Raw genomic sequence first — 56,387 nt, 5'->3', positions numbered from 1 at the left:
CCGGTCGGGTGCCGGCGAAGCCGCCCGGCGCGGCGGACGGGCCCTCTCCGCCGGCGATCACCGCCGCGCTCAGCAGAGCCTCGGGGCGGACGGTGTCGAGGGTCGTGGCGGCCCGCTCGACCAGCGCCGCCGTGCGCCCGGTGCGCCAGGCCACCCACTCGGGGTCGTCGGGTGCCGGCCGGCCGGAGCGTCCCGTGTCGAGGCGGAACCGGTCGAGTGCCCGCGGGTGGTAGCCCCAGCGGGCGTCGTCGTAGCGGACGTAGTCGAGGTGGATCCCGTCGACCGGGTACCGACCGGCGATGTCCTCGACGATGGCGGCCACGTGGTCGTGCACCACGGGCAACCCCACGTCGAGGTAGTCGGAGTCGGTTCCGTCCTCGGCCACGGTCGTCCACGGGTCGTCGCTGTCGGAGCCGTGCTCGAGCCACACGTGCCCCGGCGGCAGGGTGAGGTCGTCGTACTCGTCGTGGTAGGTGGGCGCGACCACGAACCAGGCGTGGACCTGCAGGCCCCGCTCGTGGCCACCGTCGACGAGGGCCTCGAGCACGTCGAAGCCGGGCTCGAGGGCGGGATCGGGGGTCGGGGGCAGGTAGGCGGAGTCGTAGTAGGCATCGTGTCGTCGGGCCACCTGGGCGAACACCGCGTCGACGCCCGCCGCAGCGACCTCGTCGAGCACCGCCTCGACCCCCGCCGGTGTCTTCAACGTGTCGTCGAAAAGGTGGACCCAGACGCTCGATTCCGGTGGCCCCGTAGGGCGGGGCACCGTGGTCGTGGTGGTCGTGGTGCTCGTGGAGGTGGTCGTGTCCGCCGCGGGTGGAGCAGTGGTGGTGGGATCCGATCTGTCGCCACGGCCGGTGGCATCACCGTCGCCGCCACCGCTGCAGGCGGTCAGCACCGCTGCCACGACGAGCGACCCGAGCGACCATCGAATGGCGGACATGTGGACGGTGGCCGGTCGCGCTCAGCCGGGGAAGCCGGGAACCCCGTCGTCGAGCTGCACGCCCGCCGAGTTCAAGAAGCCCGAGATCATGCGGTAGTAGCCGGCGAGCATGACCAGCTCGACCAGTTGCTCGTCGCTCCAGCGCTGGGCCAACCCACCCCAGGTGGAGTCGCTGACGCAGTCATCGGCGCTCAGGTCGTCCACCATGGCGATCAGCGCCCGGTCGTCGTCGGACCACGGATGCTCGCTGACGTTGGTGGCCAGCGCCTCGATCTCGTCGTCGGTGAGGCCCGCCCGCCCGCCGATGAGGGTGTGCTGACCGAACTCGTACTCGGCATTGGCCCGGTGGCCGACCCGCAGGATCACGATCTCACGTTCGCGCTCGGGGATCGTGCCCTTGTTGAGGAACGCGCCGCCCAGCAGCACCGCCCGGTTGGCCACCCGCCGGTTGTGGACCATGGTGGCGAAGATGTTCAGCGGGCCACGCTCGGGGCGGGTGCCGGTCTTCTCGAGGACCTCGGACTGCTCGGAGGTGGGGTCGGCGACCGGCCGGATCCTGGGTTCGGAGGGCCGGGGTGGGCGGCTCACTCCTCGACCAGCTCGATGAGGGTGCCGAAGGCGGTTTTGGGGTGCACGAAGGCCACCGTCGTGCCCCGCGAGCCGGGGCGGGGAGCCTCGTCGATCACCCGACCGCCCTCGTCCTTGACCGCCTGCAACGCGGCGGCGCAATCGGCCACCCGGTAGCCGATGTGGTGGAGGCCCTCGCCCTTCTTCTCCAGGTACTTGGCGACCGGCGAGTCGTCGTTGACCGGCGTGAGCAGCTGGATGTAGGACTCGGCCACCTCGAGCAGGGCCTCTTCGACGCCGTCGGACTCGACGACCTCGCGGTGGGCGACCTCGGCCCCGAAGGTGCGCCGGTAGTAGCCGATGGCCTCCTCGAGGTCATTGACGGCGATGGCGACGTGGTCGATCTCGGTGAGCAACATGGTGGTCTCCTACCCGCCGGCCCGGCGGAACAACGTGATCTTGTCCTCGCCGACCTGTTCGCGCAGCTCGGGGTCGTCGATGCCCTGGCCCTCCTCGCTGGCCAGGCACAGCACGCCGATCTTGCCCTCGTGCAGGTTCTGGTGCATCTGATACGCGGCCTCGCCGGTGTGGGCGAGATCGTGCACCGCCGAGAGGATCGGCTGGATCTTGCCGTCGCAGATGAGCTGGTTGGCCTGCCAGGCCTCGTGGTAGTTGGCGAAGTGCGAGCCGATGATGCGCTTGAGTCGCATCCACAGGTGCCGGTTGTCGAACTCGAGCATGTACCCGCTGGTGGCGGCGCAGGTGACGACGGCACCGCCCCGCCCGACGACATAGACCGATGCGCCGAAGGTCTGGCGGCCGGGGTGCTCGAACACGACGTCGACGTCGCGGCCGATCAGGTCGCGGATGTCTGTGCCCAGGCGCCGCCACTCCTTGGGGTCCTGGGTGTGCTCGTCCTTCCAGAACTGATAGCCCTGGGTCTTGCGGTTGATGACGTGCTCGACACCCATCTCCCGCAGCACATCTGCCTTCTCGTCCGATGAGACCACCGCGACCGGGGTGGCCCCGCCGTTGAGACAGTACTGGACGGCGTAGCCACCGAGACCGCCGGAGGCGCCCCAGATGAGCACCGCTTCGCCCTGCTTGATCTGGTACGAGTTCGGCGACAGCAGCATGCGGTAGCTGGTGGAGTTGACCAGCGCGTTGCAGGCCGCCTCCTCCCACGACAGGTGGGCCGGCTTGGGCATCAGCTGGTTGGCGCGCACCACCGCCAGGTCGGCCAGACCGCCGAAGTTGGTCTCGTATCCCCAGATCATCTCGTTGGAGGCCAGCATGGCGTCGTCGTGGCTGAGCGGGTCCTGGTCGTCCACGTAGTTGCAGTGCACGACGACCCGGTCGCCGGGCTTCCAGGCCCGCACCGCCGAGCCGACCTGGACGACCACCCCGGAGGCGTCGGAGCCGATCACGTGGAAGTCCTGGGCATGGCGGGCCGACCACTCGCTCTGGCGGGCCAGGCGGTCGAGCGCCCCGAAGGTCGACACCGGCTCGTAGGTGGCCGACCACACCGTGTTGAAGTTGATGGCGCTGGCCATCACCGCGACATAGACCTCGTCGGGGGCGAGCTCGGGCGTCGGCACCTCCCCCACGTGGATCGCCTGGCGGGGATCCTTCTGCGATGACTCCATGCCGGCGAACATCTCCTGTTCGCTGCGCAGCAGGTGCGCGGCACGGTAGGACTGCGGAACGGGCAGCGCTGCGAGGTCCTCGCCCGACGCTCCCCCTGTGATGGCCTCGAGAATCTGCTCCATGGGCGGCAACCTAGTGGCGGGTCGGACTCCGGCTCCAATGGCTACCGCCTGGTACCCCGTCTGGCCGTTGCGGCGGGGACATCCCTATGCTGGGCTTCGTACACCTGCCACATCCAGGGGAGGACCTCATGGCTGGTTCCGTCATCCTTCAGGGCGCTCGTACTCCGATCGGCAAGCTGTCGGGAGGGCTCGGATCCTTCGAGGCGACCGACCTCGGCGGCTTCGCCATCAAGGCCGCGCTCGAACGCGCCGGGGTGAGCCCCGACAAGGTCGACTACGTGGTGATGGGGCAGGTGCTGCAGGCCGGCGCCGGCCAGATCACCGCCCGTCAGGCCTCGGTGAACGGCGGCATCGGCATGGACGTGTCGGCCACCACGGTGAACAAGGTGTGCCTCTCGGGGCTGCACTCGATCTTCATCGCCGACATGCTGATCCAAACCGGTCAAGCCGACATCGTGGTCGCCGGTGGCATGGAGTCGATGACCAAGGCCCCCTACCTCCTCCCCGGTGCCAGGGAGGGATACCGGATCGGTGACCAGTCGGTCATCGACTCGATGATGTACGACGGGCTGTTCTGCGCCTTCGACCAGTGCGCCATGGGTGCAGGCACCGAGAAGTACGCCGCCTCGGCCGGTCTCGATCGTGGACCCCAGGACGAGATGGCGGCCAAGTCCCACGAGCGGGCTGCTGCTGCCCAGAAGGACGGCAAGTTCGGCACCGAGATCGTCCCGGTCGAGGTGCCACAGCGCAAGGGCGACCCGATCGTCGTCGACACCGACGAGGGTGTGCGAGCTGAGGCCACCCTCGACTCGCTCGGCAAGCTGCGCCCGGCCTTCGACTCGGCCGGCAACATCACCGCCGGCAACGCCTCGCAGATCTCCGACGGTGCCGCGGCGGTGATCGTCACCTCCAAGGAAGTCGCCGACCAGCTCGGCGTGACTCCGCTGGGCGAGGTCGTCTCCTACGGGATGGTCGCCGGACCCGACGCCTCGCTGCTGACCCAGCCGTCGCGTGCGATCAAGCAGGCGGCCGAGAAGGTCAACATGACCGCAGGCGATCTCGACCTGTTCGAGATCAACGAGGCTTTCGCCGCGGTCGGCGTCGCCGCCATGGGTGACCTCGGCATCACCGACGAGGTCACCAACGTGAACGGTGGGGCCATCGCCCTCGGGCATCCCATCGGCATGTCGGGCACCCGCCTGGCTCTGCACCTGCTGCTCGAGCTGGGCCGCCGCGGTGGCGGCACCGGCGCAGCGGCCCTGTGCGGCGGTGGTGGTCAGGGCGACGGCATGATCCTGCGCACCGTGTCGTAGGCCTCGCACCCACGATTCGATCGACGGGGCCCGGGCGCTGACCCGGGGCCCCGTCGCGCCCGCCCAGCAGGATTCGGAACCCGATTCCAAATATTACGATCGATCGAGGGGTTGTCATCAGTTCGTCATTGTTGTAATGTGATCGCAACAACAGATCGACCGGGTGAGCCACCCTCCACACGTTCCGACTCCCCCACGGACACCGATCGGCGCACAACGACGTGCCCACCGATCGTTCGCTCACCCAGGTCACTCGGGGTACCGCTCCGGCGGGTCGGACTTACCGCCCGCGCCCGACTCGTACGGAGCGGTACCCCGAGGAATCCGAAACACCACGACATGCGCACCAGCACCCCGCCTGGATTCGACACCGAACGGCGAGATCCCGGGCTGGGATGCCGGCACCCGGGCCTGTCGCGAGGAACGCACCGACGAGGTGCTGTGTCCGTTCCCTGATCCGGACACTATCCTTGGAACGACCGGCGGCCTTCGAGCGCCCGGCCGAGGGTCAGCTCGTCGGCGTACTCCAGGTCGCCGCCGACCGGCAGGCCGCTGGCGATCCGGGTGACGGTGATGCCGAGGGGGGTCAGCAGCCGCGCCAGGTACATGGCGGTGGCCTCGCCCTCGATGTTGGGGTTGGTGCACAAGATGACCTCGGTGATGCCCTCGGGCTCGAGGCGGGTCAACAGCTCCTTCACCCGCAGCTGATCGGGGCCGATGCCCTCGATCGGGCTGATCGCCCCCTGCAACACGTGGTAGCGACCCCGAAACTCCTGGGTGCGTTCCACCGCCACCAGGTCCCTCGACTCCTCGACCACACAGATCAGGTGCGGGTCACGACGCTCGTCGGCACAGATCCCACACAGCTCGCCCTCGGCGATGTTGAAGCACCGGACACAGAACGACACCCGCTTGCGGGCCTCGACGATGGCGGTCGCCAGCCGCACCGCGTCCTGCTCGGGAACCTTCAACAGGTGGAACGCGACCCGCTGCGCCGACTTCGGACCGATCCCGGGAAGCCGGCCCAACTCGTCGATGAGATCCTGGACCGCGGCGGCGTAGACCCCCACCGCCGATCAGTCGTCTTGCTCGGTAGAGGACCCGGGACCGAGCAGCCCACCCAGACCACCCATCGTCTCGTCCATCTCGGGGCCCCCGAAGGCATCGGCGATACCACCGAGATCGAGCCCACCCATGGCACCCTCCTGCATCTCGTTGATGCGGGCGACCGCGTCGTGGAGCGCCGCGAGGACCAAGTCCTCGAGCAGGCTGGGGTCGTCAGGATCGACAACGCTGGGGTCGATCCGCACCGACCGGAAGTCGAGACCACCCGTGACCTCGATGGTGACCGAGCCGCCTCCCGCGCTGCCTTCGACCACCGCCGAGGCCGCCTCGGCCTGGGCATCGATGAGCTGCTGTTGCATCTGTTGGGCCTGGGCCAACAGACCGCCGAGATCGGGGAACGCCTGCTGGCCGCCAGGATCTGTTGGTTCGCTCATCGCAGACTCCTCTGCTTGGTGGGGATCATCGCTGCTCCTCGACCACCTCGGCGCCGGGAAACAGCTCGGTGATGCGCTCGACCGAGCTCGGGGCGCCCACGTCAGCGTCGCTGAGCTCGGAGACATCGCCGACATCGTCGGGGTCGTCGGGGCCGTCGTTGTCGGTATCGGTGGCGGTGGCGGTGCCGCGACCGCCGTCGCCCGCGCCCGCCGGGGGCGCTCCGGTCTGTGCAGTGGCCCGGGCGCCGGCAGGGCCCGAGTCGGGACCCGGCACCGACTCGCCGTCGACCACGAGCCGCAGCGGAACCGCGACGCCGAAGTGGTCGGCGAGCGCGGACTCGACCTCGGGGCGGAGGTCCTCGCAGCGGTCGCGGTGGATGGGGTTGGGTAGCGCGAACACCGCGTGGGTGTCGACCGCCACGAACCGTCCCGCTCCGTAGCGCGCCCGCGCCCGGTTGGAGAGCCGACCCATCACCTGCGCCTGCCAGGCGCTGGCCATCGCGTCGAGGCTCGGCAGCTCGCCCCCGGAGGATGGCGGGCTCGCCTCGGGCCGTTCGGGAGAGACCGGTTCGGCGGGGCTCGGCGGCGGAGCAGCCGACCGAGGGTCGGACTTCGGGCTGGAACCGGCCCGTGGCGGCATCGGCGGTGGTGGTACAGATGGTGGTGCGCTCGCAGCGCCTGGTGCCGCGGGCGCGTCGTGCGCCGCGGGGGCAGGACCCGGCGAAGAGGTGGGCGCCGGAGCCCCACCACCCTCGAGCAGGCGTTCGAGCCGCGACACCCGTTCGACGAGCGCTTCGAGCGAGGTGTCGACCTCGGGGTTGGAGAGGCGAACCAACGCCACCTCGAGCGGGATCCGGGTATCGCCCACGTGGCGCATGTCGGCGATCGCCTCGCCCACCAGCTCCAAGGCCCGCGTGATCGACGCGCGACCCATGCGATGGGCGCGGTCGCGGGCCTGTTCGCGGGTGGTGTCGGTGAGGTGGTCGAGCGGACCACCGACCGAGGCGAGGAAGACGTCGCGCAGCGCCCCCAGCAGGTCTTCGGCCAGCGGACGCGGTTCACGCCCGACCGCCATCGCCGACGCCACCGCGGCCATGGCGGCGCCGCTGTCTCGCTCGCACAGGGCGTCGATGATCTCGTCGCTCGAGCCGCCTTCGGTGGGCACACCGCCGGCAGAGACGATCTGCTCCAACGCCGACAGCGTGTCCCGTGCCGACCCACCGCCCTGACGGAGGGCATAGCCGATGCCCTCCTCATCGACGTCGAGCCCGGCGTCGGCGATCACCCAGCGGACGTGGGCGGCGAGCACATCGGCGGCGATGAGCCCGAACTCGAGGTGCTGGGTGCGGCTGCGGATGGTCGGCAGCACCTTGTGAGGATCGGTGGTGGCCAGCACGAACACCACGTGGGGTGGCGGGTCCTCGAGCGTCTTGAGCAGGGCGTTGGACGCTCCCGCCGACAGCATGTGGACCTCGTCGAGGATGTAGACCTTGGTGCGGCCAGGGGACCCGATGCCGGTGCGGCTGATGAGGTCGCGGATCGCCTCGACCCCGTTGTTGGACGCGGCATCGAGCTCGTGCAGGTCGAACGACGCCCCGGACTCGATCGAGCGGCAGCTCTCGCAGGTGCCGCAGGGGTCGCCCCCTTCGAGGTGGTCGCAGTTGAGCGCCTTGGCCAGGATGCGGGCGGTGGAGGTCTTGCCGGTGCCTCGCGGACCGCTGAACAAGTAGGCGTGTCCAACCCGCTCGTCGCGCACCGCGCTGCGCAGGGCGCGCACCACGTGGTCTTGGCCGACCAGGTCGCTGAAGCGCTGCGAGCGATAGCGCCGGTAGAGGGTCTGGTATGCCATCGACGCCGACTCTACCGGCGCAGAGCGACGCTCATCAGCGGGGACCGGATCCGGACGGATCATCGGCGTCGAGACGGTCCATGAGCTCGCCCAGATCGAGGATCGACTCCTGGGACACCAGGCCGTAGAGTTGCCCGGCGGAGTCGACGACCGCGAGGTGATCGGCGGGTGACTTCGACAGGGCGGTGAGCGCCGCCGCCACCGTGGTGTCGGGATCGAGCACGACGAGGTCGGTGCGCATGACCTCGCTGACCGATGTCTCCATCCAACGCTCGCTCTCCACGGCAAGGACGTCATCGAGCAGCACCATCCCGCTGTAGGACCGCTCACCCTCGACAACGGGGATGGCGCGGCGACGGGCGAGCGCGATGTGCTCGGTGAACAGCTCGGCCAGCGAGTCGTCGGGATCGGTGGTGGCCACGTCGGTGATGAGCGCGGTGGAGATGGGAAGGCCGGCACGACGCTCGAGGTGGCCGAGTCGCTCGTCGCGCTGGTAGGCGGTGACCGAGCTGCTTCCGGCCAGTATCTGGCCGAACACGGCGGCGATGAGCCCCGGGACCACGAACCCTGGCCGCCCGGTCGCCTCGGCCACGAACATCACCGCAGCCAAGGGCACGCGGTAGCCGGCGCCCAGGAACGCGGCGATGCCGAGCACCGGGTAGAGGGTGGGGTTGTGGCTCCCGATGAGCACCCCGATGGCCTGACCGGTGATGGCGCCTTGCACGACCAGCGGCACGAAGAGCCCGCCGGTTCCCGATCCCGCCACCGTCGCCGCGGTGGCGACGACGCGCATGCTCCCCAACAACACGAGCAACCAGATGGTGGTCTCGAACTCGAACACCCACTCGATGGCGGGCAATCCGGGACCGAGGGTGAGCGCGAGCCCGTCGAACGCCGCGTGACTGGCCACGACCAGACCACCGAGGAGCACGGCCGCGATCGGGGTGACCACCAGCGCTCGGGAGCGGTCGGCCACACCCTTCGCCCATCGGATCACCATCCCGAACAGGCGAGCACCGGCCCCACAGGTGATGCCCACCAGGGCGGCACCGATGAGGTCGCGTCCATCGATCAGTGTCGCCCCGGCCACCGGGAACAACGGCTCGGTGCCGTTGATGGCGACGAAGGCGAGATAGCCCGACGCCGCACCCACGAGCGCTGGCAGCAGGCTCCGGCGGGCCAGCTCGTTGCGGAACGGGACCTCGATGGCGAACACCGCGCCGGTGGCCGGTGCCCGGAAGATGGCCCCAACCCCGGCCGCGGCGCCGGCCACCAGCAGGAGTCGGACGTCGTCACGGGCAAGCAGGGCCCGCACCCTGGTGCCGAACGCCTGGCCGATCCCGGTCCCGAAGTAGACCGACGGTCCCTCGAAGCCGAGAGCACCACCCGAACCGAGGGTGGCACTGCTGGCCACCAGCCGGGCGAAGAACGCCCGGCCGTCGAAGCGGGCTTCGAGACCGTGGAACGCGCGCAGGTACTCGTCTGTGGTGGCCGGACTGGCCCCCGCCCCGATCCATCGCAACGCCAGCACCGACACCACGAGGCCGAGCCCGGGAAGCACCATCTGCAACCCGATCGGGGCCTCGAGCAGCTGCTCGAGCAGCTCGCGGTCGACCACCCGGTCGAACACACCGACGACCACACCGACGACCACACCGGTGATCGCCGCCGCGAACACGACGCGGCGGGCCATCGACATCAGCTCGCGCAGCTCGTTGCGCGCGGCAACCGTGGATGCGGCACTCCACGGTGATCGTCCACGCGAGGTCATCGCTGCTCATGGTGGCACGCGAAAGCGCCCGCCCTCGCAAGTGGCGGTCAGGCGATCTGCGGCACACTGCAGGATCCGCTGAGAGCTGCTGCCTTCCGGCCCTGACTCGGTTCACGGGCTGCGGTTGCACAGGACCCGACCGCCACATGCGAAGGCGGGCGCAGGACCACGATAGCCTGTCGGTTCGGTACCAACACCCGGAGGGGTGCGAGAGCGGCCGATTCGGCACGCTTGGAAAGCGTGTGTGGGGCAACCCACCGTGGGTTCGAATCCCACCCCCTCCGCCACACCAACCACCACGACCCACCCTCACACACGTCCACGGAGCCCCGGTGTCACACCAGGATCTGATGCAGGTGGCACTCGACGAGGCCCGGCGGGCACCCGCCCACGGCGACGCCCCCATCGGTGCGGTCGTGGCCCACCAGGGGCACGTCATCGCCCGGCGCCACAACGAGCGCGAACTGCACGGCGACCCCACCGCGCACGCCGAGATCCTGGCGCTGCGCGACGCTGCGACCGAGCTCGCCAACGGATGGCGACTCGAGGACACCACCCTGGTCGTGACCCTCGAACCGTGTCCCATGTGCGCGGGAGCAGCCGTCGCGGCGCGGGTCGCAACCGTCGTCTACGGCGCCGCCGACCCCAAGGCCGGCGCCTGCGGATCGCTCTACAACCTGTGCGCCGACCCCCGCCTCAACCACGAGCCCGACGTGGTGCACGGCGTGCTCGGCGAGGAGTGCGGCGACCTGTTGCGCTCCTTCTTCGCAGCGCGTCGCACCTGACCGCTACCATCGTCGGCGGAAGGTTGCCAGAGCGGACGAATGGGGCGGCCTCGAAAGCCGTTGTGGCCTCCGGGTCACCGTGGGTTCGAATCCCACACCTTCCGCCAGCGGCCGGGGCGCACCACGGTGCGCCCCGGCCCTCTTCATTCGAAACAGGGGGGAACACATGAAGCACGATCCAGACGCCGCAGGCCTCGAGCCGCGCCAGCTCGAGCGGCTCAGCCGACACCTGCGCTCCCGCTACATCGAGCCCGGCAAGCTCGCCGGCTGCCAGACCGTCATCGCCCGGGGCGGCACGGTCGGCTACTCCGAAGCCTTGGGGGTCGCCGACCGCGAACGTGGCACCGAGATCGGCGACGACACCATCTGGCGCATCTACTCGATGACCAAGCCCATCACCGGTGTCGCCCTCATGCAGCTCTACGAACAGGGGCACTTCCAGCTCACCGATCCCGTCCACCGATTCATCCCCGCCTTCGGCGACCTGATGGTCCGCCAGCGCGACCCCGACGGCGAGACGCACCTGGTCGAGCCCATCCGCCCCATGACCGTCCGCGACGTGCTCATGCACATGTCCGGCTTCGGCTTGGGGGCCATGACGCTGCGCAACCCCGACGGCGGTGCAGCGGGTCCCGACAGCTTTCTCGACGGCGAGCGCGACCTCGCCGCCATGTGCGACGCGCTCGCCCAACGGCCCCTCGACTTCCACCCCGGCACCCAGTGGGCCTACGGCGTGTCCACCGACATCTGCGCCCGGCTGGTCGAGATCATCTCCGGCCAGCGCTTCGACGACTACCTCCAGACGAACGTCTTCGACCCGCTCGCCATGGTCGACACCGGCTTCCGCGTGACCGACGAGGCGCTTCCTCGCTTCGCCGCCTGCTACCGCCGGGCCAGCGACAAGTCGCTCAAGCTCCAGGATGACCCCGATACCAGCCCCTACCGCCGCCAGCGCGCCATGCTGTCGGGAGGCGGTGGTCTGGTGTCCACGATGGCTGACTACGTGCGCTTCGCCCAGATGATGCTCAACGGTGGCGAGCTCGACGGGGTTCGGGTCCTCGGACCCAAGACCGTCGAGCTCATGACGACGAACCACCTGCCCGGCGGGGCTGACATGACCGAGTACGCCCTCCCCGGTGGCTACGGCGAGGTCGGCTTCGAGGGCATGGGCTTCGGCCTCACCATGGCGGTCGGCCTCGGGCCGGCCCGCACCGCCCAGATCGGATCGGTCGGCGACTACATGTGGGGCGGCATGGCCTCCACCACGTTCTGGTGCGATCCGGCCGAGGAGCTGCTGGTGGTGTTCATGACCCAGCTCATCCCATCGGGCACCTACAACTTCCGGGGACAACTCAAGTCGCTGATCTACCCGGCGCTCGTCTAGCCCGAACGGGCTCCTCGTCGGCGAGTGGGGGCCGGGTCCGCGGTCGAGGTGGCGACCGCGGCCACGAAGTGCTCGGGGCACCCCAACAGGTAGCCCTGGCCCTGGTCGCAGCCAAGGTCGATCGCAGCGGCGAGCTGCGCCTCGGTCTCGATGCCCTCGGCCACCACCTCGATGCCGAGCGAGTGGGCCAGGTTGACCGATGCGGCCACGATGGCGTGCTCCTGTGACAGCGGATCGCCGAGTCCGGCCACGAACCGTTGGTCGATCTTGAGCTCGTCGGCCATGGTGAAGCGACGCAGGTAGTCGAGGGTCGCGTAGCCGGTCCCGAAGTCGTCGATCGAGATGCAGACCCCCAGGCCCTTCAACCGGTTCAAGGTGGCGATGGCCAGGTCCTCGTCGCGGGCGAGAGCGAGCTCGGTGACCTCGAAGCAGATGCGCCCCGGATCGATGCCGGTCCGATCGAACAGGCGGGTGACCCGATCGACCAGCCCCGGGGTCGAGAGCTGTCGCGGCGACAGGTTGACCGCCACCCGCATGTGGGTCCCCCGGTCGAGCTCGGGCCAGGCGACTGCCGAGCGGAACGCCTCCTCGATCACCCACGCACCCAGCGGCACGATCAGTCCCGTGTCCTCGGCGATGGAGATGAACTCGTTCGGACCGACGACCCCGGCGCCAGGCCGTTCCCAGCGCACGAGCGCCTCGACACTGGTCTGACGTCGATCGGCCAGATGCATCACCGGCTGGAAGTGCAGCACCAGCTCGCCGCGGTCGTGGGCGCCGTGGAGACCGCGTTCGATGTCGACCCGGCTCACCACCCGATCATGGTCGTCACGATCGAACAGCGCGACCCCGTTTCGTCCGTTCTCCTTCGCCCGGTACATGGCGTGGTCGGCGTCGCGGATCACCTCGTCGGCGGTGGTCTCTGGTCCCTCGGCGATGGCGACACCGACGCTGGCGCGCATGGGCAGGTCGTCCCCGTGGAACGAGACGGGCGCCTGGAGCACGTCCCACACCCGGTCGGCGACGGTGAGGGCATCGGTGACGTCGGCGATCTCCGAGCAGACCATGAGGAACTCGTCACCACCGAGGCGTCCAACGGTGTCGCCCGCCCTGAGCACCCCCTGGAGCCGACCGGCCACCTCGCAGAGCACAGCGTCGCCGGCCGCGTGTCCCAGGGTGTCGTTGATGTGCTTGAAGCGATCGAGGTCGACGAAGAGCACCGCGACGCCCGAGCGGTCGCGCGACGCCCGGTACAGCGCCTGTTCGACCCGGTCGAGCAGCAAAGTCCGGTTGGGGAGTCCGGTGAGGTCGTCGTGCAGGGCCCGGTGTTCGAGCGCCTCGGTGGCCAACTGGCGCTCGACGGCGATGGCGGCGAGGTGCGACGACTGCTCGATGAGGTCGAGCTCGCCCTCGTCGAGCACACGGTGATCGGTGCGAACAACCACGATGGCCCCGACCGGTTCGCTGCGGCCGAGGACGTGGAAGGGACGCACCCACAGCGACTCGACGCCGGCCGACCGGCACGCGGTCCGCAACGGGAACCAGTTCGGGTCCATGGCCGACACCACCGTGGTGCAGTCGGGGAGTCGCCCGATCGCCTTGCCGACCGGCGAGCTCGGCGCCGCGCCGTGGAGCACCTCGACGACGGTCTGGGGAACCGAGGGCGCGGCGGCAACCTGCCAGGTGCCGGCGACGTCGGTGAGCAGGACCGCCGCCACCGCATCGGGCAACCAGTGCTCGACGCGCTCGACCAGGCGGTCGGCGACACTGTCGACCGACACGCCGCGAGCGATCGACTCGAGCAGGGACCGCTGCTCGGCCATGGCCGCGTCGAGCATCCGTCGCTCGGTGAGATCGACCGCGGTGACCACGACCGAACCCTCGCCGTCGGGTCTGAGCTGGTTGTCGATCATCGCCTCCACGGTGCGAGAGCGCCCATCCGCCGTCATGGCCGACAGCGTGATGGGCCCGTGCGCCCCCGGTTCGAGGAAGATGCGGTCGAGCACCTCGGCGGGCACATCGTCGGGGTCGGCCACGAAGAGCGACGAGACAGGCGATCCGATGAGCCCGCCCCTGCGGTGGCCGAGCCGCTGCTCGACCGAGGCGCTGACCGCGAGCAAGGTTCCGTCGGGTCCCACGACCGCGACCAGGTCCGAGACGTGGGCGAGGACCGCGTCGGCGCGCAGGTCGATGACCACCTCAGGGCCCATGTCCGGGAAGGGCAGCGCCGCGTCGGGGCGGGGGCTACGGGGTGCCATCGACCGCCATGGCCCCACCGGTCGTGGACCGATGGCAGGTGTCGTTAGTGTCACTGCGGTGGAGACGCACACCCACAGTGTCGCCGAGCTGAACGCGCGGATCTCGGATGCTCTGCGCGACGCCTTCGGTGACCAGGTCTGGGTCCAAGGCGAGATCCACAACTGGAAGACCTCGGCGCGGGGCCATGCCTACTTCACCTTGGTTGAACCAGGGACGCTGGGCCAACCCAGCGAGGCCACCCTGTCGGTGGTGTGCTTCGCCGGGAACCGGCGCGGCGTCGAGCACGTGCTGGCCAAGGCAGGCGGGTTGGCCCTCGGCGACGGTCTCGAGGTCCGCATCCGGGGCGAGGTCGTGTTCTATCCGCCGCAGGGGCGCATCCAGCTGCGCATGACCGCCATCGATCCCCGTCACACCCTCGGGCGCATGGCCGCCGACCGTGAGCGTCTCCTCCGGGCCCTGGCCGCCGAGGGTCTCCTCGAACGCAACCGGCAGCTCCGGCTCGCCCCGGTTCCCCTGCGGGTGGGCGTGATCACCAGTGAAGGCAGCGCCGCCGCCCACGACCTGCTCGAGGAGCTGGCGGCCAGCACCTATGGCTGGCAGGTGTCGCTCATCGACACCAGGGTGCAGGGCGTCGACGCGGTCGACGAGATCGTGGGCGCCCTACGGACCGCTGCCCGCATGGATCTCGACGTCGTCGCCCTCGTCCGCGGCGGCGGCTCACGATCGGATCTGGTCGCCTTCGACCACGAGACAGTGGCACGGACCATCGCCGCCATGCCGGTCCCGGTGCTCACCGGCATCGGCCACGAGGTGGACGAGAGCGTGGCCGACCGCGTCGCCCACCGATCGTTCAAGACCCCCACCGCCTGTGCTGCCCACCTCTGCGACACCGTCACCGCCTACCTCGACCGATGCGACGACGCCTGGCGGTCGATGGCGGCGCGGAGCCTCGACGTGCTCGACCGCCACGACGCCTCGGTCCGCAGCGCCGCCGCGCGAGTCGCATCGGGTGCCCGCACCACGCTCGAGCTCGGGGCAGCCCGCCTCGTCGAGCTGCAGGCCGGCATGGCTCGCGAACCCGAGCGCGCCCTGGAGCGGGCCGAGCGCCACGTCGAGTCGCTGCACCGCCACGTCGGAGCACTCGACCCCGCCCGAGTGCTGGCGCGGGGCTGGTCGATCACCCGCGACGCCGACGGGACCCTCGTGCGCAGCGCCGCCTCGGTCGAGCCGGGCACCGCCTTGTCCACCCGTGTCTCCGACGGCACCATCCTGAGCACGACGACCAACACGATCACCACAACAGAGACCAGCACGGAGACCACCGACGATGACCGATCCTGATCCCGACCCCTCCTCCGAGCTGGGCTACGCCGAGGCGCTCCGCGAGCTGGAGGGCATCGTCGCCGAACTGGAGGGCGAGGCCGTCGATGTCGACCATCTCTCCCACCGGGTCCGCCGGGCAGCGGAGCTGGTGCGGATGCTGCGTGGCCGCATCGGCGACGCCCGCATGGAGGTCACCCGCGTGCTCGCCGACCTCGATGCCGCCACCGACGGGACCACCCCCGAACCCGAGCCCGGGGCACCCCGGTAGGCTCCCCGGATGACCACCGGGGCAACACCGACCGGCGCCACCGGCGCTGACGCCCAGGTGCCTCCGGCCTTGGTCGAGGTGGCCGAGCGAGTCGGCGACCGCCTCACCGATGTGCTCGACGACGAGCGCCAGCGGTGGCAGAAGCTCGACCCCGCGCTCGAGGCGCCCATCGTCGCGCTGGCGAGGCTGGTCCTCTCCGGTGGCAAGCGCCTGCGGGCCGCGTTCTGCCACTGGAGCTTCGTCGGAGCCGGTGGTGACCCCGACGATCCGGTCGTCCTCGACGCCGGGGCGGCGTTCGAGTTCCTGCAGGCCTTCGCACTGATCCACGACGACGTGATGGACGGGTCACCCACGCGCCGGGGCGTTCCCGCCATCCATGCCGAGTTCGCCGACACCCACCGACGTTCGGGCTGGCGGGGTGAAGCCCGACGCTTCGGTGAGGGGGTCGCCATCCTGGCCGGCGACCTCGCCCACGTGTACGCCGATCGGCTCATGACCCATGCGCCAGAGGCCGCCCTCGCGGTGTGGCACGAGCTGCGCATCGAGCTCAACGTCGGGCAGTACCTCGACATCGAGGGCACGGCCAGAGCGGCGACCGACCTGAGCACCGCGCGCCGCATCTCGCGCTACAAGTCGGGCAAGTACACGATCGAGCGCCCGCTGCACCTCGGGGCCGCCCTGCGAGAGCGCCTCACCGACCTCGAGCCCGCCCTCTCCGCCTACGGGCTACCCCTCGGCGAGGCGTTCCAACTCCGCGACGACCTGCTCGGTGTGTACGGAGAAGCACAACGCACGGGCAAGCCGGTCGGCGACGACCTCCGGGAAGGAAAGCCGACTCCCCTGCTGGCGATCGCCACCGAGCGGGCCGACGCCGATCAGCGGGCGGTGCTGGCCACCATCGGTTCACCCGACCTCACCTCCGAGCAGGTACATGCCATCCAGCACGTCATCGACGTGACCGGTGCCAGGGCCGAGTCCGAGGCCCGCATCGCCGCGCTCACCGACCAGGCCGCCGATCGGATCGCCGAGGCTCCGCTGGTGCCCGTCGCCGTCGCGGCGCTGCAGGAGCTGGCCGCCTACGTCGGCAACCGTCAGCACTGACGTCGGGTCGGCGCAGCCGCGCCGGTCGGAGAGCTCAACCGAAGCGGGCGACCGCGTCCTGAAGCGACTCCACGACCACGCCGTACTCGTCGACCACCGCCGACAGCCACTCGGGGTGGACCCGGGCGCTGACGGCGATGCACGGCTCGAGACTGCCGAAGTGGACGGCTTGGCGGACGAAGCTCGTCGCATAGTCGGGCGGTCGCACGTCCTGGGCCAACTCGGCCAGCGCGTAGGGGTCCGGAGGTGACGGTGCGTCCTCGCCGATGCGCAGCAGCACCGCGCTGGGCGGTGTCGGCCCACCGCCGGCCAGTCCGGGGCCATCGTCGAGGATGGCGCCGTGGACATCGACGGCGCGCGCCCCGGCCAGCAGGAGTGCGATGTAGGCACCGAGCCCCCGGCCATGGATGGTCGCCCGGCCAAGATGGGCCAGCGCCGTCGCCGCATCCCCCATGAGCACCTCGGCGGTGTACCCGCCCCCGGCAGGAACGGTCGACTCGCCGTGACCGGTGAAGTCGAGGCCCCAGATGGGGCCGGGCCAGGCGTCCAGCGGGGCTGGCACCTCGGGTGGGGTGCGCTCGCCCAACCCGTGCAACATGAGCAGCGGGTGGGGCCCGTCCCCGCCTCGGAGTGGGTGCAGCGCCAGGTCGATCTTGCCGTGGCGGAGGGTGACCGATCCGTTCACGACAGGAACTCCAGCACCAGGTCGGCGACCTCGCGAGACCGTTCGACGTGCAGGAAGTGGCCGGTGTCGTCCAGCTCGACGACACGGGCACGATGCGGCAGGAACGGTTCGACCATGGCCGCCGTGGTACCCCAGCCCATGGGTTCGCCGACGGTTCCGAGCACGCCGAGCATCGGGACGGGCAGCCCCGGGAGCCGGTTCAGGGACCATTCGGGGCGGAACGGACCGAACCCGCCCAGGCGCAGCGCGGGATCGATCTTCCACCGCCAGCCGTCATCGTCCTCGCGGGCGCCGATGGTGACGAGGTAGCGCAGCCATTCGTGCGACAGGCGGGGGTTCATCGCACCTCGACGCTCGGCGAGCTCGTCGACGGTGCCCGGTCTGCGTTGGATGTCATGGGACCTGAGCCGGTGATCGAGCCAGCTGTTGAGCTCGTCGGCCATGATCCGGGTGCGCTCGTGGTCGGCGATGTCGGGGGCCGCGCCCCGCGACGGCAGACCGTCGAGGTTGACCACGCGGGTGACGTGCCACGGAGCCAACTCGGCGAGCTGCAGCATCATGCTGCCGCCCTTGGAGTGGCCGACGACCGGCATCGCCTCGTCCGAGATCGATTCGATCACCGCCACCGCGTCGCGCACATCGGCGTCCCAGCTGTAGAGCGGAGCGTGTTCCGAGTCGCCGTGGCCCCGCTGGTCCCAGGACACCGCGCGCCATCCTGCGTCGGCGAGCAACGGTGCCAGCAGGTCGAAGGTGGCGGCGAAGTCGAAACCCCCGTGCGCCAGCAGGATCGGCGGTCGGTCCGCGTCGCCCCACTCGTAGGCAGCCAGCGACACGCCAGCGCTGTCGACGTGAAATGCCCGGTCGGGCCGGCGAGCTCCGGGGTAGGCGAGGTCCATCCTGGTCGATTCGAGCACGCGGCAAGCGTAGGCGGAAGTGCTGCCAGGACGGGAACCTGACGCCTCCGACTCAGGGATGGGGACCGGTCAGTTCTCAGTGATTCTCACTTCCGGCTAAGGTGGGAGGATGCCCTCGACCACCTCGCCGAGCACCCTCCACACCACCGCCGCCGAACGCCTCCGCCGCGACGGACAGCGCTACACCGGCAATCGCCGAGCGCTCGTCGAGCTCCTCGAGGGCGCCGACCGCCCCCTCACCATCCCCGACCTGCTCGACCGCCAGTCCGGCATCCCCCAGAGCTCGGCCTACCGCAACCTGGCGGTGCTCGAACGGGCCGGGGTCGTCGAGCGGGTGGTCGCCACCGACGAGTTCGCCCGCTTCGAGCTGGCAGAGGACCTCACCGAACACCACCACCACCTGATCTGCTCGGGCTGCGGCGGCGTCACCGACTTCGTGGTGGCACCCTCGGTCGAACGGCGGCTCGACCGAGCCGTCGATGCCATCGCCGCCGAGACCGGGTTCCGCATCGAAGGCCACCGGTTCGACCTCATCGGCCGGTGCCGGGCCTGTCTCACCGACGACGGCTGACCCCCAGCGTGGCAATGCCACCGCTGGGTGCCACCGAGCGGCGAGACTCAGCAGGTGGCTCACGGACACTCCCACGCTCCCGAGGACACCGACTCGTCGGTTCTCACCAGCCCCCGGGCACGAGCGGTCGTGTGGGGAGCACTGGCCCTCATCGGCGCGGTGACGGTGGCGGGCCTCGTGCTGCTGTGGCCACAGGAGCAGGTGTCGGCCGGGTTCGATGTCGGGTTCGGGGAGGAACTGGTCGATGCCACCGTCAACCGGGTGGAGCTGGTGCCCTGTTCCGGCGCCGGCGACGCGTCCACGGTTCGGTGCGAGCTGATCAGCGCACGAGTCACCAGCGGGTCGCCGCGTGGCCAGACCGCGACCTTCGAGCTGTTCCCGTCGGCCAACTCCCCCAGGCTCGACTCGGGCGACCAGATCGTCCTCTCCTACTCCTCGCAAGCGCCGCCCGAGCTCGCCTTCCAGTTCGCGGACTTCCAACGGAACACGCCGTTGCTGTGGCTGGGTGCGCTGTTCGTGGTGGCGGTGGTGGCCCTCGGCCGTTGGAAGGGTGTGAGAGCCCTGGTCGGGGTCGCCGTCAGCCTGGTCGTCATCGTCACCTTCCTGTTGCCGGCGCTGCTGCTCGGCGACCCTCCTGTGCTGTTGGCCCTCGTGGCCGCCTCGACGATCGCCTACCTGGCGCTCTTCCTCGCCCACGGCCTCAACGAGCGCACCGCCGTCGCGCTGCTCGGCACGCTCCTCGCGCTCGCGCTCACCGCCGGGCTCGCGGTGTTGTTCGTGTCGCTCACCCGCATCACCGGCCTGGCCAGCGAGGAGGTGATGCTGTTGCAGGCCAGTTCGGGGATCATCGACCTCCAGGGCCTGCTGCTGGCGGGCATCATGATCGGCGCGCTCGGCGTGCTCGACGACGTCACGGTCACCCAGGTCGCGGCGGTGTGGGAGCTCAAGCTGGCCGATCGCCGGTTCGGCGCCTGGGAGCTGTACCGCCGGGCGGTCAACATCGGGCGCGACCACATCGCCTCGGTGGTGAACACCCTCGCGCTCGCCTATGCCGGTGCCGCCTTGCCGCTGCTGCTGTTGTTCACCCAGGCCCAGCGCTCGTTCGAGGAGGTCGTCACCGGCGAGGCGGTCGCCATGGAGGTGGTGCGGACCCTGGTCGGTTCGATCGGACTCGTCGCGGCGGTGCCGATCACCACCGGGATCGCAGCGCTGGTCATCGCCGGCGCGGTCGTGCCCGAGGACTCCTCCGCCCGCGGCCGCCGCGGTCGTGGTCGCCGCGACCCGTTCTGGGGTGACGTCGAGTGGGAGCCGGTCGACTGGGAGTCCGGGTCGGACGAGCATGCCGAGCACCCCGACACCTGAACGCCCCGGCCCCTGACCACTCCGGACCCCCTCGACCCCTCATCATGCCTCCCCTCCACGCCTCCCCGACATCGCGCGGATTCGTCGCGCTCAGCGCGACAGATCCGCGCGATGTCGCCAGACGAGGGGCTGATCAGGCCGCCTGCTCGAGGTCGTGGGCCATGCCACCACGACCTACCCTCTGAACCGCCGCTCGATGCCGACGACTACCTGGTACCGAGAGCCAGGCCCTAGCGTTGACCAGGTGCCAGCGCTCGACCCAGTGACCGAAGCGGCCCGCCGCCGCACCTTTGCCATCATCAGCCACCCCGACGCGGGCAAGACCACCCTCACCGAGAAGTTCCTGCTCTATGGCGGCGCGCTCACCACCGAGGCCGGCTCGGTGAAGGGCAAGGCGGGTCGGCGGTCGGCCACCTCGGACTGGATGGAGCTGGAGCAGAAGCGGGGCATCTCCATCACCTCGACGGTCCTGCAGTTCCCCTACCGCGACCACCTGGTCAACCTGCTCGACACCCCCGGCCACCGCGACTTCTCCGAGGACACCTACCGGGTCCTCGCCGCGGCCGACGCGGCGGTGATGGTCCTCGACGCGGCCAAGGGGATCGAGCCCCAGACCCTCAAGTTGTTCGAGGTCTGCCGGGCCCGCAACATGCCGCTGCTCACCTTCATCAACAAGTGGGACCGCCCCGGACGCGATGCGCTCGAGCTGCTCGACGAGATCGAGGAGCAGATCGGGCTCCGCCCCACGCCGGTCACCTGGCCCGTCGGCATCCCCGGCGACTTCCGCGGCGTGATCGACCGCCGCACCGACACCTTCATCCGCTTCACCCGCACCGCCGGTGGCGCCACCGAGGCCGGCGAGGAGATCGTCGACACCGACCGGGCAGCGGTCGAGGAGGGCGAGGCCTGGGACACCGCCAAGCACGAGGAAGAGCTGCTCGCCGCGGTGGAGGCCGACCACGACCCCGACTCGTTCCTCGCCGGAGACTCGACACCGGTGTTCTTCGGCTCGGCGCTCACCAATTTCGGGGTGAGACTGCTGCTCGACGGTGTGATCGACATGGCCCCGCCGCCGACGCCGCGCCTCGATGTCGACGACAAGCCCCGTCCACTCGACGCGCCGTTCTCGGGATTCGTGTTCAAGGTGCAGGCCAACATGGACCCATCACACCGCGACCGCCTGGCGTTCTTCCGAGTGTGCTCCGGTCACTTCGAGCGGGGCATGGTCGTCACCCTCGACCGCACGGGCAAGCCCTTCTCGACCAAGTACGCCCAACAGGTGTTCGGTCAGGGTCGAGAGACCGTCGAGGATGCCTGGCCCGGCGATGTGGTGGGGCTGGTGAACGCGGGCGACGTGCGAATCGGCGACACCCTGTGGGTCGACGAGCCGGTCACCTTCGCCGGGATCCCCAACTTCGCTCCCACCCACTTCGCCATCATCCGCGCCCTCGACACCAGCAAGTTCAAGCAGTTCCGCAGCGGCATCACCCAGCTCGACGAGGAGGGCGTGGTGCAGGTGCTGCGCGATCCCGAGATCGGCGACCAGGCGCCAGTGCTGGCCGCGGTGGGTCCGATGCAGTTCGAGGTGGCGGTGCACCGCCTCGAGCACGAGTTCGGCGCCAGGGTCGAGCTGAGTCCCACCCGCTACACGATCGCCCGCCGTACCGATGCCGAGTCCGAACCGGCGCTGCGGGCCATGCGCGACGTCGACGTGCTCCGCAAGGCTGACGGCACCCGCTATGCCTTGTTCGTCTCGACCTACTGGCTGGACCGGGTCGAAGCCGACCACCCCGAGCTCACCCTCGAACGTCTGGTGGCCGAGGGCACCTCGGGCTAGACCTCGAAGGCTTGACTGTCGAAGGCTTGGCCGTCGAAACGGTCGGCCACGGTGAACTCCTCGACCGGAGCCCGCCGGAGGCGGGTGACCTGCTTGACCGGCCGGCCCAGCGCCACCAACGAGGCCACCGCCCACGGATCGGGGACACCGAGCAGCTCGCGCACGGCGTCCTCCTGGCGGCAGATGGCGGTGGTCATGACCCCGCCGTAGCCCTGATCACGGGCGGCCAACATGATGTTGTGGCAGAACGGGTAGATCGAGCCGCCGCCGACGATGCTCTGGCGGTCGAGCCCGTTGTCGAGCACCGCAAGCTGGGTGAGGTCGACCAGCACCACCATGAGGACCGGGACGGTGTCGAGCTGATCGGCGAACGGGTTGGGGGCCTCGGCGGCGCGAGCCGCCTCCAGGTCCACCGCGGGGCCCTGCCAGCGCCGGTCGGGACCGGGAGCGAACGGGACCTTGCCCTCGGCCACGTGAGCCACGTACTCGCGCCACGACAGCTGGTACAGCTCGCGCAGTCGACGGCGGATGGCGGCATCGCGCACCACGATGACCCGCCAGCCCTGGCGGTTGCCACCGCTGGGGGCGAACCGTGCGTGGTCGAGGATGGTGTGCAGCACCTCGTCGGGGATCAGTTCGTCGGTGAACTCCCGCACTGCACCAGTGGTCCGTACGACGGTCGAGAAGTCCATGCCCGCAGGCTAGAGCCACCTCGCCATCCGAGGGAGGCCGCCGACCCGGATCAGCCGCCTGCCGACAACGCCGAACGAAGGGGGTGGGCGAGGTCCCCCCGGTCGGCGACCACGGTGGCGTCGAGTCCCAGCCACCGGGCCATGGACGTCAACTCGTCGGCCAACGGCCCCGCGACGCGACGCGGATCGCCGCCGGGCTCGGCGAAGGCACCTTGGACCCGTAGCACCCCGGCGGCGCGGTCGGCTTTGAGGTCGACCCGCGCCACGAGCTCGTCGCCGAGCAGGAACGGCAGCACGTAGTAGCCGTAGCGCCGCTTGGGCTCGGGGACGTAGATCTCGATGCGGTAGTGAAACCCGAACAGCCGCTCGACCCTCGGACGAAACCAGACCAGCGGGTCGAAGGGGCTGAGCAGGGCCTGCCCGCTTGCCCTGCGGGGCATCGGCGCCTCGGGGTCGAGATAGGCCTGGTCCGACCATCCCTGCACCGCCACCCGTTCGAGCTCGCCGGCGGCGACCAACGAGTCGAGCGCCCGGCGGGCCGGAGCGACCCGTAGGCGGTGGTAGTCGGCCAGATCGGCCGCCGTCCCCACGCCGTGGGCACGAGCAGCGAGGCGCACCAGGGCGCGATGTGCCTCGTCGGCGTCGACCGACTCGGCGGCGAGGATCGGGGCAGGAAGGATCCGATCCGGCAGGTCGTAGACCGTCTCGAAGTTGGTGCGGCGATGGGCGATGCCGAGCTCGCCGACCCGGTGGAGGTACCGGACGGCCCGCTTGCCCCGGGACAGACCCCACCAGGGCCCGGTGCGCTTGCCCCCGTCGGCCAGCTCGGTGGCGGCCAGTGGCCCTCGTTCGGCGACCTCGTCCCGTACGGCCCGGGTGAAGCGCAACGCCTGGGCATCGAGCGAGAAGTGGTCCCGGAACCACTCCATCCGGTGGCGCATCAGCGGGTGCAGCTCGAGGGGGACGATGGCGGCCTCGTGGGCGTGGTACTCCCAGGTCTCGTCGCCCTGCCACAGCCATCGATCGAGACGGTCGCGGTCGTACGCACCCAGGCGGGAGAAGAAGGGGAGGTGGTGGGCGCGGGTGAGCACGTTGACCGAATCGATCTGGACCACGCCGAGCCGACCGAAGGTGGACCTGAGCTGTCGCAGGTCGATGCGGGTGGCTGCTCGTGATGGTCGGGCCAGCCCCTGGGCAGCCAGGGCGATCCGGCGAGCCTGGCCCAGGCTCAGCGTGCGGAGACTCATCCCGGTGGGCCCTGTGGCCGGGGACCGAGGTAGCGGGCCCGGGCACGGAACCGGTTGCCGGACTCGGCGTACTCCTCGATGGCGTGGGCGATCCAGCCCGCGGCACGTGCCACCGCGAACACGGCCTCTCCGGTGCCAACGCTGAACCCGGCGACGTGTGCCAGCGCGGCCAGCCCGAAGTCGACGTTGGGATCGGCGGGGGCATCCTCGGCCATGACGTCGTGCACCGCGTCGACGGTAGCCACACGATCGGCGGCCGCTCCCGACCGCCGCACCAGATCGAGCAGGGCCACCGCCCGCGGGTCGCCGTCGGGATAGAGCGGGTGCCCGAACCCCGGGACGGAGCTGGCGTGGCGCAGGTGCTCGGACACGATCGCCCCGGTGCGGTCGAGCCCGGCCTCGCTGACCTCGTTGAGCAGGCGATGCACCGGGATGCTGGCGGTGCCGTGCAGGCTGCCCGACAGGACCCCGAGTCCGGTCCCCACCACCCCATAGGGGTCGGCACGCGTCGAGGCCGCGACCCGGGCGGCCAGGGTCGAGGCTGCCAGCTCGTGGTCGGCCAGCAGGATGAGGGCGGCGTTGAGGGTGGTGATCAGCTCCGGCGTCGCCGGCTGGGACCCGAGGCGGGGCCACAGGCGGACGGCGATGGCGTCGCCACGCGTTGGTTCGTCCTCGACCTCGAGTGCGGGGGGCAGCAGGTGCTGGTGGACCGGGAGGGCGTCGACCATGGTGGCGATCAGCCGGCGGGCCGCCCGCACCACCGCCTCGGGTCGCAGATCGTGGCGCAACGAGTGGGTGGCGCCGGCGACGGCGGTCGCGACGCGCAGCCGATCACCCACGGTGGCGCTGGGAGGCAGTCCGGCCACCTCGGCGGCGATCAGATCGGCCGACTTGCGACTGGGTGTCCACGGATCGACCTGCTCCCCTGTCGCGGAGGTCCACAACCACTCGGCGACCCACTCGAAGGAGCGACGACCCGCCAGCTCGACCGCATCGAGGCCCCGGTAGCGCAGGCGGTGCCCGTCGATCGAGGTCAGGGCGGTGTCGATCACCACCTCCAACCCCTCGGGCTTGGGTCCCCGACGCCGTCGGCCGGCCAGGTGATCGAGGTCGGCGGGGCTGAACAGGCTCGTGCGACCGTCGGCGGCCACCCGCCGCTCGAGCATCCCGCGGCTCACATAGGCATAGAGGGTCTCGACCTTGATGCCGAGCCGGGCCGCTGCCTCCTGCGACGTGAGGATGAAGTCGTCCTTGGTCATTGATCCAATCATGGTTGATGTGATCAACGTTGACAAGTACAGAGCAGGGGCGGCACGCTGATCCCATGACCAGCAACTCCCTGACCAGCGACCCCACCACTAGCGACCCGGTCACCGAACCACCCCTGATCGAGGTGCCCCGGGGCCTCAAGGGGGTCATCGCCGCCGAGACCAGCATCGGCGAGGTCCAGGGCCGGGCCGGCTTCTACCACTACCGCCAGTACTCGGCCACCGACCTGGTCGAGCGCCGCACCCTCGACGAGGTCTGGCACCTCATCCTCGAGGGCCGGCTCCCCGACGATGTCGAACGAGAGGCGTTCCGGGCGACCGTCGCCGAGGCTCGCGCCACGCCACTGCCCGCCCCGGTGCGCGACCTGCTGCCCGCCCTGGCGGGATCCGGCGGAGCAGGCCCACTCGATGCTCTGCGCACCGCGGTGTCGCTGCTGGCGGCGTCCGAGGGTTTCGCACCGGTCCTCGACCTCGACCGCGACACCATCCGGGCACAGGGCATGCGGTTGGTCGCCGCCATGCCGGCGATGGCGGCGGCCCTCCACCGCGTGGCGAACGGGCTCGAGCCGCTCGACCCGTGCCCCGATCTCGACTGGCCCGCCGACTACCTGCGGATGATCACCGGCACCACACCCCCGTCGACCCATGCCCGGGCCATCGAGCAGTACCTCATCGCCACCATCGACCACGGGTTCAACGCGTCGACGTTCACGGCGCGGGTCATCGCCTCCACCGGAGCCGACCTGGGTGCGGCCATCACCGGCGCCATCGGGGCGCTGTCGGGCCCGCTCCACGGCGGTGCCCCCTCACGTGCCCTCGACACCCTCGACGCCATCGGTAGCCCCGACCGCATCGACGAGTGGGTCCGCCCGCGGATCGAGTCCGGAGAACGGATCATGGGGTTCGGCCACGCGGTGTACGAGACGCTCGATCCCCGCTCCGAACCCCTCCACCGGGCCGCTCGACAGATGGGGGGTGAGCTGGTCGAGCTCGCCGAGCAGGTCGAGGCCCGGGTCATCGAGCTGCTGAACGAGTTCAAGCCCGGCCGCAACCTCTACACCAACGTCGAGTACTGGGCCGGCGTCGCCATGGAGCTCGCCGGGGTTCCCCGCTCCCTCTTCACCCCGACCTTCGCCACCAGCCGGGCCATCGGCTGGGTCGCCCACGTGCTCGAACAGGTGGACGACAACAAGATCATCCGTCCGAGCGCCCGCTACATCGGCCCACCGGCGCCGGCCCCGCTTCCCTGACCCAGGGCGTCGCGCAGGAACGCCACCTGCAGGAGCAAGAGGTTCTCGGCCACCGCCTCCTGAGGCGTCATGTGGGTCACGCCCGACAGCGGCAGCACGGTGTGGGGACGGCCGGCTTCGAGCAATGCCCGCGACAGCTGCAAGGTGTGGGCCACGACCACGTTGTCGTCGGCCAGTCCGTGGATCAGCATCAGGGGCCGCTCCAGCCCGCTCGCCAGCGGGGTCAAGTCGGTACGCGCGTAGTGCTCGGGAGCCTCGGCGGGATGGCCGAGGTAGCGCTCGGTGTAGGCGGTGTCGTAGAGCCGCCAGTCGGTGACCGGCGCACCCGCGACCGCCGCGTGGAACACGTCGGGACGAGCCAGCACGGCCAGTGCCGCCAGGTACCCTCCGAACGACCAGCCGCGGATGCCGACCCGACCCAGGTCCAAGCGCGGTTCGACGGTCGCGGCGGCATGGAGCGCGTCGACCTGGTCCTCGAGCACCGGACCCGCCAGATCGCCCTGAACCGCCCGCTCCCATCCCGGATCGCGCCCGGGTGATCCCCGCCCATCGACCACCAGCACCGCGAAGCCCTGGTCGGCCAACCACTGCGAGGTCGCGAAGGCGCCCCGCGCCCGAACCACCCGCTGGGCGTGGGGTCCGCCGTAGGGATCGAGCAGCACCGGGAGCACGGCACGGCCGTCATCGCCGTCGGGGTCCGATGGCATGACCAGCGCGGCTCGCAGCTGCCGTTCGCCGAGCTCGAGGAAGCGGACGTTGAGATCGAGTCCCGGGGCCTCGGCGAAGGACAACAGCGCCGGCGAGTCCTCGGGTGACCCGTCCCCGTGGACCACCGTTGCCACCGTCCCGTCGTGGTCCATGCCGGCATGGGTGATCACCAACGTGTCACCGCCGGCGACCGCGCCGTGGACTCCGGAGCCGGTGGCGACCGGCGATGTCGTGGCGTCCCAGCCCACCCGCACCACCTGGGTCTCGGTGGGATCGCCCGCCGAGGCGGTCACCAGCACCCCGTCGGCGTCGGTGTTGACGACCGAGCGGACCTGCAGGTTCGGCGGTGACAAGGCGACGCCCTCGAGCATCACCTGCCTGGCGGTCTCGGTGTCGGCGACGGTGACGAGGCGGCCGTCGGCCCACGTCGGGACGCCGGCGACCGGCTCGACCCAGCAAGGGTCTTCGTGGCGCCGGATCTCGGTGCAGTCACCGGTGCCGGGGGCGACGGTCAGGATCGACATGGTGCGCTGGTCGCGGCTGAGCACCGAGATGGTGAGCGGATCGCCGTCGGTCCAGGTGACGGTGGCCAGATAGGGGAACGCCGCGGCATCCCACCCGAGGTCGACCCGGCTGCCGTCGAGCCCCAGCAACGCCAACGAGCATGCCGCGTTGGCGGTGCCGGCCGCGGGGTAGCGGACCGTCCGGGGCGACGACCACGGCTCGACCGGCGATGCGATGTGCCACGCGGCCACCGGCGACTCGTCGACCCGCTCGGCCAGGATCGTACGACCGTCGGGCGACCACCAGAATCCCCTGGTGCGGGAGAGCTCCTCGGCGGCGATGAACTCGGCGGCGCCCCACACGACCCCCTCCTCGGCCACGAGCACCCGATCGGGTTCGGTGGGCGAGACCACCCGCAGCGCACCGTCGACCACATAGGCGACGCGCTCGCCCGACGGGTCGAGTCGCGGATCGAAGGCGCCCGGCGCCGCGTCGAGCACGATCGCCTCGGACCCGTCGGCACCGGCGAGCACCACCAGGCCTCCAATGACGGTGACCGCTCGTTGTCCCATCCGGTCGGTGGCGTAGGTGACGATGCCGGCACCGGACTCCCGTGCCCGCTCCCGGCGGGCGCGCTCGGCGTCGGGCACCACCTCGCCGTCGGTGTCGAACGAACGAGGGTCGAGCACCAGCTGCTCGACCCCTCGGGCGACGTCGAACACCCACAGCGAGTGAACCGGGTCGTCGGAACCAGCAGACCGCAGAAACCAGACCCGCGACCCATCCGCCGACACCGAGAACGAGCGGGGTGCGCCGAGGGTGAAGCGTCGGGTGCGGGCCTGACGGCGAGGGAACGAGCGCCCGGGGGCGTCGGCGGGGTCGTCGGTCGACATGGCCCGAACGCTATCTGGGACCGACCGGGGGGCACTTTCCCCTGTTCAGCACGCTATTCCCACGGTACGCTGGTCGAACCCAGGGGAGGGCGGCCTTGACCCGGGCAGGGGAAGGGGCAGCATGCCATCGATCGAAGAGCTCACCGTCGCCGCCGTGCGATCCGCGATGGCGCCCGGATACGAACGTGAACAGGTCGGCGTCGAGCTGCTGCGCAAGGCCGACCGCAACACCACCGCACTGCGGATCGCCAGGGCACGAGTCGAACGCGGCGCCGGGTGGCGCGCCGGGCCGATCGGACAGCGGGCCCGCGATGCGCTCACCCACGCCATCGAACTGGCCGAACAGGGCCACGAGATCGACCTCGCCGAGACGACCGCGTCCTCGTCGCCGGGTGGGGAGATCGGCGCCTGACCCACGCGGGTCAGGCCGAGGCCTGGTCCTCCTCGGCCGGAGGAACGACGAGAACCGGCCGGTGCGCGTGGTGGACGACGTGCCCGCTCACCGAGCCGAGCAGCATCCGGCCCAGGAACCCCCGACCACGGCTGCCGATGACGACCAGATCTGCTTCGAGCTCCTCGCCGACCACCACGATCTCGGTCGCGGGATCGCCCCACACCACCTTCAGCTCGGTGTGCTCCGGCAGGCCGGCGCGCTCTCTGGTGTCGGCCAGCGCTGCCATGGCTTCGTCCCGCACGGCGGCGGTGGCCTCGGGATCGTCGACCGGGTTGACGACCAGCACGTCGGGCGCGACCAGACCGCCGCTGGCCAGCGGAGCCGAGGGCGGCACGGCCACGTTGAGCAGCACCACCCGTCGATCGGACACCGGCAGGTGCTCGGCCGCCCATCGGACTGCCCGTCGCGATGCGTCGGAGTGGTCGTCGGCGATCAGGATCAGGTCCACGTGCAGGTCACCTCGCGGTCTCGTCGTCGGAGTTCCGACGACCCCGATCTGAGCACGGTTGCGGCCCGCGAGCAATCACCGACCGGGATCGGTTTCGTGGAGCGGGCTCGCGGTGCCATACGATGGCAAGGCCGGGGGCGTAGCTCAGTTGGCAGAGCGGCGGCTTTGCAAGCCGTAGGTCGAGGGTTCGATTCCCTTCGCCTCCACTGGTCGCCTCGAGGGGACGGCCTCGCGAGAGACCGGACAAGCGCTAGCCTTGACCCCGATTCGAAGGGGGGATGCCCGTGTCCGTCACCGGAGCCAGCGACACCGAGGCAGTTCGGTCTCCACCGGCCACCGACCACAAGCCCGACGACACCGGTGCCCACGAGCTTCTGCTCGCGCCGATGTGGCGTCGGTTGGCGGCGCGAGCCGTCGACGTGACAGCGGTCGCCACCTGGGTGTTCGCCCTGTCGATCGCCCACGTGTTCCTCCACCTCCAGCTCTGGTCCCAGAGCGTGGCGCCCGATCCGTGGGGCACCTGGTTCCTTGCAACGCTCACCTTCGCGGCCTGCTACGCGGCCTACGAGATCACCTTCATCAGCCGCACCGGCGCCACCCCCGGCAAGGACCTGATGCGGGTGCGGGTGATCGACCACCTCACCGGCCACACACCCACGCTCGGCCAGGCCACACGGCGTTGGCTCCTCCCGGGCATCGTCCAGCCGATCCCAGGTCCCTGGTTCGGCGCAACGCTCACCCTCGTGTGGGGCGGCACCGGGTTCGCCAACCACCACCACCGCGGCGTCCACGACCACCTGGCCGGAACCCGGGTGGTCATGGCTCTTCCTCCCCGGGACGAGAACGAAGAAGCCCATCGCCGTCGCCAGTTCACGCCCCGCTTCGTCGACCCCCTGGCAGTGTTCCGGATCGCCCGCAACGACCCCGAGGCGCTGCGTCGCCATCCGGCCGACCACGAGTCCTGACCAACCTGGTACCGCTGGCGGTTCCGCCAACCCGGTCGCTACCGCGAGCGTTGACCGAGGCTCAGCTGATGGGTGCCGCCCTCGCCGTTCACCGCGGTTTGCAACAAGGTGAGGAACTCATCGGCGGGGATCGGGTGGGAGAAGTAGAAGCCCTGGCCGTACTGGCACCCCATGGCGAGCAGCTCGTCCAGCTCCCCCGGGTGCTCGATGCCCTCGGCCACGCTCGTGGCCCGCAGGCTCGAGGCCAGCTCGACGATGGTGCGCACGAGCTGACCGGTGCCGGCGCTGGCGGTCCCCAGACGGGTGACGAAGCTGCGGTCGATCTTGATGACGTCGAGTGGGAACTGCTGGATGTAGCCCAGCGAGGAGTAGCCCGTGCCGAAGTCGTCGACGGCCAGGGCGATCCCCCTCGACCGCAGCTCGGCCAAGCGCTCGAGGGTGTCGAGATCGTCGTTCATCACCAGGCTCTCGGTGATCTCCAGGGTCAGGCGGTCCGGCGCGATCCCGCTCTCGGCCAACGCGTCGGAGACGTCGGAGATCAGGGTCATGGACTCGATCTGGCGGACCGAGAGGTTCACGCTCACCCGCAGTGACCCGGCCTCGGGCACGCGATGGTCCCACTCGGCCAGCTGGAGGCAGGCCTCCATCAGCACCCATCGCCCCAAGGCCACGATGAGGCCGGTGTCCTCGGCCAGGGGGATGAACTCGGCGGGAGCGATGAGCCCCCGTTCGGGATGCTGCCAGCGCACCAACGCCTCGCAGCCGGTGATGGTGCCGGACTCCAGTTCGACGATCGGCTGGTAGTGCAGGACCAGCCCACCGGTGCGCACCGCGTCGCTGAGCGCAGCCTTGAGCTCGAGGCGTTCGAACGCGCCGGCGTGAGCCGACTCCTGGAACAGCTCATAGCGACCCTTGCCCCGGTCCTTGGCAAGGTACATGGCGACGTCGACACTGCGCATCAGCGCTTCGGAGGTGGACGACCGGTTGGGGTCGATCACGATCCCGATGCTGGCGGTGAAGGTGAGCTCGCGGCCGTCGACGGTGTAGGGCTGGGAGATGGCCAGCAGGATGCGGTCGGCCACCGCGAAGACCTCGGACTCGCCGTAGGTGTCCTCGAGGAGGATGCCGAACTCGTCACCGCCGAGGCGGGCTGCGGCGTCGGAGACCCTCAGGCAGGCCCTGATCCGCTCGGCGACCGACATGAGGAGCTGATCGCCGGTGCCGTGTCCGAGCGAGTCATTGATCTCCTTGAAGTCGTCCAGGTCGACGAGCAGGACCGCGACCTGGTCGAGGCGCGACTCGGTCCTCGCCAGCGCCCGGGTGAGACGCTGCTCGAAGTGCACCCGGTTGCCGAGGCCGGTGAGCTCGTCGTGGAGCGCCCTGTGACGCAGGTCCTGCTCGAGGGCTCGGCGCACCGTGACGTCACGGACGTTCAACACGATGCCCTGCACCGCTGACTCCGCGCGCATGTCGGAGATGGTGACGTCGACGTTGCGCCAGGTGCCGTCGCGGTCACGGAGACGCATCTCCACGTTGAGCTGTTCGAAGGGCTCGGCGGTGATCCCGTCGAGCAGCTTCATCGCCCGACTGACCTCATCGGCGGGGAGCAGCCGCATGATGTTGGTTCCCACCAGTTCCTCAGCGCGGAACCCGAGCATGGGGCCGACCGCAGGACTCACATAGCTCAGCGAACCCTTCTCGTCGATGACCGCCACCACGTCGGAGCTGTTCTGGACGAGGGAACGGAACCGGGCTTCGGAGCGGGCGAGGCGCTGCTCGGCCAGCTTGCGATCGGTGACGTCGCGTGCGGTGAGCACGAGGCCGCCGATCTCCTCCTCTTCGGAGAGGTCGCGGGCACGCATCTCGAACCACCGGTACGACCCGTCGGCGTGCAGGAGGCGAAGCTCGCGCGACTCGTCCTCGCTCCCGCCCTCTCGCGCGGCGTCGAGCAGCGCGCCGAAGCGGAGCTGGTCCTCGGGATGGATGAGGTCCTGGGGAAGCGGGCCGAGGAAGTAGTGCTCGGGATGGCCGAGCAGGCGCTCGACCACCGGGGTGGCGAACATGCCGAAGCCCTCGTCGTCGAGGACCACGATGAGCTCGGAGCTGTTCTCGACCAGGGCCCGGAACCGCCGGTCGCTCTTGCGCCGGTGGAGGTCCTCGGTGAGCGCCGCGCTCTCGATGGCGAGCGACACCTCCATGGCCACCGACGTGAGCGCGGTGACCGCTCCCCGCTCGATCGGGATCGCCGAGGCGACGACGATCGCCCCCGAGGTGCGACCACGAGCGATGAGCGGGGCGACGACCACCGACGCCTCGACCTCGTCGGAACCGGCGTCGAGGACGTCGAACGCCGGGACCCGCTCGAGGCTGATGGGGTGGCGTTGGGACAGCGCTTCGCGAACCGGGCCGGGGAGCTCCTCGATGGACAGGCGAACGCCGTCGGAACCGGTCGAGCGGCGCCCGACCGAGGCGACCACCTCGACCATGCCGTCGCTGCCGATGCTCAAGACGCTGGCCCGACCGGCCGGGAGCCCGTTCGTCAGCTCGAGCACCGCCCAGAGGGCCGCGGTGTGCATCTCCTCGCGGCTGCCGCCGACCACCAGGACCGAACCCATGTCCCGCAGGACCCGTTCGCGGACCGCGGCTCGTTCCTCCTCCCGGATGAGCGAGCCCAGCCGCGCCAGGACCAGCAGCGAGAGCGCGACCCACCCGGTCACCACCACCGGCAGGTCGATCGGGCTCTCACGTGCTGCTTGGAACACCAGGACCGCGGGTCCCATCAGCAACGCGCCGGCCAGCATCGCGATGCGGCGCCGGGTCAGCCGCGGTGGGGTGTACTCGGGACGGGCGGTGAGCCGATCGGCCGAGGGATGCAGCGCCGCCGTACCGACGAACACGTAGGCCAGCGGCGCGAGCGCGAGGTAGAGACCGGTCTCGACCTGACCAGTGGTCTCAAGGGTCAGGTTCACATCGGCGAGCAGGATCACCCCCGCCGCGGCCGCGAAGAAGTAGTAGCTGGGAGCCCGAAAGCCGGGGCCGACCGCCAGCCTGGTGGTGGCCCCAACGATGAGCAGCGCCAGGAGCGAGTACTGCACGTTCAAGGCGCGCTCGGCCAGGCTGATCGTGTCGTCACGCACATAGGGGGCCAGGATCGTGACCCAGACGATGAGGCCTGCGGCGGCAGCGACGATGAGCGCGTCGATCACATCCGAACGCTGACGTACGACGGTGCGCAGCCGCATCAGCTGGATCTCGCCCACGAAGAGGGCCAGATAGCCGAGGATGTAGAACGGCTCACCCGCGGAGGGGAAGGGTTCGCTCACGCCGATCGCCGCGCCGTGCACGACGGTGGCCAGACCACCAGCCAGGATCAGACCGGCCCCGGCACCCAGCCAGTACCAGGGGAACCGCTGGGCATCGTCGTGGCGACGTCCTCGACGGACCAGGGCGACGACGGCCGCCCATCCGATGAGCTGGGCGGCGATCCCCGCGCCGGTGGGCGCGGTGACCAGGCCCGCGGCGTGAAGCAGCAGGCTGAGCACCAGGAAGCGAAGCCACAGCGCAGGCATGGTCCTCGTATCGGCGCCAAACCGCCGGTGTTGACGATCAGTCCGGGTTTCTGCGCCTCAGCCCAGGCTTATGTCAGTCGTGATGCCGTCGCTCCAGTCGAACCGCAGGCCGGAGAACCCCGAGCCCATGCGGTAGCTGAGGTCGATGCCGACGGTGGTGGCGACCGCCAGCTCACGGGGCTCGATCGGGATGAGTGCCGGCGAGTTCATGCACTGGGTCCATCCGGAGTCGATCCCGGGTGCCAGGTGGGACATGCTGGTCATCCGCAGGGCGTTGACCCGACCGGAGTGCAGCACCTTGAGGTCGATGATGGCCAGCGCCCGCTCGTCGATCGTGGAGCCTTCACGGGCGGCAGTGGTGAAGTCGGGGTGCGCGACCAGCCGCAGCTCGGTCATGGTGTCGCGCACCCGGCGCTCCTGCCAGGCCTGTTCGATCTGGATCATGGGGAACTGGAACCCGAAGAGCTCGTCGTCGGCCTCGACCAGCTCGATGAAGGTCGACTGCGACGACGGAATCATCCGCACGTCGGGCGCGAGGACCCCTTGGGTGACCAGGTTGTTGAACGCCGGCACGAGCTGGCTGGCGACCAGCCCGACACTGATGAGCTCGGCGATGACGACGTCGTAGGGTCCGGAGAACCGGCAGCCGGTGACGTCCTCCTCGATCACCTGGACCACAGTGGCGTATCCGTTGGCGGCGACGTTCTTCCGGGCCGTGGCCGCAGTGGAGGCTGACAGCTCGTAGGCATCGACCACCTCGGCCCCGGCACGGGCCGCGGCGAGGGACAGGATCCCGGTGCCGGTCCCCAGTTCGAGCACACGGTCACCGGGACGAACGACGTCGGCCACCGCGTCGATGAGCTTGGCGGTGCGTTCGACGTCGGCCAGGCGCTCGAACGCGGTCGATGGTGATCCGAACAGTTCGGGCCCGGTGGAGCGTGCCGGCTGGGCGCGGGACGCAGCGGTCATGTCCAGCTCTCGGTGGCGAACGATGCGACCACCAGGGCGCACACCGGATCGTGGTCGCACCGGATCGAGCGGCTGAGCAGCACCGGGGCGCCGAGATCGAGGTTCCGGGCGTCGGCCATGACCTCGAGGCTCTCGGCGACCTCTCGGCGCACGCGGGCCTCGTCGTCTCCCTCGATCTCGACGAAGAGCCCGGAACCGGTGGCCGGGTCCTGGACCCAGCCGACACAGGCCGCGGCCACCTCGCCCGGGGTGGCCGCCCTGGCATCGGCGTAGACGACGTAGTGACGGTCGCCCCACCCGGCGTCGCGTGGACCGCCCGCCGGTGGCTGTTCCGCCGCGACCTCGATGGTGGCGCCGGTGGGGACCACCGAGCTGAGGCGGACGAGGTTGAGGTTGCCGACCCCGGCCTCGAGCAGCGCGGCGTCGAACGCCACCACCGGTGTGGGGCCGGTGCCGACAGCGGAGGTCACCGAGATGGTGAGACCGGCAGACTCGGCCGCGGAGTCCCTGCGGACGGCACGGGGCTCGGTCGATCCCCGGAGATGGGCGGTGGAGAAGGTGGTCATCGGCCGGTCACGCCCTCGCCCGGTGTGGCAGTGGAGTGGACGGGGTCGCGCAGGTCGATCTCGGCAGGGGTGGAGGTCTTGGTCTTGAGCCCGTCGTAGACGTAGGCGTAGTAGCTCTGGGTGTCGACGTGTTCGAACTCGACCTCGGCCACCGCCGCGGAGACCTCGGCGACGATGCGAGGCAGGTTGATCTCCTCGACGTTGTACCGGCACACGTCGAGCGCCCCCACACCGTGATGGCTGGCCGCGTGGCGGACGGTGGCCAGCAGCAGGCGGCGGAACCACAGGCTGCCCTTGACCGAGGGGCTGACGAGCACCGCGCCCACATAGAAGATGGCGTTGCGTGCAAACTGCTCGGGGTAGCGCTGCTGCCAGAACGCGGGGCTGATCCAGGGCAACTTGGAGAGGTCGGTGGCCAGCAGGCACATGGCGACCGGCGTGCCGTGACGGTCCCAACCGACGAACTTGAGGACCGACTCCTCGCTCATCTCGTCCCGGAACTCGTCGTCGGTAAGCGATTGCCGCGCCGCGGCCAGCGAGTCGAGCGGTGCGAACGCCGACCGGTACAGACCGAGGAACTGTTCGACGACCGCAGGATCATCGACGACCGTCTCGATGGTGACGCTCATGGTGAGCCCGTCCTCGCGTAATGACCTCAGATGAACAGCAGCGTCCAAACTGTCCGCCGAGGGTCGTGGCGTTCCTTCGGCGCTGCCACATACAGCGTAGAGCCTGCGCGACGGCCGTGAAGGGACCAAAGCCACTTTTCGAGACATTTCAGCCACCAGCGGTGGTGGATCCCTGCAGGACGGTCACGAATAGAGCGACTCGATCTCCTCCGCGTAGCGCGCCAGGACGCCCCGCCGCTTCAGCTTGGACGTGGGGGTCAACAGATCGGAGTCCGGCAACCACTCCTCGCCGAGGATCTTCACCTTCTTGACCCGCTCGGCGTTGTTGAACGGAGCCATGACCTCCTCGAGGCCACGCTCGATCTCCTCGACCACCCGGGGGTGGTCGGCCAGTTCGCCCAGGGCGGTGGTCTCGAGCCCCTCGTTGGCCGCCCACGACGGCGCCACATCGGGGTCGAGCACCACGAGCGCGGCGATGAACGGGCGCTGGTCGCCCACCGCACAGGCCTGGCCGACCAGCGGGATCATCTTGAGCGCAGCTTCGAGGTTGGCGGGGCTCACGTTCTTGCCGCCGGCGGTGATGATCAGCTCCTTCTTACGGTCGACGATGCGGAAGTAGCCGTCGGCGTCGAGCTCACCGATGTCGCCCGAGTGCAGCCATTGGTCGACGAGCGTCTCCTCGGTGGCCTCGGGGTTGTTCAGATAGCCGACGAAGACGTTTCCGCCCCGGCACACGATCTCGCCGTCATCGGCCAGCTTGACCTCGCAGCCGACGATGCCTGGCCCGACCCAGCCCGGCTTCACCTGGCTGGCGGCATAGGTCATGGGCCCCGAGCTCTCTGACATGCCGTAGATCTCACTGAGCGGGATGCCCACGGCGCGGAACCAGGCGAGCAGATCTCCGGGGATGGGCGCTGCTCCCGAGATGGCGACCTCGGCCTGGTCGAGCCCGACCAAACCGCGCACGGTGGAGAAGGCCACCTGGTCGAGGAACTCCCAGGTGGCGACCTCGTCGTCGGTGGCGGTTCCCCAGTCCATCTTCTCGACGATGGGCAACGCCGCCTCGATCGCCTCGTTGAACTGCTTCGCCCGCTCCTGGTCGGCGGCCAGGGCAGCGGTGACCCCCGCGTAGATCTTCTCCCACACCCGTGGGACGCCGAAGATGATGTTGGGCCGCACCTCGCCCAGGTACTGCGCGATCTGGCCCGGGTCCGGGCAGCAGGACACCTCGAACCCCAGCATCGACTGCTGGTAGTGCGAGGTCATCCGCTCGGCGATGTGGGCCATCGGCAGGTAGGAGACCAGGCGCTTGCCGACGAACTCGGTGAGACCGATGGTCTCCTTCAGCGATTCGACGGTCCAGCAGATGTTGGTGTGGGTGAGCATCACACCCTTGGGCGGTCCCGTGGTGCCCGAGGTGTAGATGATGGTGGCGAGATCGTCGGGTTGGGCCACCGTGGCCGCCTGGTCCAGATCGATCGGGTCGTTGGCCAACATGTCGTCGAAGGTCACGACGTCGCCACCGGCAGCGCCGTCGGGGTCCGACACGATGCCGAGCGTGGTCATCGTCGCCATGTCGGCGTGGACCTGCTGGAACCGGTCGAGGAACGCGGCATCGTCGGCGATCCCGAGGACCGCGCCGCAGTGGTTGACCAGGTACTGGATCTGGTCGGGGGACGACGAGTTGTAGATCGACACGGGGGTGGCACCCACGAAGTAGGCCGCCATGTCGAGCACGTGGAACTCGGGGACGTTGCGCAACATGAGCACCACCCGGTCGCCGTCGGCGACGCCGTGGGCCCGGTAGGCGGCCGCGGCCCGCGCCACCCGGTCGAGGTAGTCGGCGAAGGTCCACTCGTGCCATGCCCCGTCGTCGGTCCTCCACCGGAGCGCGACGTGATCCGCGAGGTCTCGGGCGGTCTCGAGGAATCGCGACGAGATGGTCTGCCCCGCCACTCGTTCGAGCAGGTCCTCGTTGGTGAGCATCGCTGCATCCCCTCTCTCGTCGCGGCGGTCGATGACCGGGGGTCACACTAGTTGGCAGGGGGGAGCTCGTCGCGGTCGGGATTCGTCGCGCTCCGATTGACCGCACGGTCAACTCCTCGCGAGAATCCGGTCCGGGGATCACCCACGAATGGCGGACGATTCGGGGCCCCCATCCCGCCCCCACAGCGGGGTGACACCCACCAGATCAGGAGCAACCATGCCCAACGCAGTCCTCGTCGACGCCGTCCGCACCGCCGGCGGCAAGCGCAACGGTCAACTGTCGGGGTGGCATCCTGCCGACCTCTCCGCCCAGGTGCTCGCCGCCCTGGCCGAGCGCAACCAACTCGACCCCGCCACCGTCGACGACGTGATCATGGGCTGTGTCATGCAGGTCGGCGGACAGGCGCTCAACGTCGGCCGCAACGCGGTGCTCGCCGCCGGGTGGCCCGAGTCGGTCCCCGCCACCACGATCGACCGCCAGTGCGGCTCGTCCCAGCAGTCGGCGCACTTCGCCGCCCAGGGCGTCATGGCCGGGGCCTACGACGTGGTGGTCGCCGCAGGGGTCGAGGTCATGAGCCTGGTGCCCATGGGAGCCTCCATCGGCAAGGACCTCGGCGCTCCGTTCGGTCCGCTCGTCGGCGACCGCTACGCCGATGCCGGCGGCCTGGTGCCACAGGGCATCTCCGCCGAGCTCATCGCCGACCAGTGGAACCTCTCCCGCACCGACCTCGACACCTTCTCGGCCAGGTCACAGCAGCGTGCCGCCACCGCCACCGCCGAGGGCCGGTTCGACAACGAGATCATCCCCGTCGCCGAGAAGCGGCTCGATCGCGAGACCGGCCGGATCATCGAGACCGGCGAGACGGTCACCGCCGACGAGGGCATCCGCCCCGACACCACCGTCGAGTCCCTCGCCAACCTCAAGCCCGCGTTCAAACCCGATGGCAAAGTGACCGCCGGCAACTCGTCACAGATCACCGACGGTGCCTCAGCGGCCCTGATCATGAGCGAGGAGAAGGCTGCCGAGCTGGGGCTCACCCCCCGTGCCCGCTTCCACAGCTTCTCGGTCACCGGTGTCGATCCCATCACCATGCTCACCGGCCCGATCCCGGCGACCAAGAAGGTGCTGGAGCGGGCGGGGCTCTCGATGGACGACATCGACCTGACCGAGATCAACGAGGCGTTCGCCTCGGTGGTCCTGGCGTGGGAGCAGGAGCTGCATCCCGACATGTCGAAGGTCAACCCCAACGGTGGCGCGATCGCCCTCGGGCATCCGCTCGGCTGTTCGGGCACCAAGCTGCTGACAACGCTGCTCAACGAGCTCGAGCGCACCGGCGGGCGCTACGGCCTGCAGACCATGTGCGAGGGCGGCGGCATGGCCAACGCCACCATCATCGAGCGCCTGGGGTGACCGCGCGGACGCGCCGGCGGTGGTGACCTCTATCGTGGACGGGGCATGAACCTGGTCCGAGTGCTGATCGCGGTGGCAGCCGCATATGTGATCCTGCGCGTGGGGTTCGCCATGCTGCGAGGCCTGGGAGCACCGCCACCCGAGCCACCACCACCGGGTGAGCTCCGCAAGGTGCGACTCGAGTACCGCTGCTCCATCTGTGGCACCGAGATGCGCATGACCGCGGCCCCCGACGAGGAACCGCCGCCTCCCCGGCACTGTCTCGAGGAGATGGACTTGGTCGCGCCCATCGAGTGACGGGTTGTCCACAGGCTGTGGACGGACCTGGGGAGGGTCACACAGGTGTAACTTCTGTCACACCTGGGGGCCGTCGTCCCGACACCCGGGGTTCACCTGACGCCGAGGTCAGTGCAACCTGGTGGCGATGACGATGCCGCCGAGGATGAACCCCAGCCCGAGGAACAGGTACCAGTTGTCGGTGCCGCCCGGCAGCAGGTCCAGGTAGTTGACGATGATGGTCAGCGCACCCAGTCCGAGCAGCCCGAACATCGTCGGTGCCACCCATGGGGGGCTCACCTTCTCGGTGACCGGCACCGGTGCGGTGTAGCGCGAGTTGAGCGCACGGCCCCTGGCATCTGGGCCGGATTCGACGTGGGCCCCACGATCGTCGGGGCGGGTTCCCTTGGGGGTGACCCTCCCGCTCGTCGGCTTCTTCTTCGGCGGTGTGGCCATGGACCCGACACTAGCGACCGGCGGTGGCGGCCGGGAACTCACCTCGCACCGAACCCGGTCGAGGACGGCACCGCGACGCGGATACCCTGAGCGCCCAATGAGCACCCGGGTCCTGGTCATCGACAACTACGACAGCTTCGTCTACAACCTCGTGCAGTATCTGGGCGAGCTGGGGGCCGAACCGATCGTGCACCGCCACGACGCCATCGACCTCGACGCGATCGAGGCCCTGGCCCCCGACGCTGTCCTCATCAGCCCCGGACCGGGACGACCCGAGGATGCCGGGGTGAGCAACGACGTCATCGACCGCCTCGCCGGACGGGTTCCCATCCTCGGCGTGTGCCTCGGACACCAGTGCATCGGCGCGCTCTACGGCGGCACCGTGGTTCGAGCCGCCGAGGTCATGCACGGCAAGACCTCCCTGATCAGCCATCGGGGGCAGGGCGTGTTCGCGGGGCTGCCCCAACCACTCGAGGCCACCCGCTACCACAGCCTGATCGTCGACCGTGACTCGGTGCCCGACGTGCTGGAGATCACCGCCGAGGCCGACGACGGCACCGTGATGGGGCTGCGCCACCGCAGCCTCGACGTCGAGGGAGTGCAGTTCCACCCCGAGTCGATCCTCACCGCGGCGGGCCACGACCTCATCGCCAACTTTCTCGACCGCGCCCGGACCCCCTGAACCCGGAGCACCGGGAACAGATCAGGGGATCTCGTCGACGTCGCCGTCGGTGGTGGTCGTGGTCGACGAGGACGTGGTACTGGTCGGGCTCGGTCCGGTGGACACCACGATCTCCACCGGCGACCCGGTGAGCAGCTCGGTACCGGGGGCGGGGTCCTGGGTGATCACCGACCCCGACGGCACGCTGTCCGACGCCGAGAAGGTGACCTCGGGAACGAACCCGGCGTCGGACAGACGTCCCTCGGCGGTCGGCTGGGTGAGGTTCACCACGTTGGGCACCGGACGTTCCTCGGGTGGTTCGGGCCCCCGCGACACGTAGATGATCACGAACGAGTTGCTCGGGGCATCGGTGCGGTGCGGGGGATCGGTCCGAACGACTCGATCCTCGTCCACCGTCTCGGAGTACTCCTCCTCGAGCCGGGTCTGGAACCCCGCCTCCTCCAACGTGGACACCGCGTCGTCGACCGTGTCGCCACGGACGTCGGGGACCTCGATCTCCTCGGGGCCCCGGGACACGGTGAGGTCGAACGCGTCGCCGCGGGTCACCATCTGCTCGGCCGGAGGGAACTGGGTGAGCACCTCGCCTTCGGTGCTCTCGTCGTCGAAGACCCGGTTCACGTCGCCCAGCACCAGCCCCCGGTCCTCGAGGAACTTGATGGCGTCCTCCTCGAAGTTCCCGACGACCTCGGGCATGGCGAACTCCTCGTCGCCCTGGCTGACGATGATGGTGACGGTGCTGCCCTCGGGCTCCATCGAACCGCCGGTCGGGTCCTGATCGAACACGATCCCCGGCTCGTGTTCGACGTTGGCCTCGTAGTCGACGTCGACGTCGAACCCTTCGGCCTCCAACACCTCGGTCGCCTCGGTCTCGTCCAGGAGCACCACGCCCGGGACCTCGATCCGGGTCCCGGTCTCTCCACCACCGATGCCGAGCGCGTTGGCGAAGATCGCGAGGAGACCGACCAGCACCGCGATGAGCACGACCAGTCCCGCGACGAACCAGCCGGTCCGGTTCGCAGGCTCGTCGTAGTCGTCGTCATCGAGATCGTCGTAGGTGTCATGACCTGGCGGCACGGTGGTCACCGGCATGGAGGCGGTGGCACCGGGAGCAGCAGCCGCTGCTGCCGGGGCCGCCGCGGCCGCGGCTGGGACCCCACCACCAGCGAGCACCTGCTGGCCCTCGCGGAAGCGTCGAAGGTCGGCCCTGAGGTCTTCGGCCGACGGATAGCGGTCGTTGGGATCCTTGGCGAGGAGCCGCATGCAGATGGCGTCCATGGCCGGGGGGATCCGGGGGTTGACCGAGCTGGGGGGCTCGGCCCGCTCCTGGACGTGCATGTACGCCGTCGACACGGCGCTGTCGCCGGAGAACGGGGGCCTGCTGGCCAGCATCTCGTAGAGAACGATGCCCAACGAGTAGAGGTCGCTTCGGGGATCGACCGGCCGGCCCTGGGCCTGTTCGGGGGAGAAGTAGGTGGCGGTCCCCATGACCGAGCCGGTCTGGGTGAGGTTGGCGTCGGTGGACGAACCGAAGGCACGGGCGATCCCGAAGTCGGTGACCTTCACCTGCCCGCTCGGCGTGACGAGGATGTTGCCCGGCTTGATGTCGCGGTGCACCACGCCGTTGCGATGGGCGAAGCTGAGCGCGGCGGCCACGTCGGTGGCGATGTCGGCCGCCCGGTCCGGGTGGAGCATCCCCTCCGAGCGCAGGATGTCGGCCAGGCTCCGCCCGTCGACGAACTCCATGACGATGAAGTAGGTCCCACCCTCTTCCCCCCAGTCGAACACGCTGGTGATGTGGGGGTGGTTGAGGTTCGCCGCCGACTGGGCCTCGCGCCGGAACCGCTCGACGAAGGCCGGGTCGCTCGCGAACTGTGAGAACAGCACCTTGACCGCGACCGGGCGGTCGAGCAGGCGATCGCGTGCCAAGAAGACATCGGCCATGCCACCGCGGGCGATCTGGCGATGCAGTTCGTAGCGGCCGTTGTAGACCGTGGGCTCCTGGTCGGACATGGGACGTGTGATGCCTCCTCGGGCGGTCGCCGCACAAGTATGGGTCAGAGCACGGCGTCGGTGGCGACGCCGCTACTCCGGCGCGTCATCCGGCGCGTCATCCGGCGCGTCATCCGGCGCGTCATCCGGCGCGCCGTCCGGCGATGGATCTGGCGGGTCGTCGACCCGGACGGGCGAGGCTGGCGACAGTGCCCGCTCGAGCACCGCTCGGGCAACCGGTGCGGCCACCCGACCACCGGCTTGTTCGCCCACATCCTCGTCGGCCAGCACGACCACGGCCACCGCGACGTGGGGGGTCTCGCCCTGGGGACCGGCGAAGCCGACGATCCAGGCGTGGGTGCTGGTGACATCTTCGGCGACGCGGGCGGTGCCGGTCTTGCCACCCACCTCGTAGCCGGGGATCGCCATGCGCCACGCGGTTCCCCCGGTGACCACCCCGATCATGGCCTGGCGCAGGGCGGCTGCGTTCGAGGGGCTCATCGCCTGGCGCCAGGCGGAGGGCTGGAGCCGCTCCACGAGGTCGCCATCGGCGTTGCGGATCTCGTGCACGACCCGCGGTTCCATGATGACCCCGCCATTGGCGACACCAGCTGCCACCAGTGCCATCTGCAACGGAGTGGCGGCGACGTCGTGCTGTCCGATGGCGGCCTGGGCCAGTGCCGGCGTGTTCTCGTACACCGTGCCTGCCACGTCGGGATCGGGGTCGTCGAGGTCGGGGGTCGACAGGGGCTCGCCGTAGTCGGTGGGAAAGACCGACCGCGCAGGTGCGGGTAGGTCGATCGGCGGGCGGCCGTTGAACCCGAACCCTTCGGCTCCTTCGGCCAGCACCTCGGGCCCGAGGGTGAGTGCTCCCATCTCGGCGAAGGCGGTGTTGCACGACACCCGTAGGATCTCGGCCAGCGTGCCGCCGCAGACGGCTCCACCGGCGTTGGTGATGGGACGGGTGGTGAGCGGAGGCGTCCACGAGGACACCGGCTCGTACGACGGTTCGTCCATGGTGACCCGCCCGCTCTCGAGGCCGGCGGCGCTGACCACCACCTTGAACGACGAGCCGGGGAAGTAGCGCTCCTGGTACGCCCGGCCGAGCATCGGGTCGGCGGGATCGAGCAGGTACAACGAACGTGCCTCCGACGCCCGCTCGATGTCGGGGGCACTGATCAGGTTGGGGTCATAGGAGGGCCACGACCACAGCGCCAGGATCTCGCCGCTGCGGGGGTCGAGCGCCACGACCGAGCCCTCCCGCTCGCCCAGCGCGTCGCGTGCGACACGCTGGACGTCGCTGCGCAACGACAGCACCACGCTGCCGGACCGATCCCGGTCGACGAACAGGTCGGACAGGCTCTCCAGCTCGAGCTCGGGGGTCTGTCCGGCCAGCTCCTCGTCGTAGACCTGCTCGACCCCGGTGGAGCCGTAGTGGAGGGAGAAGAACCCCGACACCTGGGCGAACAGATCGGCCTCGGGATACTCCCGTTGACGTTGCAGCGGCGTGTCGACCTCGACGCTTCGCGCCACCACCGCCCCGTCGATCGTCGAGACCGTGCCCCGTGGCCGGCTGTAGTTGGCCAGCACGTCGCGGGTGTTGTCGGGGTTGTCGCGCAGCGCCTGCGCGTCGAAGATCTGCACCCGGTTCAGCTGGGCGAACAGGGCGAGGTAGCAGAGCATGATGGCGATGGTCAGGCGACGGATCTGGCGGTTCACGCCGGCACCGCCTCACGCTCGACGCGGCGGAGCTGGCGGGTGGTGACGTCGTCGGAGAGCCGCAGCAACAGGGCCAGCAACACGTAGTTGACGACCAGGGACGAACCGCCGTAGGACACGAACGGCAGAGCGATCCCGGTGAGGGGCAACAGCCGGGTGATCCCGCCGACGATGATGAAGGCCTGGGTGGCGATGAGGGTGGCGATGCCGACCGCGAGCAGCTTGTCGAAGGCGTGGTCGGCCACGATCGACAGGCGCAGCGCCGACCCGACGAGCAACAGGAAGCAGATGAGGACGGCGGTGCCGCCGAGGAGACCCAGCTCTTCGCCGATGGCGGCGAAGACGAAGTCGGTGGTGACCACGGGGACGCGCTCGGGGTTGCCGAGGCCCAGACCGGTTCCGGTGAGACCACCTTGGGCGAGCGCATAGGTGGCCTGAACGATCTGGTAGGCCTCACCCCGCACCAGGTCGGGGTTCCAGGGATCGAGCCACGCCTCGAAGCGGGGCGCAACGTGGCTGAACTGGGTGTAGGCCACATAGGCGCCGAGGGCGAACAGCGAGCTCCCCAGCACGAGGTACGAGAGCCGTTCGGTGGCCACCCACACCATGACCAGGAACAGCATCAGCAACAGCAGCGACGGGCCGAGGTCGCTCTGGTAGACGAAGATCACCAGCGCGGCGCCGAGCGCCAGCAGCAACGGACCCAGCCGCTTGGGGTCGGGGAGCATCAGGGGACCGATCTTGAAGGTGCTCACCGACAGCAGCTCGCGGTTCTCGACCAGATAGCCGGCGAAGAACAGCAGCAACGCCAGCTTGGCCAGTTCACCGGGCTGGAAGGCGATCGGTCCGATGCGTGCCCAGATCTGGGCACCCAGGTTCTCGAAGCCCAACGGGGTGAACGGCAGCAGCAGCAACAGGATGCCGACGAGCAGGAAGGTGTAGCGGTAGCGCTGCAGGTCTCGTGGCCGACGCACGACGATCAACGTGGCGACGAAGGCGGCGATGCCCAGCGCAGTCCAGGTGGCCTGCGGTGCCGCCAGCTCGGTGTCGAGGCGGGCGACGAAGACGTAGCCGATGCCGTTGAGCAGTGCGGCCAGTGGCAGCATGAGCCCGTCGGCGTTGGGGGCGAAGCGCCGAACCGCCAGGTGGGCGACGATCATCAGGGCCAGCACCACGCCGAGGAACGGCACCACATCGGCGGGCAACGAGGCGGTGGTCCCGAGCCCGGCGAGGGCATAGGCCGAGGCGGTGATGATGGTGCCGAGCAGGATGAGCCCGAGCTCGACCCGCCTCCGTAACGATCTCAGCTCGGTCACGACACCGGGGTGGAGGTCGTCGGATCGGAGGAGGTGGTGACCGATCCTTCCGTCGTCGTCGTGGATCTCATGGTCGACGTCGTCGTGACGGTGGGGGGTGTCGTCGAGGTCGGCCCGGAGCGGTCGAGCTGGTCGGCGAGGTTCGCCAGGAACCGGCGCGCCTCGTCGAAGCTCGCGAACTCCGGTTCGGCCTCCACCGACTCGCGCAGCACCGGGGTGAGGTCGTCGACGTCGACGCCGGTCGACTCGACCAGGGTGGGGTCGAACCACAGCAGGCCCCCGGGACGACCCTCGAACACCGCGACCTCCCCGGAGTCGCCGACGCCGACGAAGTAGCCGCTTCGGCCGTACCAGACCACCGCCGCGGCTGCGACCGCGAACACCGCCACCACGGCGATGAAGAAGAGCCCGGTGCGCCAGGTGAGGAGTCGGAACCTCCCCCCGGCGTCCTCGCCGTCGTCACCCTGGTCGGGGAGCATCGACCGGTCAGTCCCGACGGCTCCGGCTTCACCGCCATCGCCGGAACCGGCAGCGAGGAACCCGGCAAGATCGCCGACGGTGTCGGGCATGGGGACGATGACCCGGTCGCCGAAGGAGCCCGGGTCGCCCGCGGGCGGCGGACCTTCGGCCACGTCGACCACCACACAGGTGATGTTGTCGCGTCCCCCACCCTGGTTGGCCAACGACACCAGCTCGCTGGCCGCTTCATCGGGATCGGCCAGGCGCCGCAGCGTGGCGGCGATGCGGTTCGGCTCCACCTCGTTGAACAGGCCGTCGCTGCAGAGCAGGTAGCGGTCTCCGGGCTCGGCGTCGAGCTCCCACGAGTCGACCTCGACGGTGGGGGCGATGCCGATGGCGCGGGTGACGATGTTGCGCTGGCCGTGGGCGAGGGCCTCCTCGGCGGTGAGGCGCCCGTCGCGCACCATCTCCTCGACCAGGCTGTGGTCCTCGGTGCGCAGCTCGAGGTCGCCGTCGCGCAACAGGTAGATGCGAGAGTCGCCGACGTTGGCGATCGCGAGCTGCGGCGGATCACCATCGGAGCCGTCGTCGACCAGCGCCAGCGCGCACAGGGTCGTGCCCATCCCCCGCAGGTCCCGCTCGGCGGAGCGGTCCCACACCTGGGTGTTGGCCCACCGGAACGCGTCGGCGAGGGTGTCGATCTCGGGGTCGGCCATGGCCGTGCGGAGCGACTCGACCGCCAGCAGCGAGGCCACGTCCCCACCGGGAGGTCCGCCCATGCCGTCGGCGATGGCGACCACGCGCTCGCTGACGAAGGCACAGTCCTGGTTCTTGTCACGCAGGCGCCCCACGTGGGAACGGGCGCCGGATCGAAGGTGGATCATGTGAGCTCCATCACGACCGAGCCGACCTGGAGGCGGTCACCGGACTTCATCGCCATGGGACCCGAGACCTTGGTGCGGTTGAGGTAGGTGCCGTTGGTCGAGCCCAGGTCCTCGACGAACAGTTCGCCATCCCGCTGGAAGATCCTGGCATGGAGCTGGGACACATAGGTGTCATCGAGGGTGACCTGGCAGCCTGCGGCACGACCGACGGTGATCTCGTCGCCCAGCGGATAGGTGCGACCCGCCTCGTCGGGGGGCTCGACGACGGTGAGGCCGGCCGGGCCCCGAGCGGCCGATCGGCCGCCGGCGAGGGCGACCCGCTTGGTGGCCCGACCGGGGACCGACTCGGCCGCCCGGCTGTGGTCTCCCGTCCGCCCCCGCCGACCGCGTTGGGTTCGCCGCGGGCCGTTGACCTCGCTCCACACCGCCTGCAGGACGCGCAGGAAGAACAGGTACAGCAGTACCAGCAGACAGATCTTGAGCACGTTCAACAACGGTTCGGACACTGAGCGGTGAGCCTACCGGCCTGCCCCGCAGTGCTCGGTGCGCGCCGGCCGACGTGCCACGATCACGCCACGATCACGCCACGATCACGACGCGGTGAAGGTCACCCTGGTGTTGCCGAACATGATCTCGTCGCCGTCGCGCAGCGCATGCTCGGAGACCTTCACTCCGTTGACCCGCGTGCCGTTCGTGGAGCCGAGGTCGACCACCACGTAGCCGTCGCCCTGGGGGCGGACCTCGGCGTGGTTCCGGCTGACGTTGGGATCGGCGAGCACCAGAGTCGACTCGGGCATGCGCCCCACGGTGACGATGAACTCGCCGAGCAGCACACGCTCGCCGGTGGGCAACAGCAGCGAGCCGGGTCCGCCTCCACCCTCGCCTTCGCGGAGCCGGCCCTCGACCTCGAAGCTTCCCTTGCGGCGGTTCTCATCGACGACGAGCTCGACCGAGATGGGCCCCATGAACGAGTAGCCCTCGTCGCGAGCGTGCTCGCGGGCCGCGTCGCAGAGCTCGCGGATGAGCGTGTCGGCGATCTCGGCGAACTGCTCGTGGTCGTCGGGCGCAAGGAACACCGTGAAGGCGTTGGGCACCACCGGGCGGCCCGACACCCCGATCGAGCGCTGGCTGTCCATGACCCGCACCAGGCGCCGGCCGAGCTCGACCGGACGCAGCCCCGACCGAAAGGCGCGGGCGAACACCCCTTCGACCATGCGCTCGAGGCGCCGTTCGAACGCTTGTAGGCCCATGGTCCTGCAACCATACCGGCCCGAGCGAGGCCCCGATGGCGGGAGGCCCGTGGTGGCGCGATACGCTCTCCACGCTGCTCGCGGGAGTGGCGGAATTGGCAGACGCGCAGGATTCAGGTTCCTGTGTCCGAAAGGACGTGAGGGTTCAAGTCCCTCCTCCCGCACTCACCCACCACGTCGAGCTCGGTCACTGGCCGAGCCGCGCTCCAGCACGTGGACCCCGCCCGGCTCTCGGGTGGTCAGATACACATCGCCGTCGATGACGCCGATCGAGGTCAGGTCGGCGGGGGCGGTCGCCACCACTTCGACCACCTCGTCGCGGTCGGCGCCGTCGGGCCACAGCGCGACGACGCGACGGTCGCAGAGGTCGCCGAAGAGGTAGGCGCCCTCGAGGCGATCGGGCCCGTCCCGGGCGACCTCGCCTCCCACGATCGCGCAGCCGAGAGCCGAGTGGTGGTAGGCGAGCAGCGGGTCGTGGCGGTCCTCTGGTGGCTCGTCGCCCTGGTCGGGTTCCGCGCCGAAGTCCGGGTCCGGGGTGTAGGGGTCATAGCCCTCGTACCAGGGCCATCCGAGGTTGGCGCCGCTCTCGTCGTGGCGGAGGAGATCCACCTCCTCGTGCTCGGCCTGGCCGACGTCGGCGACCCACAGGGCTCCGGTGCGATCGTCGAACCAGAAGCTCCACGGGTTGCGGAGGCCGTAGACCCAGATCTCGGGAGCATGGGAGGAGTCGCCGACGAACGGGTTGTCCGCTGGGATCGCGTACGGCTGCTCGCCGTCGGGGGTGGGTCGGATGCGCAGGATCGAGCCGAGCAACGTGGTCGGGTCCTGCGCGTTCCAGCTCGGCGCTCCGACGCCACCATCACCGAAGGCGACCCACAGATACCCCCGCTCGTCGAGCTGGAGCATGCCCCCATTGTGGGTCCCGGCGGGCTGTTCGACGTGGAGCAGTAGGTCCTCACGCTCGGTGTCGGGCCGACCGTCGTCATCGAGCTCGTGCTGCACCACGTTCGAGTGCCCCTCGAGATCGGTGTAGTAGAGGTAGGCATGGGTCTCGGAGAGGGCGAGCCCGAGCAACCCGCGCTCGTAGTTGCTCTCCGAGTCGATGCTCTCGGTCAGGTCGAGCCACGGCTCTGCGGCCAGCTCATCGCCCCTCAGCTCCAACACCAGTCCGCTCCGTTCGACCACCAACAGGGTGTCCTCCAGGCCGGGGTGGGCGACGAGATTGACCGCTTCGAGCCCTTCGTCGAGCTCGACGATCCTGCGGGTCCGGTACTGGCCGGGCATGGCGGGCGGCTCGTCGTCGATCTGGTGGCGCCCGGAGAACGCCGAGTCGTCCTGGTAGCTGGGCGGCGCCTGGGCCATCTCGATCGGCGGGTCGGCGTTGCGGTCGTCGCCACACGCCATGGGCACCAGCGCTGCCGCAGACAGGCAGAGCATTGGTCCGACTCGCATCGAGGGGAGGCTAACGGCCGCGCCCGAAGGGGACGGGTCACCGGTACCCTCGAATGATGGAGACATGGGATGCGATCAGGTCACGGCGCAACGTCCGGCGGTTCGACTCGAGCTCCATCGACCGAGCCGATCTCGAGCGGGTCCTCGAGGCCGGTCGGCGGTCACCATCGGCCAAGAACCGCCAGCCGTGGGACTTCGTCGTGGTGACCGACCGCACGACCCTGGATGAGTTGTCGAAGGTCTGGACCGGAGCCGGCCCTGTCGCCGAGTCCGCAGCCACCATCGCCGTCGTGACAGGTCCCACCGACGACGACGACCGCCGTCTCACCAACACCTTCGACCTCGGCCAGGCCACGGCCCACATGATGATCGCGGCAGCCGATCTCGGCATCGCCTCCGGCCACAGCAGCGTGGCCGACCAGGATCTGGCCCGCCGCCTGATGGGCCTCCCCGGCGACCAGCGGTGCGCCTATCTCATCACCCTGGGCCGACCGGCCGACCGTCCCCTGTCACCGATCGTCAGGCCCGACCGCCGCCCCTTCGACGAGGTCGTGCACTGGGAGCGCTGGTGGCACGCGCGAGCGCCTAGGAGGCCCTCCGGCCCAGCCAGCGCCACAGCAGCACCAGCAGCGCAGCCGCCGCGATCGATGGCGCCACCTTGGCCAGTGCGGTGTTCGCCACCCCTGCTCTACCGGCTCGGACCGTGGCCGAATCGGCATCACGGGTCGCGGCCACCACGGCGGGGGTTGCATCGGCACCGACGGGCTCCGGAGCCAAGGTCGCCCGGAGATGACGAGCGAGCTCATTCGAGACGTCGCCGAGCGCTCCTCTACCGAGACGCGCCAGTCGCCCGGTCACCTGCACCTCAGCATCGAGATAGACGACCGATCCCTCACCGGATCCCGTCAGCCGGAGGGTGACCGTCGCATCGAGATCACCGTGGCCGCTGGTGCCCGCGCCCTCGACGCCAAGGACGCACACACCCTCATCCCGATCGAGGTCGACGACAGCGTGACCGGTAGCGTCGTAGCGGACCGGTGTCGTGGCCGACGGGCAGTTCGATCGTGCCCCGGTGCACACCACCGTCGTCGGGTCGAAGGTTCACACCGGGCATGGCCTCGCTCCGCACCGCTGGGGTCCTCCAGGAGCTCCCAGACCTGCCCGACGGACAACCGGGTGTCGAACTCGTTGGTCAACCTCATCGGTCGGGGCCCTCCTCGGGCGATGGGGAGCCCGGCAGGGCTCCCAGGCTCTCTGGGTTCTCCAGCGTGGACACGTCTCCGGGGTCGTCGCCGAGCAGGACCGCCTTCACCGCTCGTCGGACGATCTTGGCCGACCGGGTGCGAGGAAGGTCGTCGACGACGTGGACGGCGCTCGGCTTGAAGGCCTTGCCGAGCTCGCGCACCACCGCAGCCGACACCTGCTCGACCAGATCGTCGGGCGGGTTCGGCCCGGCCACCACGCACAGCACGCTCGACTCGCCCTCGACCGGGTCGGGCACGCCGACCGCTGCGGCCGCGACCACACCGGCTACCGACACCGCAACCGACTCGAACTCGGCCGGCCCGATCCGCTTGCCGGCGATGTTCAGGGTGTCGTCGCTGCGGCCGTGGAGGTACCAGAACCCGTCGGCGTCACGTGAGGCCCAGTCCCCATGGACCCACACGCCGGGGATCCGGGACCAGTAGGTCTCGAGGTAGCGCTGGGGGTCGTTCCACACGCCCCGCGTCATGCCCGGCCGACGGTGACCGACAGGCCAGCTCGACCGAAGACCGTCGAGAACCGTCTGGCCGCTCGCATCGATGACGTCGACGTCCATCCCGAGCGCCGGACCACCGACCGAGACCGGCTTGAGGCCCTGGAGGAGGTTGACCGACAGGAAGCAGGCGCCGACCTCGGTACCGCCCGACAGGTTGACGATGGGGATGTCTCGGCCTCCGACGTCGTCGAAGAGCCACCACCACGGCCCCTCGTTCCACGCCTCGCCCGTCGACCCGAAGGCCCGCAAGGCCGACAGATCGACCCCATCGTGGGCGGTCGGTGCGGTGGAACCCAGCGACCGGGCGAGGGTCGGCGACAACCCCGAGGAACGTGAGCTGTTGACCCTCGGCAAACCGCCACACCCGGCCAGGGTCGGGATGGTCCGGCGCCCCGTCGTAGAGCACGAGCGTGGCCCCGTTGGCCAGGGCGCCCAGGGTGATCCAGGGGCCCATGATCCAGCCCATGTCGGTCAGCCACGTGACGCGATCTCCCGGCTGGACATAGGTCTGGAACGCCGCTTCCTGGGCGATCTTGACCGTGAACCCGCCGTGGACGTGCACGACCCCCTTGGGCCGACCGGTCGTGCCGGAGGTGAAGGCCAGCAAGAACGGGGTACTCGCTCGGGGCGTCGATCGAGCCGCCGCGCCGTGCTCGCCGGTGGGCGCGGTGGCGCAGCAGGTCGGACCTCCGCGAACGATCGCGATCGCCCGGCCGGCACTGGCCTCCGCCCACGACGACGAGGTGCTCGAGGTGGGGCGACTGCAGCGCGGCCACGCAGTCGGCGACGGCCTTCATGTCCACCGCCCGGCCGCGACGCTGATAGGAGTCGGCGCACACCATGATCCGGGCTCCTGGAGTCGGTTCCAGCGCGAGGCCACCGCGGGTGCGCCGAACCCCGAGAAGATGGGCGACGACGATCGCGCCGATGCGGGCCGTGGCGAGCAGCACGACCACGGCATCGAGACCCATGGGAAGGTAGCTGGCGATGCGGTCGCCCGGTCCTGCGCCGAGCTCGCGGAAGGCCGAGGCCGCCCGCTCGACCAGGCTCAGCAGGTCGGCGTAGGAGTGCTCGACGGTGTGTCCGTCCTCGGACTCGACGATGACGGCCGGGCGTTCGGGGGCCACCGCCGCCCACCGGTCGATGCACACCTCGGACACGTCCACCGCTCCGTCGACGAACCAACGACTCCACTCGATGCCGTCGGAGACGTCGACCACCTGTGAAGCGGGCCGCTGGAAGGGGATGCCGAGGAAGCTCGACGACCTCGGCCCAGAACCACTCCGGGTCCTCGACCGAGCGCTGAACCAGCGCCGGGTACGAGTCGACGCCGGCCGCAGCCATGAAGCGGGCCGCTCGCCGCGGCCGCCCGGTCGGACTCGGCCATGGTCCACACCACGTCGTCGGTCATGTTCCGGCTCCAGCTCCTCGATGATGTCCTCAGTTCCGAGCCACCGGGCCCATCCCGCACCGCGCACCCATCCGAGGGCCGCGTCGTGGGCGGCGGGGTCGGTCGTCGCCACCGCGCTCGGACACGACCACCGGCAGGATCCCGTGGTCGAGCCGCACTCTCTTGCCGTCGACAGGACGCACACCTCGGTCTGCACGCCGGTGATCACCAGCGTCGAGGCTCCGACCGCTCGCAGGACCAACGGCAGCGGTGTGTGGAGAAGGCCGAGTAGCGGTGCTTGGTGATCACCAGGTCGCGGACGTCGGGCTCGAACCCGTAGAACTCGGCGCCCCAGGTGCCCTCGGCGGCCACGGGGCCTTGCGGACGTCGGTCCTCGGGTAGCCCGAGGAACCGGTCACGCCAGGCGGGGTCGTCGGTCCACGGCGAGTGGGCCACCCGCACGAGGACGACCGGCACCTCGACGGCGTGGGCGTGGTCGCGCAGGCGTTCGATCGGTTCGAGCGCTGCCGCGCGCGGTGCTGGTGTCGTGTCCGACCAGGGAGAACGCACCCTCGGGGTGACAAAAGTCGTTCTGGACGTCGACGACGACGAGTGCGCATCGCTCGGGCAGCAGGTGCTCCACGACTCTCCTCCAACATCATTTATACGTGAAATTCGAGTGTAGTCACACTGAACTCGACCCGCATCGGAGACCCACCCCATGAGCGACCCCATCCCATGAGCGATGTCCTCATCATCGTGATCGGCGTGCTCCTCGGCGCCTTCGTCAAGGGGGTCACCGGCAGCGGGCTCCCCGTCGGTGGCGATCCCCGTGATGGCCAACCTTCATCGGGGTCCAGGAGGCGGTGGTGATCATGGTGGTGCCCGGCATCGTCAGCAACGTCTTGCTGATCCGCGACAACCTCGGGCACCTCGCCGAGACCCGGCACCTGCTCGCGATGGTGCTCTCGGGAGTGGTCGGCGTGGCCGCCGGCACCTACGTGCTGACCACGGTCGACGACGAGGTCATGTCCTTGATCCTCGCCGCCGGGGTGATCGGCATCTACCTGATGATCGACCTGTTGCACCCCAGCTTCTCGATCCAGGGTGCCGTGGCGCGGCTCACCGCCGCACCGATCGGCTTCCTCGGAGGCGTGCTCCAAGGAGGCACCGGGGTGTCGAGCCCCTTGCTCTCCCCTTACCTCCACGCCTATCGCATGCCCCGGAGCGCGTACGTCGTCTCGATCACGACGTTGTTCCTGGTGTTCGCCATCATCCAGATGGGGGCCCTCGCGGTCGCGGGCCTCTACACCCTGGAACGACTGGCCCTCGGGTTAGCACGGTCCTGGTGCCAATGGCGCTCGGACTGGTCGGCGGCATGCGCTACGGCCGCTCCATCTCGGCCCGCGCCTTCAACATCTGGGTGCTCGCCGTCCTGGCCGCCACCGCGGTCAAGCTCCTGGTCGACACGCTGGCCTGAACGGTGCCCGCTCCCGCGGGCACCCGTTCCAGTCGGTCAGCGCGCGCTCGCGGACGTCCATGCCGTCACCCACGTTCGAAGAACGCCATGATCCGACACGGGCAGGCCTCGCCGCCCTCGAACTTCCAGGGGAAGGCGCCGATGATGCAGCGCTGGTTCAGCACCTTCTCGATGTCGCCCGACGTTCTCGGCGTGGATGCATCCATCGCGGACCGCGAGGTCGTGCGTCGGGAAGAGGTCTACCTTGATGCGCCGGCCCGACAGGTGGTGGGTGTACTCGTGCGTCACCGAAGTAGTCGTGCGCGGGCATACCCCACGTGCTCCTCGAACCGCTTGGTCAGGTCGGGGCGCATGTGCCGGATCGTGGTGTTCATCGGTGAGTTCACCGAGCCCACGTCGACACCCCACCACCGCGATCTCCATGTCGAGCATCCACTTCCGCGAGCTCCACACCGCCGCCGGGGTGCATGCAGAAGTAGCGGACCAGGTCCTGTTGGGGCTGGCCCTGGGTCGTGCTGCTGCCCGTCTGCCAGGTGGGACGATGAGGATGTCACCCTTCTTCACCTCGACCTTGGACGTGATGTGCTCGGGGGTGATCGTGTCCCGATGGCCGACGTCGCCGGACACGTCGACGACGACGCCCTCGTGGATCAGCTTGTCGATCGGCAACGACGCCATGTCGGGGCCTCCGTCGGCCATGTGCATCGGACCGTCGAGGTGGGTCCCGGTGTGCAGCGAGGTCTCGATGCGCTGCGATACGACGCGGTTCATCTGCAGCGTCTGGGTGTAGTAGATCCTCGCACCCGGATGGCCCAGCCACCCGGGGTGTGCATGTTCCAGGGTGGCTGGTTGAACGACGATTTCCATGGTGTTCTCCTTGTCAGGCGGATGTGCGGGTGGGGGGTCGCGGTCGAGGCCATGGACGCACCGCGGCACGGACCATCTGGGGCGTGATCGGGAGCTCGGTGACGACACCGGACCGAGGCGTCGTCGACGGCGCCGGCGGCAAGCGCCGCGCCGACGGCGGTGGTTTCCTTGCGCGCCTGCTCCCTTCACGCCCAGCGGGTTGAGAGGCGAGGGCAGGCGCATCCTCGGACAGCAGCATCTCGACATCGGGCATCTCGTGGATGGTCGGCATCAGGTACTCCATGAACGACGCCGACTGGGGCTGACCGAGCTCGTCGTAGCTGAAGCCTGCAGCAGCGCCCCGCCGATGCCCTGAGCAGCACCGCCAGCGATCTGCCCCTCGATCATCATGGGGTTGATCGCCGAGACCCACGTCGTAGGCCACGAGGTAGCGAGAGCGCTCGATGCGGTCTCAGATCGATGCGCACCACCGCGAGGTGCAACCCGTAGGGGTAGGCCATGTGGGTGACCTCGAACCAGCCTGGGCGCCGAGTTTCCGGCTCCATCTCGAGCCGCCGGGCGCCGGCCGGGATGAGGGCCACGGCGATCTCACCGAGGCTCACCGAGCGCGAGGGCGTCCCTCGCACCTGCACCGACCCGCCGACGATCTCGA

Annotated in this window: 53 protein-coding genes, 4 tRNA genes and 1 other RNA gene (1 of these 58 running past the window's edge); 23 read left to right on the top strand and 35 right to left on the bottom strand. The window is 69.9% G+C overall.

The window, feature by feature from the left end; genetic code table 11:
* The 4 genes in view from U5K29_15310 to ccrA are tightly spaced (at most 21 nt apart) and all read right to left on the bottom strand, a layout consistent with a single transcriptional unit that may run on beyond the window.
* A protein-coding gene (locus U5K29_15310; GenBank protein MDZ7679906.1) for a family 10 glycosylhydrolase crosses the window boundary here: on the bottom strand, window positions 1-940 show its 5' portion. Its footprint begins 323 nt before the window's first position; 940 of the gene's 1,263 nt are visible here — the first part of the coding sequence; the start codon lies at window positions 938-940; the stop codon falls past the left edge of the window.
* A gap of 21 nt (window positions 941-961) precedes the next feature.
* Window positions 962-1,528, bottom strand: a complete 567-nt coding sequence (locus U5K29_15305; protein ID MDZ7679905.1) for a carboxymuconolactone decarboxylase family protein — start codon at window positions 1,526-1,528, stop codon at window positions 962-964.
* Complete coding sequence (mce, locus tag U5K29_15300) at window positions 1,525-1,926, bottom strand: methylmalonyl-CoA epimerase (GenBank protein ID MDZ7679904.1); 402 nt, start codon at window positions 1,924-1,926, stop codon at window positions 1,525-1,527. Before mce ends, U5K29_15305 begins: the two co-directional genes overlap by 4 nt.
* Before the next feature lie 9 nt (window positions 1,927-1,935).
* Window positions 1,936-3,276: a crotonyl-CoA carboxylase/reductase gene (ccrA, locus tag U5K29_15295; GenBank protein MDZ7679903.1), complete on the bottom strand. Its 1,341-nt coding sequence runs from the start codon at window positions 3,274-3,276 to the stop codon at window positions 1,936-1,938.
* A gap of 128 nt (window positions 3,277-3,404) precedes the next feature.
* Between ccrA and U5K29_15290 the strand changes: the two genes are divergently transcribed.
* Window positions 3,405-4,589, top strand: coding sequence for an acetyl-CoA C-acetyltransferase (locus tag U5K29_15290; protein MDZ7679902.1), 1,185 nt, complete (start codon window positions 3,405-3,407; stop codon window positions 4,587-4,589).
* Window positions 4,590-5,053: 464 nt separating this feature from the next.
* Here U5K29_15290 and recR read toward each other — a convergent pair whose 3' ends face one another.
* The 5 genes from recR to ffs all read right to left on the bottom strand — a co-directional run bounded on the left by recR (window position 5,054) and on the right by ffs (window position 9,849).
* A complete protein-coding gene (recR, locus tag U5K29_15285) occupies window positions 5,054-5,659 on the bottom strand; it encodes a recombination mediator RecR (GenBank protein MDZ7679901.1) in 606 nt (201 codons plus the stop codon).
* Window positions 5,660-5,665: 6 nt separating this feature from the next.
* Entirely contained in the window at window positions 5,666-6,088 is a 423-nt protein-coding gene (locus tag U5K29_15280; GenBank protein MDZ7679900.1) for a YbaB/EbfC family nucleoid-associated protein, read from the bottom strand.
* A gap of 25 nt (window positions 6,089-6,113) precedes the next feature.
* Window positions 6,114-7,937 (bottom strand): DNA polymerase III subunit gamma/tau, encoded by a 1,824-nt coding sequence (dnaX, locus tag U5K29_15275; GenBank protein ID MDZ7679899.1) that lies wholly within the window; start codon window positions 7,935-7,937, stop codon window positions 6,114-6,116.
* A gap of 34 nt (window positions 7,938-7,971) precedes the next feature.
* Window positions 7,972-9,708 (bottom strand): chloride channel protein, encoded by a 1,737-nt coding sequence (locus U5K29_15270; protein ID MDZ7679898.1) that lies wholly within the window; start codon window positions 9,706-9,708, stop codon window positions 7,972-7,974.
* 42 nt (window positions 9,709-9,750) lie between these two features.
* Window positions 9,751-9,849, bottom strand: an RNA gene (gene ffs, locus U5K29_15265) — signal recognition particle sRNA small type.
* A gap of 58 nt (window positions 9,850-9,907) precedes the next feature.
* On the opposite strand from ffs, the gene U5K29_15260 reads away from it, so the two are divergent.
* The 4 genes from U5K29_15260 to U5K29_15245 all read left to right on the top strand — a co-directional run bounded on the left by U5K29_15260 (window position 9,908) and on the right by U5K29_15245 (window position 11,877).
* Window positions 9,908-9,995, top strand: a tRNA-Ser gene (locus tag U5K29_15260).
* A 45-nt stretch (window positions 9,996-10,040) separates the two neighbouring features.
* A complete protein-coding gene (gene tadA, locus U5K29_15255; GenBank protein ID MDZ7679897.1) occupies window positions 10,041-10,493 on the top strand; it encodes a tRNA adenosine(34) deaminase TadA in 453 nt (150 codons plus the stop codon).
* Between the two features lie 17 nt (window positions 10,494-10,510).
* Window positions 10,511-10,600, top strand: a tRNA-Ser gene (locus tag U5K29_15250).
* Between the two features lie 59 nt (window positions 10,601-10,659).
* Window positions 10,660-11,877, top strand: a complete 1,218-nt coding sequence (locus tag U5K29_15245) for a serine hydrolase domain-containing protein (protein MDZ7679896.1) — start codon at window positions 10,660-10,662, stop codon at window positions 11,875-11,877.
* Here the strand turns inward: U5K29_15245 and U5K29_15240 are convergent.
* Complete coding sequence (locus U5K29_15240) at window positions 11,874-14,135, bottom strand: EAL domain-containing protein (GenBank protein ID MDZ7679895.1); 2,262 nt, start codon at window positions 14,133-14,135, stop codon at window positions 11,874-11,876. The two genes, U5K29_15245 and U5K29_15240, sit on opposite strands and share 4 nt — an antisense overlap.
* 58 nt (window positions 14,136-14,193) lie before the next feature.
* On the opposite strand from U5K29_15240, the gene xseA reads away from it, so the two are divergent.
* The 3 genes from xseA to U5K29_15225 are packed head-to-tail and all read left to right on the top strand — an operon-like array spanning window position 14,194 to window position 16,828.
* Entirely contained in the window at window positions 14,194-15,477 is a 1,284-nt protein-coding gene (gene xseA / locus U5K29_15235) for an exodeoxyribonuclease VII large subunit (GenBank protein ID MDZ7679894.1), read from the top strand.
* The gene (xseB, locus tag U5K29_15230; protein ID MDZ7679893.1) at window positions 15,464-15,727 is read left to right on the top strand and encodes an exodeoxyribonuclease VII small subunit; all 264 of its coding nucleotides are present in this window, start codon (window positions 15,464-15,466) and stop codon (window positions 15,725-15,727) included. Before xseA ends, xseB begins: the two co-directional genes overlap by 14 nt.
* Before the next feature lie 9 nt (window positions 15,728-15,736).
* Entirely contained in the window at window positions 15,737-16,828 is a 1,092-nt protein-coding gene (locus U5K29_15225) for a polyprenyl synthetase family protein (GenBank protein ID MDZ7679892.1), read from the top strand.
* 34 nt (window positions 16,829-16,862) lie between these two features.
* Here the strand turns inward: U5K29_15225 and U5K29_15220 are convergent, their stop codons facing one another.
* Together U5K29_15220 and U5K29_15215 are read right to left on the bottom strand one after the other, a co-directional pair.
* Window positions 16,863-17,513, bottom strand: a complete 651-nt coding sequence (locus U5K29_15220; protein ID MDZ7679891.1) for an alpha/beta hydrolase — start codon at window positions 17,511-17,513, stop codon at window positions 16,863-16,865.
* On the bottom strand, window positions 17,510-18,427 hold the full coding sequence (locus U5K29_15215; protein ID MDZ7679890.1) for an alpha/beta hydrolase: 918 nt from the start codon (window positions 18,425-18,427) through the stop codon (window positions 17,510-17,512). Before U5K29_15215 ends, U5K29_15220 begins: the two co-directional genes overlap by 4 nt.
* A 109-nt stretch (window positions 18,428-18,536) precedes the next feature.
* On the opposite strand from U5K29_15215, the gene U5K29_15210 reads away from it, so the two are divergent.
* From U5K29_15210 to U5K29_15200, 3 genes are all read left to right on the top strand, one after another.
* Window positions 18,537-18,998, top strand: a complete 462-nt coding sequence (locus U5K29_15210) for a Fur family transcriptional regulator (GenBank protein ID MDZ7679889.1) — start codon at window positions 18,537-18,539, stop codon at window positions 18,996-18,998.
* Between the two features lie 54 nt (window positions 18,999-19,052).
* Window positions 19,053-20,360, top strand: a complete 1,308-nt coding sequence (locus tag U5K29_15205; GenBank protein MDZ7679888.1) for a YibE/F family protein — start codon at window positions 19,053-19,055, stop codon at window positions 20,358-20,360.
* A 244-nt stretch (window positions 20,361-20,604) separates the two neighbouring features.
* Entirely contained in the window at window positions 20,605-22,197 is a 1,593-nt protein-coding gene (locus U5K29_15200; protein ID MDZ7679887.1) for a peptide chain release factor 3, read from the top strand.
* Here the strand turns inward: U5K29_15200 and U5K29_15195 are convergent.
* From U5K29_15195 to U5K29_15185, 3 genes are read right to left on the bottom strand one after another with little or no spacing between them, the layout of a single operon-like run.
* Window positions 22,194-22,889: a nitroreductase family protein gene (locus tag U5K29_15195; protein ID MDZ7679886.1), complete on the bottom strand. Its 696-nt coding sequence runs from the start codon at window positions 22,887-22,889 to the stop codon at window positions 22,194-22,196. The two genes, U5K29_15200 and U5K29_15195, sit on opposite strands and share 4 nt — an antisense overlap.
* A 50-nt stretch (window positions 22,890-22,939) precedes the next feature.
* Window positions 22,940-24,136: a crosslink repair DNA glycosylase YcaQ family protein gene (locus U5K29_15190; GenBank protein ID MDZ7679885.1), complete on the bottom strand. Its 1,197-nt coding sequence runs from the start codon at window positions 24,134-24,136 to the stop codon at window positions 22,940-22,942.
* Window positions 24,133-25,395, bottom strand: coding sequence for a citrate synthase family protein (locus U5K29_15185; protein ID MDZ7679884.1), 1,263 nt, complete (start codon window positions 25,393-25,395; stop codon window positions 24,133-24,135). The genes U5K29_15190 and U5K29_15185 overlap by 4 nt, the downstream gene beginning before the upstream one ends.
* Before the next feature lie 65 nt (window positions 25,396-25,460).
* On the opposite strand from U5K29_15185, the gene U5K29_15180 reads away from it, so the two are divergent.
* The gene (locus tag U5K29_15180; protein ID MDZ7679883.1) at window positions 25,461-26,654 is read left to right on the top strand and encodes a citrate synthase; all 1,194 of its coding nucleotides are present in this window, start codon (window positions 25,461-25,463) and stop codon (window positions 26,652-26,654) included.
* Here the strand turns inward: U5K29_15180 and U5K29_15175 are convergent.
* On the bottom strand, window positions 26,618-28,759 hold the full coding sequence (locus tag U5K29_15175; GenBank protein MDZ7679882.1) for a prolyl oligopeptidase family serine peptidase: 2,142 nt from the start codon (window positions 28,757-28,759) through the stop codon (window positions 26,618-26,620). The two genes, U5K29_15180 and U5K29_15175, sit on opposite strands and share 37 nt — an antisense overlap.
* Window positions 28,760-28,880: 121 nt before the next feature.
* Between U5K29_15175 and U5K29_15170 the strand changes: the two genes are divergently transcribed.
* Window positions 28,881-29,171, top strand: a complete 291-nt coding sequence (locus U5K29_15170) for a hypothetical protein (protein ID MDZ7679881.1) — start codon at window positions 28,881-28,883, stop codon at window positions 29,169-29,171.
* 10 nt (window positions 29,172-29,181) lie between these two features.
* Here the strand turns inward: U5K29_15170 and U5K29_15165 are convergent, their stop codons facing one another.
* Complete coding sequence (locus tag U5K29_15165) at window positions 29,182-29,661, bottom strand: universal stress protein (GenBank protein MDZ7679880.1); 480 nt, start codon at window positions 29,659-29,661, stop codon at window positions 29,182-29,184.
* Window positions 29,662-29,794: 133 nt separating this feature from the next.
* On the opposite strand from U5K29_15165, the gene U5K29_15160 reads away from it, so the two are divergent.
* Window positions 29,795-29,867: transfer RNA gene (locus tag U5K29_15160), tRNA-Ala, on the top strand.
* Window positions 29,868-29,945: 78 nt separating this feature from the next.
* Window positions 29,946-30,626, top strand: coding sequence for an RDD family protein (locus tag U5K29_15155; protein MDZ7679879.1), 681 nt, complete (start codon window positions 29,946-29,948; stop codon window positions 30,624-30,626).
* A gap of 38 nt (window positions 30,627-30,664) precedes the next feature.
* On the opposite strand, the gene U5K29_15150 is transcribed toward U5K29_15155, so the two are convergent.
* From U5K29_15150 to U5K29_15130, 5 genes are all read right to left on the bottom strand, one after another.
* Window positions 30,665-34,195: an EAL domain-containing protein gene (locus tag U5K29_15150; GenBank protein ID MDZ7679878.1), complete on the bottom strand. Its 3,531-nt coding sequence runs from the start codon at window positions 34,193-34,195 to the stop codon at window positions 30,665-30,667.
* Between the two features lie 57 nt (window positions 34,196-34,252).
* Window positions 34,253-35,164, bottom strand: a complete 912-nt coding sequence (locus tag U5K29_15145) for a 50S ribosomal protein L11 methyltransferase (GenBank protein ID MDZ7679877.1) — start codon at window positions 35,162-35,164, stop codon at window positions 34,253-34,255.
* Window positions 35,161-35,730 carry a pyruvoyl-dependent arginine decarboxylase gene (locus U5K29_15140; protein MDZ7679876.1) on the bottom strand — a complete coding sequence of 190 codons (570 nt, stop codon included), beginning with the start codon at window positions 35,728-35,730 and terminating at the stop codon, window positions 35,161-35,163. The genes U5K29_15145 and U5K29_15140 overlap by 4 nt, the downstream gene beginning before the upstream one ends.
* Window positions 35,727-36,359, bottom strand: a complete 633-nt coding sequence (locus U5K29_15135; protein MDZ7679875.1) for a hypothetical protein — start codon at window positions 36,357-36,359, stop codon at window positions 35,727-35,729. The genes U5K29_15140 and U5K29_15135 overlap by 4 nt, the downstream gene beginning before the upstream one ends.
* A 183-nt stretch (window positions 36,360-36,542) precedes the next feature.
* Complete coding sequence (locus U5K29_15130) at window positions 36,543-38,345, bottom strand: long-chain fatty acid--CoA ligase (GenBank protein ID MDZ7679874.1); 1,803 nt, start codon at window positions 38,343-38,345, stop codon at window positions 36,543-36,545.
* Between the two features lie 217 nt (window positions 38,346-38,562).
* On the opposite strand from U5K29_15130, the gene U5K29_15125 reads away from it, so the two are divergent.
* Together U5K29_15125 and U5K29_15120 are read left to right on the top strand one after the other, a co-directional pair.
* Window positions 38,563-39,756, top strand: coding sequence for a thiolase family protein (locus tag U5K29_15125; protein ID MDZ7679873.1), 1,194 nt, complete (start codon window positions 38,563-38,565; stop codon window positions 39,754-39,756).
* A gap of 45 nt (window positions 39,757-39,801) precedes the next feature.
* On the top strand, window positions 39,802-40,053 hold the full coding sequence (locus U5K29_15120; GenBank protein MDZ7679872.1) for a hypothetical protein: 252 nt from the start codon (window positions 39,802-39,804) through the stop codon (window positions 40,051-40,053).
* Between the two features lie 108 nt (window positions 40,054-40,161).
* On the opposite strand, the gene U5K29_15115 is transcribed toward U5K29_15120, so the two are convergent.
* Entirely contained in the window at window positions 40,162-40,488 is a 327-nt protein-coding gene (locus U5K29_15115) for a cell division protein CrgA (protein MDZ7679871.1), read from the bottom strand.
* Window positions 40,489-40,585: 97 nt separating this feature from the next.
* On the opposite strand from U5K29_15115, the gene U5K29_15110 reads away from it, so the two are divergent.
* Window positions 40,586-41,170, top strand: a complete 585-nt coding sequence (locus tag U5K29_15110; protein ID MDZ7679870.1) for an aminodeoxychorismate/anthranilate synthase component II — start codon at window positions 40,586-40,588, stop codon at window positions 41,168-41,170.
* Window positions 41,171-41,191: 21 nt separating this feature from the next.
* On the opposite strand, the gene pknB is transcribed toward U5K29_15110, so the two are convergent.
* The 6 genes from pknB to U5K29_15080 form a co-directional block, all read right to left on the bottom strand.
* The gene (gene pknB / locus U5K29_15105; protein ID MDZ7679869.1) at window positions 41,192-43,180 is read right to left on the bottom strand and encodes a Stk1 family PASTA domain-containing Ser/Thr kinase; all 1,989 of its coding nucleotides are present in this window, start codon (window positions 43,178-43,180) and stop codon (window positions 41,192-41,194) included.
* A 72-nt stretch (window positions 43,181-43,252) separates the two neighbouring features.
* Window positions 43,253-44,878 carry a penicillin-binding protein 2 gene (locus U5K29_15100; protein MDZ7679868.1) on the bottom strand — a complete coding sequence of 542 codons (1,626 nt, stop codon included), beginning with the start codon at window positions 44,876-44,878 and terminating at the stop codon, window positions 43,253-43,255.
* The gene (locus tag U5K29_15095; protein MDZ7679867.1) at window positions 44,875-46,194 is read right to left on the bottom strand and encodes an FtsW/RodA/SpoVE family cell cycle protein; all 1,320 of its coding nucleotides are present in this window, start codon (window positions 46,192-46,194) and stop codon (window positions 44,875-44,877) included. Before U5K29_15095 ends, U5K29_15100 begins: the two co-directional genes overlap by 4 nt.
* Window positions 46,191-47,537, bottom strand: coding sequence for a protein phosphatase 2C domain-containing protein (locus tag U5K29_15090; protein MDZ7679866.1), 1,347 nt, complete (start codon window positions 47,535-47,537; stop codon window positions 46,191-46,193). The genes U5K29_15095 and U5K29_15090 overlap by 4 nt, the downstream gene beginning before the upstream one ends.
* Window positions 47,534-48,043 carry an FHA domain-containing protein gene (locus tag U5K29_15085; GenBank protein MDZ7679865.1) on the bottom strand — a complete coding sequence of 170 codons (510 nt, stop codon included), beginning with the start codon at window positions 48,041-48,043 and terminating at the stop codon, window positions 47,534-47,536. The genes U5K29_15090 and U5K29_15085 overlap by 4 nt, the downstream gene beginning before the upstream one ends.
* Window positions 48,044-48,127: 84 nt before the next feature.
* A complete protein-coding gene (locus tag U5K29_15080; protein MDZ7679864.1) occupies window positions 48,128-48,787 on the bottom strand; it encodes a DUF3662 and FHA domain-containing protein in 660 nt (219 codons plus the stop codon).
* An 80-nt stretch (window positions 48,788-48,867) separates the two neighbouring features.
* Between U5K29_15080 and U5K29_15075 the strand changes: the two genes are divergently transcribed.
* A tRNA-Leu gene (locus U5K29_15075) sits at window positions 48,868-48,951 on the top strand.
* A 1-nt stretch (window position 48,952) separates the two neighbouring features.
* On the opposite strand, the gene U5K29_15070 is transcribed toward U5K29_15075, so the two are convergent.
* The 3 genes from U5K29_15070 to U5K29_15060 all read right to left on the bottom strand — a co-directional run bounded on the left by U5K29_15070 (window position 48,953) and on the right by U5K29_15060 (window position 52,319).
* The gene (locus U5K29_15070) at window positions 48,953-50,239 is read right to left on the bottom strand and encodes a PQQ-dependent sugar dehydrogenase (GenBank protein ID MDZ7679863.1); all 1,287 of its coding nucleotides are present in this window, start codon (window positions 50,237-50,239) and stop codon (window positions 48,953-48,955) included.
* Between the two features lie 585 nt (window positions 50,240-50,824).
* Window positions 50,825-51,220 carry a hypothetical protein gene (locus U5K29_15065; protein ID MDZ7679862.1) on the bottom strand — a complete coding sequence of 132 codons (396 nt, stop codon included), beginning with the start codon at window positions 51,218-51,220 and terminating at the stop codon, window positions 50,825-50,827.
* A gap of 217 nt (window positions 51,221-51,437) precedes the next feature.
* Window positions 51,438-52,319, bottom strand: a complete 882-nt coding sequence (locus U5K29_15060) for an AMP-binding protein (protein MDZ7679861.1) — start codon at window positions 52,317-52,319, stop codon at window positions 51,438-51,440.
* A gap of 272 nt (window positions 52,320-52,591) precedes the next feature.
* Here U5K29_15060 and U5K29_15055 point away from each other — a divergent pair, with 272 nt between their 5' ends.
* Complete coding sequence (locus U5K29_15055; protein MDZ7679860.1) at window positions 52,592-53,224, top strand: hypothetical protein; 633 nt, start codon at window positions 52,592-52,594, stop codon at window positions 53,222-53,224.
* Between the two features lie 389 nt (window positions 53,225-53,613).
* On the opposite strand, the gene U5K29_15050 is transcribed toward U5K29_15055, so the two are convergent.
* Window positions 53,614-53,958: an isochorismatase family protein gene (locus U5K29_15050; protein MDZ7679859.1), complete on the bottom strand. Its 345-nt coding sequence runs from the start codon at window positions 53,956-53,958 to the stop codon at window positions 53,614-53,616.
* A 168-nt stretch (window positions 53,959-54,126) separates the two neighbouring features.
* On the opposite strand from U5K29_15050, the gene U5K29_15045 reads away from it, so the two are divergent.
* Both U5K29_15045 and U5K29_15040 read left to right on the top strand, forming a co-directional pair.
* Complete coding sequence (locus tag U5K29_15045) at window positions 54,127-54,261, top strand: hypothetical protein (protein ID MDZ7679858.1); 135 nt, start codon at window positions 54,127-54,129, stop codon at window positions 54,259-54,261.
* A gap of 2 nt (window positions 54,262-54,263) precedes the next feature.
* The gene (locus U5K29_15040; GenBank protein MDZ7679857.1) at window positions 54,264-54,959 is read left to right on the top strand and encodes a sulfite exporter TauE/SafE family protein; all 696 of its coding nucleotides are present in this window, start codon (window positions 54,264-54,266) and stop codon (window positions 54,957-54,959) included.
* On the opposite strand, the gene U5K29_15035 is transcribed toward U5K29_15040, so the two are convergent.
* On the bottom strand, window positions 54,934-55,074 hold the full coding sequence (locus U5K29_15035; GenBank protein MDZ7679856.1) for a hypothetical protein: 141 nt from the start codon (window positions 55,072-55,074) through the stop codon (window positions 54,934-54,936). The genes U5K29_15040 and U5K29_15035 overlap by 26 nt on opposite strands.
* A gap of 215 nt (window positions 55,075-55,289) precedes the next feature.
* Between U5K29_15035 and U5K29_15030 the strand changes: the two genes are divergently transcribed.
* Window positions 55,290-55,658 (top strand): hypothetical protein, encoded by a 369-nt coding sequence (locus U5K29_15030; GenBank protein ID MDZ7679855.1) that lies wholly within the window; start codon window positions 55,290-55,292, stop codon window positions 55,656-55,658.
* A gap of 463 nt (window positions 55,659-56,121) precedes the next feature.
* Here the strand turns inward: U5K29_15030 and U5K29_15025 are convergent.
* Window positions 56,122-56,387 (bottom strand): hypothetical protein (locus U5K29_15025; protein ID MDZ7679854.1); only part of this gene is annotated, 266 nt, incomplete at its 5' end.

It is taken from the genome of Acidimicrobiales bacterium (genome assembly GCA_034521975.1).
GTDB lineage: Bacteria > Actinomycetota > Acidimicrobiia > Acidimicrobiales > SKKL01 > SKKL01.
Note: the sequence above shows the minus strand (reverse complement) of the source record. Positions and strands in the feature narration are given on the sequence as shown.

What these genes read in the sequence shown, in the direction of transcription:
- mce (MDZ7679904.1), bottom strand. Translation starts at nt 1,926, where the DNA reads ATGTTGCTCACCGAGATCGACCACGTCGCCATCGCCGTCAATGACCTC.
- ccrA (MDZ7679903.1), bottom strand. Translation starts at nt 3,276, where the DNA reads ATGGAGCAGATTCTCGAGGCCATCACAGGGGGAGCGTCGGGCGAGGAC.
- U5K29_15290 (MDZ7679902.1), top strand. Translation starts at nt 3,405, where the DNA reads ATGGCTGGTTCCGTCATCCTTCAGGGCGCTCGTACTCCGATCGGCAAG.
- U5K29_15280 (MDZ7679900.1), bottom strand. Translation starts at nt 6,088, where the DNA reads ATGAGCGAACCAACAGATCCTGGCGGCCAGCAGGCGTTCCCCGATCTC.
- dnaX (MDZ7679899.1), bottom strand. Translation starts at nt 7,937, where the DNA reads ATGGCATACCAGACCCTCTACCGGCGCTATCGCTCGCAGCGCTTCAGC.
- U5K29_15270 (MDZ7679898.1), bottom strand. Translation starts at nt 9,708, where the DNA reads ATGACCTCGCGTGGACGATCACCGTGGAGTGCCGCATCCACGGTTGCC.
- U5K29_15245 (MDZ7679896.1), top strand. Translation starts at nt 10,660, where the DNA reads ATGAAGCACGATCCAGACGCCGCAGGCCTCGAGCCGCGCCAGCTCGAG.
- U5K29_15240 (MDZ7679895.1), bottom strand. Translation starts at nt 14,135, where the DNA reads ATGGCACCCCGTAGCCCCCGCCCCGACGCGGCGCTGCCCTTCCCGGAC.
- xseB (MDZ7679893.1), top strand. Translation starts at nt 15,464, where the DNA reads ATGACCGATCCTGATCCCGACCCCTCCTCCGAGCTGGGCTACGCCGAG.
- U5K29_15225 (MDZ7679892.1), top strand. Translation starts at nt 15,737, where the DNA reads ATGACCACCGGGGCAACACCGACCGGCGCCACCGGCGCTGACGCCCAG.
- U5K29_15210 (MDZ7679889.1), top strand. Translation starts at nt 18,537, where the DNA reads ATGCCCTCGACCACCTCGCCGAGCACCCTCCACACCACCGCCGCCGAA.
- U5K29_15195 (MDZ7679886.1), bottom strand. Translation starts at nt 22,889, where the DNA reads ATGGACTTCTCGACCGTCGTACGGACCACTGGTGCAGTGCGGGAGTTC.
- U5K29_15190 (MDZ7679885.1), bottom strand. Translation starts at nt 24,136, where the DNA reads ATGAGTCTCCGCACGCTGAGCCTGGGCCAGGCTCGCCGGATCGCCCTG.
- U5K29_15185 (MDZ7679884.1), bottom strand. Translation starts at nt 25,395, where the DNA reads ATGACCAAGGACGACTTCATCCTCACGTCGCAGGAGGCAGCGGCCCGG.
- U5K29_15180 (MDZ7679883.1), top strand. Translation starts at nt 25,461, where the DNA reads ATGACCAGCAACTCCCTGACCAGCGACCCCACCACTAGCGACCCGGTC.
- U5K29_15175 (MDZ7679882.1), bottom strand. Translation starts at nt 28,759, where the DNA reads ATGTCGACCGACGACCCCGCCGACGCCCCCGGGCGCTCGTTCCCTCGC.
- U5K29_15170 (MDZ7679881.1), top strand. Translation starts at nt 28,881, where the DNA reads ATGCCATCGATCGAAGAGCTCACCGTCGCCGCCGTGCGATCCGCGATG.
- U5K29_15150 (MDZ7679878.1), bottom strand. Translation starts at nt 34,195, where the DNA reads ATGCCTGCGCTGTGGCTTCGCTTCCTGGTGCTCAGCCTGCTGCTTCAC.
- U5K29_15145 (MDZ7679877.1), bottom strand. Translation starts at nt 35,164, where the DNA reads ATGACCGCTGCGTCCCGCGCCCAGCCGGCACGCTCCACCGGGCCCGAA.
- U5K29_15140 (MDZ7679876.1), bottom strand. Translation starts at nt 35,730, where the DNA reads ATGACCACCTTCTCCACCGCCCATCTCCGGGGATCGACCGAGCCCCGT.
- U5K29_15135 (MDZ7679875.1), bottom strand. Translation starts at nt 36,359, where the DNA reads ATGAGCGTCACCATCGAGACGGTCGTCGATGATCCTGCGGTCGTCGAA.
- U5K29_15130 (MDZ7679874.1), bottom strand. Translation starts at nt 38,345, where the DNA reads ATGCTCACCAACGAGGACCTGCTCGAACGAGTGGCGGGGCAGACCATC.
- U5K29_15125 (MDZ7679873.1), top strand. Translation starts at nt 38,563, where the DNA reads ATGCCCAACGCAGTCCTCGTCGACGCCGTCCGCACCGCCGGCGGCAAG.
- U5K29_15120 (MDZ7679872.1), top strand. Translation starts at nt 39,802, where the DNA reads ATGAACCTGGTCCGAGTGCTGATCGCGGTGGCAGCCGCATATGTGATC.
- U5K29_15115 (MDZ7679871.1), bottom strand. Translation starts at nt 40,488, where the DNA reads ATGGCCACACCGCCGAAGAAGAAGCCGACGAGCGGGAGGGTCACCCCC.
- U5K29_15110 (MDZ7679870.1), top strand. Translation starts at nt 40,586, where the DNA reads ATGAGCACCCGGGTCCTGGTCATCGACAACTACGACAGCTTCGTCTAC.
- pknB (MDZ7679869.1), bottom strand. Translation starts at nt 43,180, where the DNA reads ATGTCCGACCAGGAGCCCACGGTCTACAACGGCCGCTACGAACTGCAT.
- U5K29_15090 (MDZ7679866.1), bottom strand. Translation starts at nt 47,537, where the DNA reads ATGATCCACCTTCGATCCGGCGCCCGTTCCCACGTGGGGCGCCTGCGT.
- U5K29_15080 (MDZ7679864.1), bottom strand. Translation starts at nt 48,787, where the DNA reads ATGGGCCTACAAGCGTTCGAACGGCGCCTCGAGCGCATGGTCGAAGGG.
- U5K29_15070 (MDZ7679863.1), bottom strand. Translation starts at nt 50,239, where the DNA reads ATGCGAGTCGGACCAATGCTCTGCCTGTCTGCGGCAGCGCTGGTGCCC.
- U5K29_15045 (MDZ7679858.1), top strand. Translation starts at nt 54,127, where the DNA reads ATGAGCGATGTCCTCATCATCGTGATCGGCGTGCTCCTCGGCGCCTTC.
- U5K29_15040 (MDZ7679857.1), top strand. Translation starts at nt 54,264, where the DNA reads ATGGTGGTGCCCGGCATCGTCAGCAACGTCTTGCTGATCCGCGACAAC.
- U5K29_15035 (MDZ7679856.1), bottom strand. Translation starts at nt 55,074, where the DNA reads ATGGATGCATCCACGCCGAGAACGTCGGGCGACATCGAGAAGGTGCTG.
- U5K29_15030 (MDZ7679855.1), top strand. Translation starts at nt 55,290, where the DNA reads ATGTCGAGCATCCACTTCCGCGAGCTCCACACCGCCGCCGGGGTGCAT.